The 57671-nt window shown below is 72.1% G+C and carries 51 protein-coding genes (1 of these 51 only partly in view); 7 read left to right on the top strand and 44 right to left on the bottom strand.

What is annotated here, in order from left to right:
• The 5 genes in view from carB to pyrR are tightly spaced (each overlapping or abutting the next) and all read right to left on the bottom strand, a layout consistent with a single transcriptional unit that may run on beyond the window.
• On the bottom strand, positions 1-2509 hold the 5' portion of the coding sequence (carB, locus tag H283_RS0113160) for a carbamoyl-phosphate synthase large subunit (protein WP_020143987.1). It extends 842 nt beyond the left edge of the window; the window shows 2509 of its 3351 coding nt (coding positions 1-2509); it begins with the start codon at positions 2507-2509; the stop codon falls past the left edge of the window.
• Positions 2509-3720 (bottom strand): glutamine-hydrolyzing carbamoyl-phosphate synthase small subunit, encoded by a 1212-nt coding sequence (gene carA / locus H283_RS0113155; protein WP_020143986.1) that lies wholly within the window; start codon positions 3718-3720, stop codon positions 2509-2511. The genes carB and carA overlap by 1 nt, the downstream gene beginning before the upstream one ends.
• Complete coding sequence (locus H283_RS25125) at positions 3717-5054, bottom strand: dihydroorotase (protein WP_020143985.1); 1338 nt, start codon at positions 5052-5054, stop codon at positions 3717-3719. The genes carA and H283_RS25125 overlap by 4 nt, the downstream gene beginning before the upstream one ends.
• The gene (locus H283_RS0113145) at positions 5051-6049 is read right to left on the bottom strand and encodes an aspartate carbamoyltransferase catalytic subunit (protein ID WP_020143984.1); all 999 of its coding nucleotides are present in this window, start codon (positions 6047-6049) and stop codon (positions 5051-5053) included. The genes H283_RS25125 and H283_RS0113145 overlap by 4 nt, the downstream gene beginning before the upstream one ends.
• Complete coding sequence (gene pyrR / locus H283_RS0113140; protein WP_028785567.1) at positions 6046-6648, bottom strand: bifunctional pyr operon transcriptional regulator/uracil phosphoribosyltransferase PyrR; 603 nt, start codon at positions 6646-6648, stop codon at positions 6046-6048. The genes H283_RS0113145 and pyrR overlap by 4 nt, the downstream gene beginning before the upstream one ends.
• A 187-nt stretch (positions 6649-6835) precedes the next feature.
• Here pyrR and H283_RS0113135 point away from each other — a divergent pair, with 187 nt between their 5' ends.
• On the top strand, positions 6836-7939 hold the full coding sequence (locus H283_RS0113135; protein WP_020143982.1) for a DNA glycosylase AlkZ-like family protein: 1104 nt from the start codon (positions 6836-6838) through the stop codon (positions 7937-7939).
• Between the two features lie 118 nt (positions 7940-8057).
• Here the strand turns inward: H283_RS0113135 and nusB are convergent, their stop codons facing one another.
• A complete protein-coding gene (gene nusB, locus H283_RS0113130) occupies positions 8058-8471 on the bottom strand; it encodes a transcription antitermination factor NusB (protein WP_020143981.1) in 414 nt (137 codons plus the stop codon).
• A gap of 16 nt (positions 8472-8487) precedes the next feature.
• Positions 8488-9051 carry an elongation factor P gene (gene efp, locus H283_RS0113125; RefSeq protein ID WP_020143980.1) on the bottom strand — a complete coding sequence of 188 codons (564 nt, stop codon included), beginning with the start codon at positions 9049-9051 and terminating at the stop codon, positions 8488-8490.
• 273 nt (positions 9052-9324) lie between these two features.
• On the opposite strand from efp, the gene H283_RS0113120 reads away from it, so the two are divergent.
• Complete coding sequence (locus H283_RS0113120) at positions 9325-11373, top strand: AAA family ATPase (RefSeq protein ID WP_020143979.1); 2049 nt, start codon at positions 9325-9327, stop codon at positions 11371-11373.
• Between the two features lie 7 nt (positions 11374-11380).
• Here the strand turns inward: H283_RS0113120 and H283_RS0113115 are convergent, their stop codons facing one another.
• The 18 genes from H283_RS0113115 to H283_RS0113025 all read right to left on the bottom strand — a co-directional run bounded on the left by H283_RS0113115 (position 11381) and on the right by H283_RS0113025 (position 30945).
• Entirely contained in the window at positions 11381-11674 is a 294-nt protein-coding gene (locus H283_RS0113115; RefSeq protein ID WP_020143978.1) for a hypothetical protein, read from the bottom strand.
• A 39-nt stretch (positions 11675-11713) separates the two neighbouring features.
• Positions 11714-12649 carry an intradiol ring-cleavage dioxygenase gene (locus H283_RS0113110; RefSeq protein ID WP_020143977.1) on the bottom strand — a complete coding sequence of 312 codons (936 nt, stop codon included), beginning with the start codon at positions 12647-12649 and terminating at the stop codon, positions 11714-11716.
• Between the two features lie 141 nt (positions 12650-12790).
• A complete protein-coding gene (locus tag H283_RS26725; protein WP_020143976.1) occupies positions 12791-13321 on the bottom strand; it encodes a hypothetical protein in 531 nt (176 codons plus the stop codon).
• A 93-nt stretch (positions 13322-13414) separates the two neighbouring features.
• Complete coding sequence (gene aroQ / locus H283_RS0113100) at positions 13415-13852, bottom strand: type II 3-dehydroquinate dehydratase (RefSeq protein WP_020143975.1); 438 nt, start codon at positions 13850-13852, stop codon at positions 13415-13417.
• 10 nt (positions 13853-13862) lie between these two features.
• A complete protein-coding gene (gene aroB, locus H283_RS0113095; RefSeq protein ID WP_020143974.1) occupies positions 13863-14990 on the bottom strand; it encodes a 3-dehydroquinate synthase in 1128 nt (375 codons plus the stop codon).
• Positions 14987-15517 (bottom strand): shikimate kinase, encoded by a 531-nt coding sequence (locus H283_RS0113090; RefSeq protein ID WP_020143973.1) that lies wholly within the window; start codon positions 15515-15517, stop codon positions 14987-14989. The genes aroB and H283_RS0113090 overlap by 4 nt, the downstream gene beginning before the upstream one ends.
• Positions 15511-16731 carry a chorismate synthase gene (aroC, locus tag H283_RS0113085; RefSeq protein ID WP_020143972.1) on the bottom strand — a complete coding sequence of 407 codons (1221 nt, stop codon included), beginning with the start codon at positions 16729-16731 and terminating at the stop codon, positions 15511-15513. The genes H283_RS0113090 and aroC overlap by 7 nt, the downstream gene beginning before the upstream one ends.
• A 130-nt stretch (positions 16732-16861) precedes the next feature.
• On the bottom strand, positions 16862-17563 hold the full coding sequence (locus H283_RS25110) for an A24 family peptidase (RefSeq protein ID WP_051103647.1): 702 nt from the start codon (positions 17561-17563) through the stop codon (positions 16862-16864).
• Positions 17564-17571: 8 nt separating this feature from the next.
• On the bottom strand, positions 17572-18432 hold the full coding sequence (locus tag H283_RS0113070; RefSeq protein WP_020143970.1) for a shikimate dehydrogenase: 861 nt from the start codon (positions 18430-18432) through the stop codon (positions 17572-17574).
• Complete coding sequence (gene mltG / locus H283_RS0113065) at positions 18426-19649, bottom strand: endolytic transglycosylase MltG (protein WP_020143969.1); 1224 nt, start codon at positions 19647-19649, stop codon at positions 18426-18428. Before mltG ends, H283_RS0113070 begins: the two co-directional genes overlap by 7 nt.
• Positions 19646-20152, bottom strand: a complete 507-nt coding sequence (gene ruvX, locus H283_RS0113060; protein WP_020143968.1) for a Holliday junction resolvase RuvX — start codon at positions 20150-20152, stop codon at positions 19646-19648. Before ruvX ends, mltG begins: the two co-directional genes overlap by 4 nt.
• Position 20153: 1 nt before the next feature.
• The gene (gene alaS / locus H283_RS0113055) at positions 20154-22826 is read right to left on the bottom strand and encodes an alanine--tRNA ligase (RefSeq protein WP_020143967.1); all 2673 of its coding nucleotides are present in this window, start codon (positions 22824-22826) and stop codon (positions 20154-20156) included.
• Positions 22827-23178: 352 nt separating this feature from the next.
• Positions 23179-24231, bottom strand: a complete 1053-nt coding sequence (locus H283_RS0113050) for an ABC transporter ATP-binding protein (protein WP_020143966.1) — start codon at positions 24229-24231, stop codon at positions 23179-23181.
• A complete protein-coding gene (locus H283_RS0113045; RefSeq protein ID WP_020143965.1) occupies positions 24228-25298 on the bottom strand; it encodes an ABC transporter ATP-binding protein in 1071 nt (356 codons plus the stop codon). Before H283_RS0113045 ends, H283_RS0113050 begins: the two co-directional genes overlap by 4 nt.
• Positions 25295-26281: an ABC transporter permease gene (locus tag H283_RS0113040; RefSeq protein ID WP_028785566.1), complete on the bottom strand. Its 987-nt coding sequence runs from the start codon at positions 26279-26281 to the stop codon at positions 25295-25297. The genes H283_RS0113045 and H283_RS0113040 overlap by 4 nt, the downstream gene beginning before the upstream one ends.
• Positions 26282-26395: 114 nt before the next feature.
• Positions 26396-28171, bottom strand: a complete 1776-nt coding sequence (locus H283_RS0113035) for an ABC transporter substrate-binding protein (RefSeq protein ID WP_028785565.1) — start codon at positions 28169-28171, stop codon at positions 26396-26398.
• A gap of 70 nt (positions 28172-28241) precedes the next feature.
• The gene (locus H283_RS0113030; RefSeq protein WP_051103639.1) at positions 28242-29273 is read right to left on the bottom strand and encodes an ABC transporter permease; all 1032 of its coding nucleotides are present in this window, start codon (positions 29271-29273) and stop codon (positions 28242-28244) included.
• 271 nt (positions 29274-29544) lie between these two features.
• Positions 29545-30945, bottom strand: coding sequence for a replication-associated recombination protein A (locus H283_RS0113025; RefSeq protein ID WP_020143961.1), 1401 nt, complete (start codon positions 30943-30945; stop codon positions 29545-29547).
• A 20-nt stretch (positions 30946-30965) separates the two neighbouring features.
• Between H283_RS0113025 and H283_RS0113020 the strand changes: the two genes are divergently transcribed.
• Both H283_RS0113020 and H283_RS26720 read left to right on the top strand, forming a co-directional pair.
• Positions 30966-33161 carry an MMPL family transporter gene (locus tag H283_RS0113020; protein WP_020143960.1) on the top strand — a complete coding sequence of 732 codons (2196 nt, stop codon included), beginning with the start codon at positions 30966-30968 and terminating at the stop codon, positions 33159-33161.
• Positions 33158-33922 carry a GNAT family N-acetyltransferase gene (locus tag H283_RS26720; RefSeq protein ID WP_020143959.1) on the top strand — a complete coding sequence of 255 codons (765 nt, stop codon included), beginning with the start codon at positions 33158-33160 and terminating at the stop codon, positions 33920-33922. The genes H283_RS0113020 and H283_RS26720 overlap by 4 nt, the downstream gene beginning before the upstream one ends.
• 25 nt (positions 33923-33947) lie before the next feature.
• On the opposite strand, the gene H283_RS0113010 is transcribed toward H283_RS26720, so the two are convergent.
• The 3 genes from H283_RS0113010 to aspS all read right to left on the bottom strand — a co-directional run bounded on the left by H283_RS0113010 (position 33948) and on the right by aspS (position 36844).
• Entirely contained in the window at positions 33948-34382 is a 435-nt protein-coding gene (locus H283_RS0113010; RefSeq protein WP_020143958.1) for a VOC family protein, read from the bottom strand.
• 9 nt (positions 34383-34391) lie between these two features.
• A complete protein-coding gene (locus H283_RS25100) occupies positions 34392-34856 on the bottom strand; it encodes a helix-turn-helix transcriptional regulator (protein ID WP_020143957.1) in 465 nt (154 codons plus the stop codon).
• A 158-nt stretch (positions 34857-35014) separates the two neighbouring features.
• On the bottom strand, positions 35015-36844 hold the full coding sequence (aspS, locus tag H283_RS0113000) for an aspartate--tRNA ligase (protein WP_020143956.1): 1830 nt from the start codon (positions 36842-36844) through the stop codon (positions 35015-35017).
• A gap of 143 nt (positions 36845-36987) precedes the next feature.
• Between aspS and H283_RS0112995 the strand changes: the two genes are divergently transcribed.
• Positions 36988-38073 (top strand): acyltransferase, encoded by a 1086-nt coding sequence (locus H283_RS0112995; RefSeq protein ID WP_020143955.1) that lies wholly within the window; start codon positions 36988-36990, stop codon positions 38071-38073.
• A gap of 53 nt (positions 38074-38126) precedes the next feature.
• Here H283_RS0112995 and H283_RS0112990 read toward each other — a convergent pair whose 3' ends face one another.
• A complete protein-coding gene (locus H283_RS0112990) occupies positions 38127-39659 on the bottom strand; it encodes an MFS transporter (RefSeq protein ID WP_020143954.1) in 1533 nt (510 codons plus the stop codon).
• 111 nt (positions 39660-39770) lie between these two features.
• Between H283_RS0112990 and H283_RS0112985 the strand changes: the two genes are divergently transcribed.
• The gene (locus H283_RS0112985; RefSeq protein ID WP_020143953.1) at positions 39771-40511 is read left to right on the top strand and encodes a TetR/AcrR family transcriptional regulator; all 741 of its coding nucleotides are present in this window, start codon (positions 39771-39773) and stop codon (positions 40509-40511) included.
• A gap of 22 nt (positions 40512-40533) precedes the next feature.
• Here the strand turns inward: H283_RS0112985 and H283_RS25095 are convergent, their stop codons facing one another.
• Positions 40534-41457 carry a LysR family transcriptional regulator gene (locus tag H283_RS25095; protein WP_043649449.1) on the bottom strand — a complete coding sequence of 308 codons (924 nt, stop codon included), beginning with the start codon at positions 41455-41457 and terminating at the stop codon, positions 40534-40536.
• Between the two features lie 52 nt (positions 41458-41509).
• Here H283_RS25095 and H283_RS0112975 point away from each other — a divergent pair, with 52 nt between their 5' ends.
• Positions 41510-42532, top strand: a complete 1023-nt coding sequence (locus tag H283_RS0112975; RefSeq protein ID WP_231372283.1) for an EamA family transporter — start codon at positions 41510-41512, stop codon at positions 42530-42532.
• On the opposite strand, the gene H283_RS0112970 is transcribed toward H283_RS0112975, so the two are convergent.
• From H283_RS0112970 to H283_RS25075, 14 genes are all read right to left on the bottom strand, one after another.
• Positions 42437-42862: a YchJ family protein gene (locus H283_RS0112970; protein WP_369791899.1), complete on the bottom strand. Its 426-nt coding sequence runs from the start codon at positions 42860-42862 to the stop codon at positions 42437-42439. The genes H283_RS0112975 and H283_RS0112970 overlap by 96 nt on opposite strands.
• Complete coding sequence (locus tag H283_RS0112965) at positions 42859-43536, bottom strand: NUDIX hydrolase (RefSeq protein ID WP_020143950.1); 678 nt, start codon at positions 43534-43536, stop codon at positions 42859-42861. Before H283_RS0112965 ends, H283_RS0112970 begins: the two co-directional genes overlap by 4 nt.
• A 7-nt stretch (positions 43537-43543) precedes the next feature.
• Positions 43544-45316: a CTP synthase gene (locus tag H283_RS25090; protein WP_081633868.1), complete on the bottom strand. Its 1773-nt coding sequence runs from the start codon at positions 45314-45316 to the stop codon at positions 43544-43546.
• A gap of 11 nt (positions 45317-45327) precedes the next feature.
• Entirely contained in the window at positions 45328-46470 is a 1143-nt protein-coding gene (locus H283_RS25085; RefSeq protein WP_156023187.1) for a glycosyltransferase family 4 protein, read from the bottom strand.
• Positions 46467-48242: a lipid II flippase MurJ gene (locus H283_RS0112950; RefSeq protein ID WP_231372282.1), complete on the bottom strand. Its 1776-nt coding sequence runs from the start codon at positions 48240-48242 to the stop codon at positions 46467-46469. The genes H283_RS25085 and H283_RS0112950 overlap by 4 nt, the downstream gene beginning before the upstream one ends.
• Before the next feature lie 65 nt (positions 48243-48307).
• Positions 48308-49183, bottom strand: a complete 876-nt coding sequence (locus tag H283_RS0112945) for a hypothetical protein (RefSeq protein ID WP_020143946.1) — start codon at positions 49181-49183, stop codon at positions 48308-48310.
• Positions 49180-50124 carry a copper transporter gene (locus H283_RS0112940; RefSeq protein WP_020143945.1) on the bottom strand — a complete coding sequence of 315 codons (945 nt, stop codon included), beginning with the start codon at positions 50122-50124 and terminating at the stop codon, positions 49180-49182. Before H283_RS0112940 ends, H283_RS0112945 begins: the two co-directional genes overlap by 4 nt.
• A complete protein-coding gene (gene steA / locus H283_RS0112935; protein WP_020143944.1) occupies positions 50121-51302 on the bottom strand; it encodes a putative cytokinetic ring protein SteA in 1182 nt (393 codons plus the stop codon). Before steA ends, H283_RS0112940 begins: the two co-directional genes overlap by 4 nt.
• Before the next feature lie 143 nt (positions 51303-51445).
• Positions 51446-53239 (bottom strand): DNA repair protein RecN, encoded by a 1794-nt coding sequence (recN, locus tag H283_RS0112930; protein WP_020143943.1) that lies wholly within the window; start codon positions 53237-53239, stop codon positions 51446-51448.
• 9 nt (positions 53240-53248) lie between these two features.
• A complete protein-coding gene (locus tag H283_RS0112925) occupies positions 53249-54196 on the bottom strand; it encodes an NAD kinase (protein WP_020143942.1) in 948 nt (315 codons plus the stop codon).
• Positions 54193-54993: a TlyA family RNA methyltransferase gene (locus tag H283_RS0112920; protein ID WP_020143941.1), complete on the bottom strand. Its 801-nt coding sequence runs from the start codon at positions 54991-54993 to the stop codon at positions 54193-54195. The genes H283_RS0112925 and H283_RS0112920 overlap by 4 nt, the downstream gene beginning before the upstream one ends.
• Entirely contained in the window at positions 54990-55469 is a 480-nt protein-coding gene (locus tag H283_RS26715) for a hypothetical protein (RefSeq protein ID WP_020143940.1), read from the bottom strand. Before H283_RS26715 ends, H283_RS0112920 begins: the two co-directional genes overlap by 4 nt.
• 41 nt (positions 55470-55510) lie before the next feature.
• Positions 55511-56572 carry an HAD-IIA family hydrolase gene (locus H283_RS0112910; protein ID WP_020143939.1) on the bottom strand — a complete coding sequence of 354 codons (1062 nt, stop codon included), beginning with the start codon at positions 56570-56572 and terminating at the stop codon, positions 55511-55513.
• Positions 56573-56680: 108 nt separating this feature from the next.
• Positions 56681-57671, bottom strand: a 991-nt coding sequence (locus H283_RS25075) for a tetratricopeptide repeat protein (protein ID WP_020143938.1), incomplete at its 5' end; no start/stop codon positions are given.

Raw genomic sequence — 57671 nt, 5'->3', positions numbered from 1 at the left:
AGAGGATGTCCTGCGCCAGGGCGAACTGGACGTTCATGAGGCCGCGGACGCCGATGCCCTCGGCGAGCTTGCGCGTCGCCACCCGCACGCGCTCGAGCTCACCGTCGCCGAGCGTCGCCGGCGGCAGCGTGCACGAGCTGTCGCCCGAGTGGATGCCGGCCTCCTCGACGTGCTCCATGATCCCGCCGAGGTACATGTCCTCGCCGTCGAAGAGCGCGTCGACGTCGATCTCGATCGCGTCGTCGAGGAAGCGGTCGATGAGGATCGGGTGGTCGGGCGAGGCCTCGGTCGCCTTCTCGACGTAGGTGACGAGCGAGTCGTCGTCGTAGACGATGACCATGCCGCGGCCACCGAGGACGTACGACGGGCGCACGAGCACCGGGTAGCCGATCTCGCGCGCGACGACGAGTGCCTCGTCCGAGCTGTAGGCCGTGCCGTGCTTCGGCGCGATGAGGCCGGCCCGGGCGAGCACCTGACCGAAGGCACCCCGGTCCTCGGCGAGGTGGATCGCGCTCGGCGACGTGCCGACGATGGGCACGCCCTCGTCCTCGAGCGCCTGCGCGAGGCCGAGCGGCGTCTGACCGCCGAGCTGCACGATGACGCCGGCGATCGGCCCGGCCTGGCTCTCGGCGTGGATGACCTCGAGGACGTCCTCGAGCGTCAGCGGCTCGAAGTAGAGACGGCTGCTCGTGTCGTAGTCGGTCGAGACCGTCTCGGGGTTGCAGTTGACCATGACCGTGTCGAATCCCTTGTCGCGCAAGGAGAACGACGCGTGCACGCAGGAGTAGTCGAACTCGACACCCTGCCCGATCCGGTTGGGTCCCGAGCCGAGGATGATGACGGCCGGGCGCTCACGCGGCGCCACCTCGGTCTCCTCGTCGTACGAGCTGTAGTGGTAGGGCGTCGTCGCGGCGAACTCGGCCGCGCACGTGTCGACGGTCTTGTAGACCGGGCGCACCCCGAGGGCGTGGCGCACGCCCCGGACCACGGCCTCCGGCATACGCCGGACGGAGGCCACCTGGGCGTCGCTGAAGCCGTGGCGCTTGACGAGGCGGAGCAGCTCCGGCGTCAGCTGGGGGGCGTCGGCGAGCATCGTCGCGACGTCGTTGACGAGCGCGATCTGGTCGAGGAACCACGGGTCGATGCCGGTGGCGTCGTGGACCTCCTCGACGCTGCACCCACCGCGGAGCGCCTGCTGCACGAGCACGATGCGGCCGTCGGTCGGGATCCGGGCCTCCTCGAGCGCGCGCTCGGCCACGACCTTCGTGATCTCGCCGTCCCAGTGGAAGCTCGCGCCCTTCTTCTCGAGCGAGCGCAGGGCCTTCTGAAGCGCCTCGGTGAAGTTGCGCCCGATCGCCATGGCCTCGCCGACCGACTTCATCGTCGTCGTCAGCGTCGGGTCGGCCGCCGGGAACTTCTCGAAGGCGAAGCGCGGCACCTTGACGACGACGTAGTCGAGCGACGGCTCGAAGCTGGCCGGCGTCTCGCGGGTGATGTCGTTGGGCACCTCGTCGAGCGTGTAGCCGATGGCCATCTTCGCCGCGATCTTGGCGATCGGGAAGCCGGTGGCCTTGGAGGCCAGGGCGCTCGACCGCGACACGCGCGGGTTCATCTCGATGACGATGATGCGTCCGTCGTCGGGGTTGACGGCGAACTGGATGTTGCAGCCGCCGGTGTCGACGCCGACCTCACGGATGACGGCGATGCCGATGTCGCGCAGCCGCTGGTACTCGCGGTCGGTGAGCGTCAGGGCCGGCGCGACGGTGATCGAGTCACCCGTGTGCACGCCCATCGGGTCGAGGTTCTCGATGGAGCAGACGACGACGACGTTGTCGGCGTGGTCGCGCATGACCTCGAGCTCGTACTCCTTCCAGCCGAGGATCGACTCCTCGAGGAGCACCTCGGTCGTCGGGCTGTACTGGAGGCCGGCACCGCCGAGGAGGCGCAGGTCGGCCTCGTCGTAGGCGAAGCCCGACCCGAGGCCGCCCATCGTGAACGACGGGCGCACGACGACCGGGTAGCCGAGCTCGTCCGCGGCGGCGAGCAGCTCGTCCATCGAGTGGCAGATGAGTGACTTCGCCGACTCCGCGCCACACCGCTCGACGACGCCCTTGAACTTCTCACGGTCCTCGCCCAGCTGGATCGCCTCGACGTTGGCCCCGATGAGCGGGCAGCCGTACTTCTCGAGGACTCCGTTCTCGTGCAAGGAGATCGCGCAGTTGAGCGCCGTCTGTCCACCGAGGGTGGCGAGGACGGCGTCGGGGCGCTCCTTGGCGATGATCGCCTCGACGACCTCCGGGGTGATCGGCTCGACGTAGGTGGCGTCGGCGAACTCGGGGTCGGTCATGATCGTCGCCGGGTTGCTGTTGACGAGGATGACGCGGATGCCCTCCTCGCGCAGGACGCGGCAGGCCTGGGTGCCGGAGTAGTCGAACTCGCAGGCCTGACCGATGACGATCGGCCCCGACCCGATGACGAGGACGCTCTTGATGTCACTTCTCTTCGGCATCAGGCGTTGACCTCCGTGGTCTGGTGGGTGGTCTGTCGGTCGGTCATGAGCTCGAGGAAGCGGTCGAAGAGGTAGGCGGCGTCGTGCGGGCCCGCCGCAGCCTCGGGGTGGTACTGGACGGAGTAGGCAGGACGGTCGAGGCACTCGAGCCCCTCCACGACGTCGTCGTTGAGGCACACGTGCGAGACACGGACGCGGCCGTATGCCGTGTCGCTGTCCTCGTCGAGGGGCGCGTCCACGGCGAACCCGTGGTTGTGGGCCGTCACCTCGACCTTGCCGGTCGTGCGGTCCATCACCGGCTGGTTGATGCCGCGGTGACCGTACTTCAGCTTGTACGTGCCGAAGCCCAGCGCGCGGCCGAGCAGCTGGTTGCCGAAGCAGATGCCGAAGAACGGGATGCCGCGGTCGAGCACCTCGCGCAGGAGCGCCACCTCGCGCTCGGCGGTGGCCGGGTCACCGGGACCGTTGGAGAAGAAGACGCCGTCGGGTCCGGACTCCCCCACGGCCAGGACGTCGTCGATCGTCGCGGTGGCCGGCAGGACGTGCACCTCGATGCCGCGCTGCGCCATCAGCGCCGGGGTCATCGCCTTGATGCCGAGGTCGACGGCCGCGACGGTGAAGCGCCTGTCGCCGACGGCCGGGACGGCATACGGCTCGGCGGTGGTGACCTCGGCGGCGAGCGCGGCGCCGGCCATCTGCGGGCTCGTGCGGACCGCCTCGAGCAGCTCGGCCTCGGAGCGCTCGGCGCCGTCACCGCTGAAGATGCCGACGCGCATCGCCCCGCGCTCGCGCAGGTGGCGGGTCAGGGCCCGCGTGTCGATGTCGCAGATGCCGACGACGCCCTGGTCGACGAGCTCGTCCTCGAGGTCGCGCGTGGCGCGCCAGCTCGACGACCGGATGGCGGGATCGCGCACGACGTAGCCGGCGACCCAGATGCGGCTGCTCTCGTCGTCCTCGGTGTTGACGCCCGTGTTGCCGACGTGCGGCGAGGTCATGACGATGACCTGCCGGTGGTAGCTCGGGTCGGTGAGCGTCTCCTGGTAGCCCGTCATGCCGGTCGAGAAGACCGCCTCGCCGACGGTCTCGCCCAGAGCACCGTAGGACGACCCGTGGAAGGTGCGGCCGTCCTCGAGAACGAGGGTCGCCGCCACGCGGGTGCGGGTCGGCCACCCGTCTCGGGTGGGCACGGTCAGGGGGGTCTGGGTGGTCACAGGTCTGCTCCCGTGGTCGTCGCGTTCGTCAGTTCTCGTCGGGTGCCCGCGCCGTTGCGAGCGTCGTGGGTGACGCGTCCCGCGTGGACCGTCGCGAGGACGGCTCCGTGCAGGGTGCGCCCGTGCCACGGGTTGTTGCGCGAGCGGCTGCGGCTCGCGGCGGCGTCGACCGTGACCTCGCGGTCGGGGTCGACGAGGGTGATGTGGGCGGGGCTGCCGACGGCGAGCTCCCTTCCCTGGTGGGCGAGCCCGCCGATCCGGGCGGGGGCGGTCGACATGACCCGTGCCACGTCGGACCAGTCGAGCAGGCCGGGCCGCACCATGACGTCGCTGACGACCGACAGGGCCGTCTCGAGGCCGAGCATCCCGAAGGCCGCGTCGACGAAGGCGTGCTCCTTGTCGTGACGGGCGTGGGGGGCGTGGTCAGTGGCGACCGCGTCGATGGTGCCGTCGGCCAGGGCCGCGCGCAGGGCCTCGACGTCCTCGGCCGGACGCAGCGGCGGGTTGACCTTGTAGACGGGGTCGTAGCCGAGCAGGAGGTCGGTGGTCAGGACGAGGTGGTGGGGCGTGACCTCGGCCGTGACGTCGATGCCCTGCGCCTTGGCCCAGCGGAGGACCTCGACGGTCCCGGCGGTCGAGACGTGCGCGACGTGGACGCGGGAGCCGGTGTGGCGCGCCAGCATGACGTCGCGCGCGACGATCGACTCCTCGGCGATGCCGGGCCAGCCGGGCAGGCCGAGCCGACCGGAGACCTCGCCCTCGTGGCAGCAGGCCTCGCGACCCGCGAGACGTGGGTCCTGCGCGTGCTGGCTGACGACGCCGCCGAAGGGCTTGATGTACTCGAGCGCCCGGCGCATGATCCGCGCGTCGTGCACGCAGTGGCCGTCGTCGCTGAAGACGCGCACCTTCGCCCGCGACCGGGCCATGAGACCGAGCTCGGCGAGCTCGGCGCCCTCGAGGCCCTTGGTCACGGCGCCGACGGGGACCACCTCGGTGAGCCCGCACGCGCGCCCGAGGTCGAGCACGCGTTCAGCCGCCTCGGCGGTGTCGGTGACGGGACTCGTGTTGGCCATGGCGAAGACCGCGGTGAAGCCGCCGGCGGCAGCCGCGGCCGAGCCGGTGGCGATCGTCTCCGCGTCCTCGCGTCCTGGCTCGCGCAGGTGCACGTGCAGGTCGACGAGGCCGGGCAGCGCGACGAGTCCGTCGGCGTCGAGCACCTCGGCGTCCGAGGGTGCCGAGACCGAGCCGACCTCGGTGATGACGCCGTCCTCGACGAGCAGGTCGGCCGCGTCGGCGCCGAGCAGGCGGGCGCCGCGGATCACGAGGCGGGTCATCGGACGGCTCCTTCGGTGGCGCTGGCGGGCATCGGCGCGGGGGTGTCCTCGCCGGCGAGCAGGTGGTAGAGCACGGCCATCCGGACCGCGACGCCGGCCGAGACCTGGTCGAGCACGACGGACTGCGGCGAGTCGGCCGCCTCCGGCGCGATCTCGAGGCCGCGGTTCATCGGGCCCGGGTGGAGCACGAGGACGTCGTCGTTGCGGGCGACGAGCCGCTCGAGCCGGTCGCGTGTCAGTCCGTAGGCGACGGTGTACTCGCGCGCCGTCGGGAAGTACCCGCCGCTCATCCGCTCGCGCTGGACGCGGAGCATCATCACGGCGTCGACGGGCCCGTGCTCGCCCTCCCCGTCGAGAACGGGGTCGAGGTCCCAGCTCGTCGCGAAGCCGTCCGCCGCGCTCCACGCCCCGATGCCGCTCGGCATGAGCGTCGGCGGCGCGACGACCGTGACGCGGGCGCCGAGCGTCCTGAGCGTGATGACGTTGCTGCGGAAGACGCGGGAGTGGGTCAGGTCGCCGACGATGACGACGTGCTTGCCGTCGAGGTCACCGAGCCGGGTCCGCAGGGTGTACGCGTCGAGCAGGGCCTGCGTCGGGTGCTCGTGCGTGCCGTCGCCGGCGTTGATGACGCTGCAGCGCACCCACTGGGCGACCTGGTGGCAGGCGCCGGACGCGTTGTGCCGGATGACGAGCGCGTCGACCGCCATGGCGTCGACGGTCATCGCCGTGTCCCGGAGGCTCTCGCCCTTGCTCGTCGAGGAGCCCTTGGCCGAGAGGTTGATGGTGTCGGCCGACATCCACTTGCCCGCGATCTCGAAGGAGCTGCGCGTCCGGGTCGAGTCCTCGAAGAAGAAGTTGATGACGGTGCGCCCGCGCAGGGTCGGCACCTTCTTGACCTCGCGTCGCTGGAGGTCGTGCATCGACGCCGCGGTCTCGAGGATGTCCTCCACCTCGGTGCGGCTGAGGTCGGCGGAGGAGATGAGGTGCCTGGTCATCGCGCGTCACCTCCGCTGATCCGCACGACGTCGAGGCCGTCGACCTCGGCGACCCGGACGTGCACCCGCTCGGCGCTCGAGGTCGGCAGGTTCTTGCCGACGTGGTCGGCGCGGATCGGCAGCTCGCGGTGGCCCCGGTCGACGAGCACGGCGAGGCGCACGGCGCGGGGGCGGCCGAGCTCGGAGAGCGCGTCGAGCGCGGCGCGGATGGTGCGCCCGGAGTAGAGGACGTCGTCGACGAGGACGACGACTCGGTCGTCGATGCCGCCGGCCGGGATGCGCGAACGGTGAGCCGTGCGAACCGGGTTGCGGCGCAGGTCGTCGCGGTGGAGCGTGATGTCGAGCTCGCCGACGGGGACCGCGGTCCCCTCGACCTCCTCGATGCAGGCCGCCAGCCGGCGGGCGAGCGGGACCCCGCGCGAGGGGATGCCGAGGAGGACGAGCCCCTCGCTGCCCTTGTTGCGCTCGAGGATCTCGTGACCGATGCGCCGCAGCGCCCGGGAGATGTCCCCCTCGCTCATGACGTCGCGAGCGTCCTCGGGGATGCTCGAGCGATCTGTCGATGACTGGTCGGGTGCACTCAGGTCAGGGCAGGGCATCGCCGCTGGACCTCCTTCCCCGCCTCACAGGACGGTGGTTAAAGGATGTCTACGGCGCCGAGTGTAACGTCCGGCTCCGGCCGCCCCGACACCGCGCCACTCCGTGAGAACGGCCCGAGCGGCTGCGACCACGAGTCCCGCCGCGACCCGGACCCCGATCGTCCGCCATCGCGGTTAGCCTCCGGGGGTGTCGATCACCTGGGCCCGGGCCCTGTCCTGGCGGCTGCAGCAGCAGCTCCTCGATCCCGTCGGCGACGTGTCGGTCGCCGAGGTCGTGCGGCGGCTCGGAGCCGTCCCGGCCAAGGAGGAGCGTCTCGCCGAGCTCACCGTGCGGCTCCGGCGCACGCACTCACGTCCCGGGGAGGTCGCCGCGGCCCTCGTCGAGGGCAGTCTCGTCAAGGCGTACGCGTTCCGTGGCGGCACCCACTACCTCACCCCGGAGGACGGCGGCGCCTACCTCACGGTGCGCGCAGCCGGCCGCCAGTGGGAGCGCAGGAGCTGGCAGGAGTACTACCGGCTCGGGCCGATGGACTGGCCGGCGTTCCGCGCTGCCGTGCGCGAGGCGCTCGCCGACGGCCCGCTCACCGTCGCCGAGCTCGGCTCGGCCGTGACCCGGCGCTCGGCGTACCGCCACCTGCGCCCCGTCTTCGACGAGGGGGCCGTCACCCTGAGCAAGGCGCTGACGTGGCAGGGCGACATGGGCTTCGGGCCGCCGCGCGAGGGGCGCGCGACCTTCCAGCGGCTCGACGCCGACCCGCGGTGGGTGGGCACGTGGGAGCTCGCCGAGGCGGGCCCGCACGTCGTGCGGGCCTACCTGCACGCGTACGGTCCCGCGACGCCCGAGCACGTCCACTACTGGCTCGGCGGTGGCCTCAGCGCCGGACGCCGCCGGATCGACGGCTGGCTGGCCGAGCTGCGCGATCGTCTGGAGCCCGTCGCGGTCGGGGGCGAGACGGCGTACGTGCTCGCCGAGGACGCCGACAGCCTGCGGGCCGCCGAGCCGACGGACGCCCTGCGGCTGCTCCCCGGTCACGACCCGTGGGTCATGGGGCCGGGCACCAACGACGAGCACGTCGTGCCCCCGGACCTGCGCACGGCGGTGACACGTGGCGCGGACCTCGTCGTGCGCGGCGGGGTCGTGTGCGGCACGTGGTCGGTCGTCCGCGACGAGCTGCGCGTCGCATGGGGCCCCGACCACGGCTCGCCGCCCCGGACCGCGCTCGACGACGAGGCCGCTCGGCTGGCCGGGGTCCTCGGGAAACCGCTCGAGCCGGTCGTCACGACCGGGTGACCGCCCCTGACCGCCCCGGACCGCCCGAGACCGCCGCGGACCCGCCGGGCACCGACGACGAAGGGCACCCACCGGCAGTGGTGGGTGCCCTTCGGTCGCAGCGCGCACGGCGTCTGCGTCAGACGATGGTCGCCTTGACCTCGGCGATGCGCGCGAGCAGCCCGTTGACGAAGGCCGGCGACTCGTCCGTCGAGAGGTCGGTGGCGAGCGCCACGGCCTCGGAGATCGCAACGCCGTCGGGGATCTCGTCGTTCCAGAGGACCTCCCACGCGCCCAGGCGCAGGATCGCGCGGTCGACGGCAGGCATCCGGTCGAGGGTCCAGCCCTGGCTGTAGTCGGTCAGCGCCGCGTTGATGTCGTTCCAGCGCCCGACGACGCCGCGCACGAGCTCCGCGGTGTACGGGTTGTTCGCCGCCCGCGACTCACGGTCGCCGAGGCGCTCGTCGAGGAGCGTCTCGGCGTTGAGGCCGCGCTGGTCCGCCTCGAAGAGGATGTCGAGCGCCCGGGTACGGGCCTTGCTGCGTGCTGCCAAGGGAATTCGCGTCCGCTCAGTCGTTGACTCGGCCGAGGTACGACCCGTCACGGGTGTCGACCTTGACACGGGTGCCGGACTCGAGGAAGAGCGGCACGTTGATCTGGGCGCCGGTCTCGAGGGTGGCCGGCTTGGTGCCGCCGGTCGAGCGGTCGCCCTGCAGGCCCGGCTCGGTGTGCGTGATCTCGAGGACGACCGACGCGGGCAGCTCGACGTAGAGCGGCAGGCCCTCGTTGGTGGCGACGAGCGCGTTCTGGTTCTCGAGGAGGTAGTTGGCGGCGTCACCGACGACGGTCTCCGACACGTTGAGCTGGTCGTAGGTGTCGGTGTCCATGAAGACGAAGTCGGTGCCGTCCTTGTAGAGGTACTGCATCGTCCGCTTGTCGACGTTGCTCGTCTCGACCTTGGTGCCGGCGTTGAACGTCTTGTCCACGACCTTGCCGGAGAGGACGGCCTTGAGCTTGGTGCGCACGAACGCAGGGCCCTTGCCGGGCTTCACGTGCTGGAACTCGACGACGGACCAGAGCTGTCCCTCGATGTTGAGCACCATGCCGTTCTTCAGGTCGTTGGTCGAAGCCATCGTCACAAACCACTTTCGTATGCCGGCCGGTCGGGGCGCGCGCCCATGGGCACGCCGGATAGCCGGGCGTTCACTGTCTTGGGGAGTTGCCGCACGAGTCTAGCCGGGCCGCCGCCGGATCGCGGAATCGCGCACACCCGTCGCCGTCCTCGCCGGTGTACGCTGACCCGTTCCCCCCGCCCGCAACGCACCGAGCAGGTCACGACCCACCGGCATCCGATCCCGGTGCGTCGACACCTCCTCGGTGTGTTTTCGCTGAAGGAAGGTACCGGCGTGCCATCGCCCGACCCTGCGCTCGCCACCGAGCTCGCCCGGGAGCAGGCCTTCCTCGACGACGCGCGGGAGCAACTGGCCCGGATGCGCCGACTCGCGGAGTCGCTCGACGCGTCCAAGGCGAGCGATGCCGTCTCGGGCGAGGTCCTCGGCTGGGTGCTGGCTCGACGCATCGCGTCGCTGCAGGACGACCCGCGCACGACCCTCTTCTTCGGCCGCATCGACGTCGACCCCGCGGACGGCCCGGCGGAGCAGTTCCACATCGGCCGACGACACGTCTCCGACGAGGCGGGCGACCCCGTCGTCGTCGACTGGCGCGCCCCGATCTCGACCGCGTTCTACCGGGCCTCGCCGCTCGAGCCGATGGACGTCGTCCTGCGGCGTCGGTTCGGCGTCGACCGGGGACGTCTGACCGCCCTCGAGGACGAGCACCTGCGCGAGCCCGAGCCGTCCGGCTCTCCGGCAGGCGCGCTCCTCGCGGCCGAGATCGAGCGTCCCCGCACCGGTCCGATGCGCGACATCGTCTCGACGATCCAGCCGGAGCAGGACGAGATCGTCCGCAGCGACGTGGCCGTCAGCGTCTGCGTGCAGGGCGCGCCGGGCACGGGCAAGACGGCCGTCGGGCTGCACCGTGCTGCGTGGCTGCTCTACTCCTTCCGCGACCGCCTCGACCGCTCCGGTGTGCTCGTCGTCGGCCCCAACCGAGCCTTCCTCGACCACATCGGCGCCGTCCTGCCGTCGCTCGGCGAGGTGCGCGTCGGCCACGCGACCATCGAGAGCCTGCTCGACCACGGCCGCGTGCGCGCCGAGGACACGGCCGACGTCGCCGCCCTCAAGGGCGACCCACGTCTCGCGTCGGTGCTGCGCCGGGCGGTCTGGTCGAGCATCGTGCGCCCCACGGAGGCGGTCGTGGTCCCGCGCGGGGTGCGGAAGTGGCGCGTGCCGGCCTACGAGGTGGCCGACATCCTCGACGAGCTCGCCGCCCGCGGCGTGCGCTACTCCGCCGCACGGGACCTGCTCCCCCAGCGGCTCTCCCACCACGTCCTGCTCGAGATGGAGCGCGCCGGCGAGGCGCCGGACGACCGGGTGCAGGACGCCGTCGCCAGGTCCTCCGCCGTCAAGGCGTACGTCTCGTCCGTCTGGCCCGCGCTCGACCCGCAGGGGGTGCTGCACCGGCTGTGGTCCGACGCCGACGCGCTGAGAGCCGCCGCCGGCGACGACCTGACCGACGAGGAGCAGTCGATGCTGCTGTGGGACAAGCCGGTCCGGACCAAGGGCGCCGCCCGCTGGTCACGTGCCGACATGGCGCTGCTCGACGAGCTCGACGACCTGCTGCGCCGCGTGCCGAGCCTCGGCCACGTCGTGCTCGACGAGGCGCAGGACCTCTCCCCCATGCAGCTGCGGGCCGTGGGCCGGCGGTGCTCGACGGGCTCGGTCACCGTGCTCGGCGACATCGCCCAGGGCACGACGCCGTGGGCGACCGCGTCCTGGGACGACGCGATGCGCCACCTCGGCAAGGAGCAGCACGACCTCGTCGTGCTCGACCGCGGCTTCCGGGTCCCGGCCGTCGTCATCGAGTACGCCGCTCGCCTGCTGCCCGTCATGGCCCCGGGTCTCGGCGCACCCGTGTCGGTGCGCGACAACCCGGGACGGCTCGAGATCCGGCCTGCGGCGCTGGGCGAGCTCGACGTCGAGGTCGTGCGGGCGGTCGAGCGCGCTGCGGGCGCGCCCGGCTCGGTCGGCGTCATCGTGCCGGACGCGGACGTCCAGCGGGTCTCGGCGGCCCTCGCGAGAGCCGGCGTCTCCCACGGCCGGCTCGACCGGGACCACGGCGACGACGAGGACCACCAGGTCGAGGTCGTGCCCGCCAGTGTCGCCAAGGGTCTGGAGTTCGACCGGACCGTCGTCGTCGAGCCGGCCGCGATCGCCGCGGCCGAGCCCGACGAGCGCACCGGCCTGCGGCGCCTCTACGTCGTGCTGACCCGAGCGGTGTCCGAGCTGACGATCGTGCACGCCCAGCCGCTGCCCGAGGCCCTCGGGGCCGCCTGACACCGGGTCACCCGAGCCCCCGGTGGGCTGCCCACCTCTCAGCGGCCCGGTCCGCGGCGGCCGCGACGAGTGCCGCGAGCTCAGGACGCGGCGGCACGGTGAACGACACGTACGCCCCGCGGCCGCCCTCGACAGGTCGGCCGTACGCCTTGGCCGCGAGGTGGCCGTCCGGCAGCATCCGGACGTTGAGGGTGTCGAGCCGGAACTCCTGCCCCCGGCGGGTGTCGTTCCAGCGCAGCGGCTCCGGGATCGTCACGTTGATCGCCATCGCACTGACCACGAGGTCCTCGTCCCCACTCATGGGAGCAGGTTCCCACGAGCCCGGCCTCCGGGTGGCGGTTCAGACGCCGATCGTCAGCGCCGCGGTGTACCCGGACGACGTGCTGCCCGACATCGTCGCGAGCTGGTGGATGCCACCGTCGTCACCGAAGACGTTGTCGCGCTGGAGACTGACCTGCGCGAGGTTGCCGACGCTCTGCTCGTAGCCGGTGCTGTCATAGACCGCCTCGCAGGTGGACTGGGGCAGGGCGATCTGTGAGGTCTTGACGATGGGGCCGCTCGACGTCGCGTCGCTCACCCTCGAGTAGACCTCGAAGTGAATGTGCGGCCAGCGGCCCGAGTAGCAGCCCGGGAAGATCGACGTGAAGGTCGCCGTGCCCGACTCGTCGGTGGCCTGCACGCCACGCAGGTAGTTCTCGTCGGCCGCGGCCTGGCTGTACATCGAGTAGTTGCCGTCGCGGTCGCAGTGCCAGACGTAGACGGCGGCGCCGACGAGGGCCGTGCTCGTCGCCAGCTCCTTCACCGTCAGCTTGACGGTCAGGGGCACGCCCTCGGCCGTCGTCGTCGACGACCCGAAGCTGCTGCGGATGTCGCTGCGCACGATGCCCGAGTCGTCGAGGACGTTCTGGCCGTTGGAGCCGTCGCCCGGGTAGGGGCCGGCCGTCTCGTCCGGCGCCTCGACGAGGTCGGCATCGACCGCGTCGTTCGAGGTGCTCCCGGACGCGCCGGCGCCGGCGGCGCTCGTCGCGGAGGCCGAGGACGTGGTCGCGCTCGTCGAGCTGCTCGTCGCCGAGCCGGTCGACGTGACGGACGGCGTCCCGGTGCTGCACGCCGCGAGCGCTCCGGCGACCCCGAGACCACCGAAGAGGGCCAGCGCCCGGCGCCGGTCGACGAGCGTCTGGAGGTCGTGGACGAGACCCCGGTCGTGGTCCTCGATCTCGGTGCCGTGCTCGTCGAGCCACTCGTGGTCCGGAGCCGAGGGGGTGCGCGGTGCCATGGGCCGACCCTTTCGTCGCGGGGCCGGTGGCCCCTCCTGAGATGACTCTGGGAGTCGCATCCGTGGTGCGCCGTTGTGCCGTCTGTGTGGTCGCTGTGAGAGCCGGTCAGTGCGAGCGTCGGTGCGTGCGCAGCGGTGACGTCACGACCGGGCGTCCTGTGTCGACCGGCCGGGGTCGAGGGCACACTCCGCGGCCCTCGACGCGTCGGCGGTGTCGGCGTCGGCGAGGTAGACGAACCAGCTGCCGTCGTGCTGTGCGGCGAGCCGGCAGGATGTCGGCCAGCCCTTGACCTCGAAGACCGGTGACCGGGCCGGGATGAACCCGGCGGAGTGCTCGGTGGCCTCCGGGAGCTCCGACTGCGTGAGCTGGTTGAGGCTCGAGTACGTGCACGAGACCCTGAACACCTCCGGCCCGAGCTGGGCCTGGGTCAGACGCTGTGGTGCATCGGGACGTGAGCTGTAGGTGACCCCGCGGTGCACGACGAAGTCGGTGAAGTCGACGAGCGCGCGGCGCACCGGGTCGACCACCACGGTCGGGCATCCGGGGACCGTGACGGTCGTCGACGCGGGTGCCGCGGACGGACGGGGAGCCGACGGCACGCACCCCGCCAGTGCGGCCGTGGCGACGAGCGCCAGCCCGCCGGCTGCACGACGCCGCCCCACGTGGGTCACGACAGCACGGTAGGACCTCGGTGCGCGAGCCGGACGACCACCGCGCGGCTCGTCACCACATCGTGACGCCTGATGCGGCGAGACGGCTCCTGCTCAGACGAGGGCGCGCAGGGCGAGCAGGTAGGACTGCAGCCCGAAGCCGGCGACGGTGCCGGTCGCGACCCCCGCCACGACGGACGTGTGCCGGAACTCCTCGCGCGCCGCCGGGTTGCTGAGGTGCACCTCGACGAGGCTCCGACCACTCGTCGTCACGATGGCGCAGGCGTCGCGGACGGCATACGAGTAGTGGGTGAAGGCCCCCGGGTTGAGCACGACGTCGGCGCCGACGTCGACGGCCTCGTGGAGCCAGTCGATGAGCTCGCCCTCGTGGTTGGTCTGGCGGCAGTCGGCGACGAGGCCGAGCTCGCGCGCCTCGCGCTGCACCGCGGCGTGCACGTCGTCGAGCGTGTCGGAGCCGTAGACCTCGGGCTCGCGGGTGCCGAGTCTGCCCAGGTTGGGGCCCGACAGGACGAAGACCGTGGGTGCCGTCATGGCCGCGAGTCTAGTGAGCCCTCGCGTCGGGGCGCCGCGACACGAGGCCGTACGCCGCCTGGAGCAGCGTGTCGTCCGGGCCGGCGAGCCGGGTGGGTTCGGCCAGGCCGTCGAGCACGACGAAGCGCAGCGTCGAGCCGCGGGACTTCTTGTCCCGCCGCATCGCGGTGAGCAGCTCGTCCCAGCGCCCGCCGGCGTACGTCGTCGGGAGCCCGAGCGACTCGAGGACCGAGCGGTGCCGAGCGACGAGCGCGTCGCCGTCGGGACCGGTCAGGTGACCGGTGAGCCGGGCGAGCTCGGCGACGTAGACCATCCCGACGCCGACCGCCTCTCCGTGCCGCCACGAGTAGTGCTCGACCTGCTCGATGGCGTGGCCGAACGTGTGGCCGTAGTTGAGGATCTCGCGCAGCGAGCTCTCGCGCAGGTCCGCGGCGACGACCTCGGCCTTGACCCGGACGGCGCGCTCGATGAGCTCGCGCAGGTGCGGGTTGGCGGCGGTGCGGGCCCGGCCGGCGTCGTCCCGCACGGACGCCTCGACGAGGTCGAGGATGACGGGGTCGGCGATGAAGCCGCACTTGACGACCTCGGCCAGCCCGGCGACGAGGTCGGCCTCGGGCAGGGTCGAGAGGACGTCGACGTCGCAGAGCACCCCGGCCGGAGGGTGGAAGGCACCGACGAGGTTCTTGCCCTCGGCGGTGTTGATGCCGGTCTTGCCCCCGACGGCCGCGTCGACCATCCCGAGCAGGGTCGTCGGCACCTGGACGACGCGCACCCCGCGCAGCCAGGACGCGGCGACGAAGCCGGCGAGGTCGGTGACCGTGCCGCCCCCGACTCCCACGACGGCGTCGGTGCGGGTGAAGCCTGCCCGGCCCAGCTGGGCCCAGAGCCCCGCCGCGACCTCGGCCGTCTTGGCGGCCTCTGCGTCGGGCACCTCGGCGACGTGGACGGCATACCCCTGCCGCTCGAGGGCAGCGGTGACCTTCGAGGCCAGCTCCGTCAGCGTCGGGGGGTGGACGACGAGGACGCGCTCGACGTCGTCGCCGAGCAGGTCACCGACGCGGTCGAGCACGCCGGACCCGATGACGACGTCGTAGTCGTCGCCGACGGGGATCGTCGTCGGCTCGGCCGCAGCGCTCACGCGCGGGCCGCCTCGAGCTCGGCGACGACGACGTCGACGACCTCCTCGGGCGTGCGTCCCGCGGTGTCGACGCGCACGGTCGCGACGCGCTCGTACGTGGGGCGACGGTCGTTCATCATCCGCACCCACGTCGCGCGGGGGTTGACCGACAGGAGCGGGCGCGAGCGGTCGAAGCCGATCCGCCTGCTCGCGTCGGCGATGGCGACGTCGAGGAAGACGACGGCGTGGCCGGCGAGCGCGACCTCGGTGAGCGGGTCCATGACGGCTCCCCCACCGAGCGAGACGACGCCCGCTTCCTCCGCCAGGGCGCGCACCACTTCGGCGCGCTCGAGGTCGCGGAAGACGGACTCGCCGTCGTCGACGAAGATGTCGGAGATCGAGCGCCCCTGCGCGGCCTCGATGGCCGCGTCGACGTCGTGGAAGGCCACACCGAGGCGCGCCGCGAGGGCCTGGCCGACCGTGGTCTTGCCGGCGCCGGGCGGCCCGACGACGACGGCGACCGGGCGGGTCACGTGGTCGTTCACCATGTGCGCAGCCCCTCACGGATGCCGTCGAGGTATGCCGTGTGGTTGCGTGACGTCTCGGCCACCGAGTCGCCCCCGAACTTCTCGAGGCACGACTGGGCGAGCACGAGAGCGACCATCGCCTCGGCGACGACGCCGGCAGCCGGCACGGCGCACACGTCGGAGCGCTGGTGGATGGCCGTGGCGGCCTCTCCCGTCGCGACGTCGACGGTCGACAGGGCACGGGGCACGGTGCTGATCGGCTTCATAGCCGCGCGGACGCGGAGCACCTGACCGGTCGACATGCCACCCTCCGTGCCGCCGGCGCGACCGGTGCGACGGGTGATGACGCCGTCGACCATCTCCATCTCGTCGTGCGCCTCGGACCCACGACGGCGGGCCGTCTCGAAACCGTCGCCGACCTCGACGCCCTTGATCGCCTGGATGCTCATGAGGGCCTGGGCGAGCTTCCCGTCGAGCTTGCGGTCCCAGTGGACGTGGGAGCCGAGGCCAGGAGGCACGCCGTAGGCGAGCACCTCGACGACGCCCCCGAGGGTGTCGCCGTCCTTCTTCGCCGCGTCGACCTCGGCGACCATGGCCGCCGACCCCGACGGGTCGAAGGCGCGCACCGGGTCGGCGTCGAGACGCTCGACGTCGCCGGGGGTCGGCAGGGCCGCTCCGTTGGGCACGCGGGCGGTCCCGATCGACACGGTGTGCGAGACGAGACGGATGCCGTAGGACTGCTCGAGGAACCGTGCGGCGATCTCACCGAGGGCGACGCGGGCCGCGGTCTCGCGGGCCGAGGCGCGCTCGAGCACCGGGCGGGCGTCCTCGTGGCCGTACTTCTGCATGCCGACGAGGTCGGCGTGGCCGGGCCGCGGACGGGTCAGCGGCTTGTTGCGCGCGACCTCCTTCTCGGCGTTGACGTCGTCGGAGGCGGCGAACGCCTCGTCACTGACGGCCTCGGGGCTCATCACGGTCGTCCACTTGGGCCACTCGCTGTTGCCGATGCGAACGGCGATCGGCGAGCCCAGGGTCAGGCCGTGGCGCAGGCCGCCGAGGAACTCGACCTCGTCCTGCTCGAACTTCATCCGCGCGCCGCGGCCGTAGCCGAGGCGGCGGCGGGACAGGGCGGCCTGCAGGTCCTTCGCGCCGACCTCGACGCCGGCGGGGAGCCCCTCGATCATGGCGACGAGTGCGGGACCGTGCGACTCACCGGCCGTCAACCAACGCAACATGACCCGATCCTCCCACGCGGTCCGTCGCTGCCCCCGACCCGCCCGCTCCGCGGGACCGCCGCCCGGTCCGCGCCCGGGCGGCGCTAGGGCCGCCGTCGGGCCGCGAACGGCTCCGTCGGGTCCGGGTCGGTCAGACGAGTGGGCGCACCTGGACGACGAGCGAGATGAGCAGGCCGAGCAGCATCCACGGGCCGAAGGCGATGTCGTCCTTGCGGGTGCCGCGCCGGAGGACGAGCCGCACGAGCCCGTAGACCCCTGCGAGGATGAACGCGGCGTACGACGCGACGAGGGTCGTCGACACGCTCACGTAGCCCGTCGCGAGACCGACGAGCCCGGCGAGCGTCACGTCGCCGTAGCCGAAGCCGCTGCCGAGCAGCGCCGCCACGAGCGCGAGGACGAAGTAGATCGTCCACAGGACGGCGCCGGCGATCGCCGCCCGGCGCAGCGCCTCCCAGTCGCCCGACGCGAGGGACGCGAGCGCGAGCTGTCCGACGAGAAGGGGGTATGCCGGGCGCGTCAGTCCGCGCGGGAGGCGGTGCACGTCCGCGTCGATCCAGGCCAGGGCGACCGCGACGAACGCGAACGCGAGGTACGCGGGCGTCAGCGCCCACTCCGACAGTGGACCGAAACGCCAGCCGAGCAGCCCCCAGAGCAGGGCGAGGGCGACGGGCACGACCACCGAGGGCACTCGCGGCAGCGGCCCCGCCTCGTCGTCGAGCCGGTAGCCGCCCGTCGCGAGGCGGCGACGGAGCACCTCTCCTACGATCGCCCCGGCGACGGCGAGCGCCAGGACGAACCACCACGGCGCACCGGGGGCCTGCGCCCACGTCATCGGCGGGATCACGGCTCCGCACGCCGATCGAGCAGCGCGGCCCGGAGGGCGTCCGCCATGGCACCGAGCGGTGCCTCGTGACCCGTCATGAGGCGTACCTGCTCGGTGGCCTGGTGCAGGAGCATGTCGGTGCCCTCGGCGACGCCCCAGCCACGCTCACGGGCTGCGCGCTGGAGGGGCGTCTCCCCCGAGCCGTAGACGACGTCGAGGACGACGGGGCGGTGGTCGCGGTGGGTCACGACCGGGAAGTCGTCGAGGTCGGGCACCGACGCGGGTGGCACGGTGCTGACGACGGCGTCGACCTCGGCCCCTGCGGCCCACTCCCCCAGGCCGACGGTCTCGACCGCCAGTCCGGCCGCCTCGGCCTGTCCCAACGTCTGGGGACGGACCCGGTCGCGGACCATGAGGACGACCCGGCCGCCTGGTGCCAGTGCCGCGATCGCCGAGCGGGCGGTGGCCCCCGACCCGACGACGAGCAGGCTGGTGGGGTCGGTGCAGCCGGCGAGGCGCAGTGCTGTCGTGAGGCCGTGGACGTCGGTGTTGTGGGCCGTCCACGCGGACGGGTCGTCTGGGCCGCGCACGAGCGTGTTGGCGGCGCCGGTGGCCGCCGCGACCGGCGTCACCGTGGTCGCAGCGCGGAGGGCGACCTCCTTGAGCGGCATCGTCAGCGACAGGCCGACCCACGTCTCGTCGAGCCCCGCGAAGGCGTCCGCGAAGTCGGCCTCGTCGACCTCGCGCCGCTCGTAGGACCAGTCGTGCAGGGCCATGGCCGCATAGGCCGCCCGGTGCAGCGCGGGCGAGAGCGAGTGCCCGATCGGGCTGCCCCACACCGCACAGTGCCGGGCGATGCGGCGCCCCTCGCTCAGCACTTGCCCTTGTTGTCGGTGCACCACTTCTGGAACTGGGCCACGTTGCGCTGGTGCTCCTCGTACGTCGCGGCGAACTTCGTCTCGCCGGTCTCGAGGTTGACCGTCACGAAGTAGAGCCACGGGCCGGCCACCGGGCTGGCGGCCGCCTCGAGGGCGCTCTCGCCCGGGTTGGAGATCGGGCCCGGAGGCAGGCCGGTGAAGCGACGCGTGTTGTACGGGTTGTCGCTGTCGAGCATCTCCTGCGTCGGCACGCCGCGCTTCTTGAAGATGTAGTTGACCGTCGAGTCGAAGCCGAGGGACATCTTGGCCGCGAGACGGTTCTCGACGACTCGGGCGACCTTGGGGCGGTCGGAGTCGAGCTGTGCCTCACCCTCGACGAGGCTCGCGACCGTGACGACACGCTCCATGCGGTCGGGCGTGATGCCCAGTGCGTCCAGACGCTTCGTCGACTCTGCGACCATCTGCTTGAGCTGGTCGAGCGCCGTGGCCGTCGGGCCGAACTCGTAGCTCGCCGGGAAGAGGTAGCCCTCGAGGTTGCCGTTGGCCGACGGCGGCAGGCCGAGCTCGTCGACCTTCTTGGCCGCCTCGGTGTACTGCGCCACCGGGATGCCCGACGACTTGGAGAGCTTGGCGTAGATCTCGGTCGCCCAGAGCCCCTCGGGGATGGTGACGCGGGTGACGAGCCGGTTCTTCGGGTCGACGAGGATCGCGAGGGCGTCGGACGCCTTCATCTGCTTCTTCATCTCGTACACGCCCGGCTGGATGCCTGCGCTCTTCGGGTCGTTGTTGGCAGCCTCGATGAAGGCCTTGCTCGACTTGACGACGTCCTGCTCGGCAAGGGTCTTGGCGATCGCGCTGCCGCCCGCGCCCTGGTCGACGGTGACACGGACCTGGCCCGTGCCCGGTCCCGGGTAGTCGTTGGACTCGAGGAAGCCCTCGACGACGGGCTTGAGCGCCTTGTAGGCCACGGCCACGCCACCCCCGATGACGGCGAGCGCGAGGACGATGACGACGAGCCGCCGGAAGACCGACGGCCTGCCCTTCGGAGCCCCGGAGGATCCGCCCTTGCCACCGCGACGGCTGCTGCGCTTGCGTGCGGCGAGCTCCTGCTCGCGCATCTCGCGTCGGCTCAGCGGGGGCGGGGCGTGCGTCTCCTCGACGTGCTCGACGGTCTCCTCGTGGTCGCCGAAGATGGATGTCTCGAGATGGTCCTTCATCGGCGACGTTCCTTCTTCCGTTTGCCCCCCGGCGTGACGGTCTCTCCGGGCGGCCTGCCCGACAGCGCTTCGGTGTCGAGGGCCGACTGCAGGATGAGCACCGCAGCGGCCTGGTCGACGACGGCCCGTTGTCCCCGGCCCGGGACGCCGCTGTCGCGTAGTCTGCGGTGCGCGTCCACGGTGGTCAAGCGTTCATCGACCATCCGCACCCCCACCGTACCCAGACGGGCCGCGAGCCGACCGGCGTAGTCGCGCGCGATGCGGGCGGCCTCACCCTCGTCGCCCGAGAGCAGCCGCGGCAGCCCGACGACGACCTCGATCGCCTCCAGCTCCCGCGTCAGGGCAACGATGGCCTCGACGTCGCTGTCGGCCGCGACGTCGCGGGCCAAGGTGCGCACCGGGTGGGCGAGCACGCCCGAGGCGTCCGACGCGGCGACGCCGACGCGGGCGTTGCCCACGTCGACGCCGACGCGTGCACCGGGACGGGCGCGGGGATCGGGCAAGTCAGGCGCCTCGGTTGCGGAGCTGGTCCTCGACGGTGCCCAGAGCCACCGAGACGCGTGTCGGGTCGGTGCCCCCGCCCTGGGCGAGGTCGTCCTTGCCGCCACCGCCCCCGCCGAGAGCCTGGGCGGCGAGCTTGACGAACGCACCGGCCTTGAGGCCGATCTCGCGGGCGCGCTCGTTCGTCGCGACGATGACGACCGGGCGACCGGAGGCCACCGAGGCCATCGACACGAGCACCGGACGGTCGTTGCCGAGGCGGCCGCGCACGTCGGTGACGAGCTTGCGCAGGTCGTCGCCGGTGACGCCGTCACCCGCATCGTGGCTGACGAACGTCACGCCGGCGATGTCGCGCGCCGACTGGACGAGACCGGCCGCGGCCCCGAGCACCTGGCTCTGGCGCACGGCGGCGATCTCCTTCTCGGCGTCGCGCAGCCGTCCGAGGATGGTCGCGATGCGGTCGGGCAGCTCGTCCCGGCGGACCCCGAGCGTGTCCGTCAGCTGGCTGACGATCGTGGCCTCGCGGGCGAGGTGGGAGTACGCGTCGGCGCCCACGAGCGCCTCGACGCGCCGCACGCCGGAGCCGATCGAGCTCTCACCGAGCAGCTTGACGACGCCGATCTGGCCGACCCGAGGCGTGTGCGTGCCGACACACAGCTCACGCGACCACTCGCCGATCGAGACGACCCGGACCCGTTCGCCGTACTTCTCGCCGAAGAGCGCCATGGCACCGAGCTTCTTCGCCGCGTCGATGTTCATGACGTCCGCCGTGACGGGCAGGTCGTCGAGGAGCACGGCGTTGATCCGCCCCTCGATCTCGCCCATCGCGGCGGCCGGGACGGCCTGCAGCGACTTGAAGTCGAAGCGCAGGCGGCCCGGGGAGTTCTCGGACCCGGCCTGGGTCGCCGTGTCACCGAGCTCGTCGCGCAGGGCCTGGTGCACCATGTGGGTCGCCGTGTGGGCGCGCGAGATCGACCGGCGGCGCACGACGTCCACCTCCGCCTCGGCGTCGTCGCCCAGACCGGCCTCACCCTCGAGCACTCTCGCGCGGTGCACGACGAGGCCGGTGATGGGTCGCTGGACGTCGGTGACCTCGATGAGGGCACCGTTCGCGAGGCGGATGTGCCCGTGGTCGGCCTGTTGACCACCGGACTCCGCGTAGAGCGGCGTGCGGTCGAGCACGATCTCGATCTCGTCGCCGGGACCGACGCGGTCGACGACGGCGCCGTCGCGGATCAGCCCTCGGACGCGGGTGTCGGTCAGCGTCTGGTCGTAGCCGGTGAACTCGACGTCACGCCCCAGGGTGTCGGACAGCTGCCGGTAGACGCTCGTGTCGCCGTGCGCCGACTTCTTCGCCCGCGCGTCGGCCTTGGCCCGGTCGCGCTGCTCGCCCATGAGCCGGCGGAAGCCGGGCTCGTCGACCTGCAGGCCCTGCTCCGCAGCCATCTCGAGCGTCAGGTCGATCGGGAAGCCGTACGTGTCGTGCAGCGCGAACGCCTCGGCCCCGCCGAGGGTCGTCGCACCGGACGACTTGGCCCGCGCCACCGCCGTGTCGAGGATCGTCGTGCCCGAGCTCAGCGTGCGACGGAAGGCGTCCTCCTCGGCGTACGCGACCTGGCTGATCCGGTGGAAGTCGGTCTCGAGCTCGGGGTAGGAGGACTTCATCCGCTCCATGCTGACCGGCAACAGCTGCTCGAGGGTCGGCGCGTCGACGCCGAGCAGGCGCATCGAGCGGACCGCACGGCGCAAGAGGCGGCGCAGGACGTAGCCGCGGCCCTCGTTGCCGGGGGTGACGCCGTCGCCGATGAGCATGAGCGAGCTGCGCACGTGGTCGGCGACGACGCGGAAGCGCACGTCGTCCTCGTGGTCGGCGCCGTAGCGACGGCCCGTGAGGTCCTCAGCGGCCGCGATGACCGGGAAGACCTCGTCGGTCTCGTAGATGTTGTCGACACCCTGGAGCAGGAACGCGACGCGCTCGAGCCCCATGCCGGTGTCGATGTTGCGCTTGGGCAGCTCGCCCGCGATGTCGAAGTCCTCCTTCGACCGGACGTTCTCGAGCTCGTACTGCATGAAGACGAGGTTCCAGAACTCGAGGTAGCGGTCGCCCGCCTCCCAGTCACCGTCGGCACCGAACTCGCGGCCGCGGTCGAGGAGGATCTCGGAGCACGGGCCGCCGGGACCGGCGACGCCCATGTTCCAGTAGTTGTCCTTGCGCCCGAGGCGCACGATGCGGTCGTCGGAGAGGCCGGCGATCTTCTTCCAGAGCGCGATCGCCTCGTCGTCCTCGAAGTAGACGGACGCGTAGAGGTCCTTCTCCTCGAACCCGAGGCCGCCCTCGGCCTGGCTGCGGGTGATGAGCTCCCACGCGAGCTCGATCGCGCCTTCCTTGAAGTAGTCGCCGAAGCTGAAGTTGCCGTTCATCTGGAAGAACGTGCCGTGCCGGGTGGTCTTGCCGACCTCCTCGATGTCGAGGGTCCGCACGCACTTCTGCACGCTCGTGGCGCGCGAGAACTGCGGGGTCTCCTGACCGAGGAAGTACGGCTTGAAGGGGACCATGCCGGCGTTGACGAACAGCAGGTTCGGGTCCTCGTGCACGAGCGGGGCGCTCGGCACGACGGTGTGGCCGCGGCTGCCGAAGTACGAGAGCCAACGACGCCTGATCTCAGCGGTTTCCATGATGAGTCCTTGGGGTCGACGGGTGTGGTCTGCGAGAGCCCGTCGCGCGTGCGGACGGGCGGGCGGGGGCGGGGTCAGCGAGGCGCCTCACTCGGGCGCGGCTGACCCCCGGCGAGCTCGCCTCGCCGGCTGCAGGCCACCGCTCCGGGTCGGCCTGGGTCCCTGGTGGGCCACGGTCATCGTCCTTCGGTCGTCGGCGCACGCTCGCGCCGAGGTGGTTCAACCCTAACGGACCGCGTGAGACTCGTCCCACCACCTTTGCCCGGGTATGCCGCTCGGGCCGGCCCCCGTGCGGGAGCCGGCCCGGCGGCACACGTCGTGCCACGTCGCGCCATCGGCGCTCACTCCGACCTCAGGCGGAGTGCTCGACCTCCGCGACGAGGTCGGTCTTGACCTCCGGGAAGTGGCAGGCCTGCAGGTGGATGCCCGCCTCGCGGTACGTCCGGGTCGACTCCTCCGAGGTCGCCGACACGAGGGGCGGCTCCTGCTGGGCGCAGATGTCCTGCGCCTTCCAGCACCGGGTCCGGAAACGGCAGCCGCTCGGCGGGTCGATCGGGCTCGGCACGTCGCCGACGAGTCGGATGCGCTCCTTGGGGGCGATGCCACGCGCGACGTTGATGTCGGGCGCCGCCGAGAGCAGGGCCTGGGTGTACGGGTGCTCCGGAGCCTCGTAGATCTTCTTCTTGTCGCCGTACTCGACGATCTTGCCGAGGTACATGACCGCGACCTGGTCGCAGAAGTGACGCACGACGCCGAGGTCGTGGGCGACGAAGATGAACGCAAGGTCGAGCTCGTTGCGCAGCTTGGCCAGCAGGTTCATCACCTGCGCCTGGATCGACACGTCGAGGGCCGACACCGGCTCGTCGGCGATGATCAGCTTCGGCTCCACCGCGAGGGCGCGGGCGATGCCGATGCGCTGGCGCTGGCCGCCCGAGAACTCCGACGGGTAGCGGTTGATGTGCTCCGGGTTGAGGCCGACGAGCTCGAGCAGCTCCTGCACGCGGGCCTTCTCCTTGCCCTTGTGCAGGCCGTGCACCCGCAGCGGCGTGCTGAGGATCGCCCCGACCGTCTGCCTCGGGTTCAGCGAGGAGTACGGGTCCTGGAAGATCATCTGCACGTTGCGGCGGATGTCGCGCAGCTCGTGCTCCTTGAGGTGCGTGATGTCGCGCCCCTCGAACTCGACGGTGCCGCCGGTGGGCTCGTCGAGCCGCGTCACGAGGCGCGAGGTCGTCGACTTGCCACAGCCGGACTCGCCCACGAGGCCGAGGGTCTGGCCCTCGTTGACCGTGAAGCTGATGCCGTCGACGGCCTTGACCGTCGCCTTGACCATGCGCAGGCCCTGGACCTCGCGGAACGGGAAGTAGCGCTGGAGGTCGGTGACCTTGAGCAGCGTCTTGTCGCTCATCGGGCTCCCTCGTCGTGCTGCAGCGTGGCCACGGGGTCGGCCAGGTGACAGCGGATCTCACGGTTGGACAGGCCCGGGGTCGGGCGCCACTCGGGCAGCACGGTCCAGCAGGCGTCGCCCTCGACCTGCGTCTTGAACTCGCAGCGCGGGTGGAACGAGCAGCCCGACGGCAGGTTGAGCAGGCTGGGCGGTGTGCCCTTGATCGCCTTGAGCTCCTCGAGGTCCTCGGAGTGCGACGGCAGCGACTGGAGCAGCCCGTAGGTGTAGGGGTGCGACGGCTGGGCCAGCACCTCCTTGGCGCTGCCCTTCTCGACGCCGCGACCGGCATACATCACGAGGATGTCGTCAGCCGTCTCGGCCACGACCGCGAGGTCGTGCGTGATGAGGATGACCGCCGAGCCGAACTCCTTCTGGAGGTCGTTGACGAGGTCGAGGATCTGCGCCTGCACCGTGACGTCGAGGGCCGTCGTGGGCTCGTCGGCGATGAGCAGCTTGGGGTTGTTGACGAGCCCGAGCGCGATCATCGCGCGCTGGCGCATGCCGCCCGAGAACTCGTGCGGGTAGGAGTTGGCGCGCCGCTGCGGGTTCGGGATCCCGACGAGGTCGAGCATCTCGACGGCTCGCTTGAGGGCCACCTGCTTGCTCACCTTGTTGTGGGCCTGGTAGGCCTCGGCGATCTGGCGGCCCACCTTGTGGAAGGGGTGGAGCGAGCTCTGCGGGTCCTGGAAGACCATCGCGGCCTTGGTGCTGCGGATCTTCTGGAACGTCGAGTTCTGTGCGCCGACGAGCTCGATGCCGTCGAGCTTGATGCTGCCCGTGATCTGGGTGCGCTTGGGGTTGTGCAGACCGAGCACCGCCATGCTGCTGACCGACTTGCCGGAGCCGGACTCGCCGACGATGGCGAGCGTGCGGCCGAGGCGGGCCTGGTAGGTGAGGTTGGAGACGGCCTTGACCACACCCTCCTCGGTGGGGAAGGCCACCGAGAGGTCGTTGACGTCGAGGACGACGTCGCCGGCGTTGCGGGCTTCAGCGGTCTGGGTCGAGATGGTGGGAACGGTCGCGGTCACGAAAGCCTCACTCGCGGGTCGATGAAGGAGTACGCGATGTCGACGACGAGGTTCATGACCACGACGACGACGGCTCCGATGAGCACGGTGCCCATGATGACGGGCAGGTCGAAGGACCGGAGGGCCGCGAGGCCGCGACGGCCGATGCCGTCGACACCGAAGATCTGCTCCGTGATGAGCGTTCCGGTCAGCAGCGCGGCGATGTCGAGGCCCAGGATCGTGGCGATCGGGCTCATCGCGGCGCGGAAGCCGTGCTTGAACAGGACGGTGCGCTCGTTGATGCCCTTGGACCGTGCCGTCCGGATGTAGTCCATCGACAGCGTCTCGATCATCGAGTTGCGGGTGTATCGCACGTAGGACGACGCCGTGACGAGCCCGAGGATCAGGGCCGGGGCGAGCATGCCCATGAAGTAGGGACCGACTCCGGCGGATATCGCGGAGTACTGCGGAAGGACGTTCCACAGGATGACCGGGTAGAGCGCGACGAGGAGCGCGAGGACGTAGTACGGGATCGAGCCGAGCACCTGGGAGGCGCCGACGAGCCCGCGGTCGGTCCCTGAACCGCGGCGGACCGCCGCGATGATGCCGAGCGTCACGCCCACCGTCACGAACACCACGGCGGCCATCAGGGCCAGCACGACGGTGTTCGGGAAGCGGGTGAAGAGCTCCTCGTTGACGGAACGACGCGTCACGAAGGAGAAGCCGAGGCAGGGAGCGCCGCAGTGGACGGTGTCACCGGCGTACACGAAGTCACGGCCGACGAAGAGTCCCTTGAAGTACGTGAGGAACTGCTCGATGAGGGGCTTGTCCAGCCCGATGCTCTTGGTGATGGCCTCGAGCCGAGCGGGGTTGCACTTGGTCTCGGGGCACATGGCCTGGGCCGGGTCGGCGGGTCCGGCGAAGAACAGCAGGAACGCCGAGACCAGGGTGGCCATGATGACGCTCAGGGCGAGAGCCAACCGCCTGAGGATGTACGTGAGCACGTTTTGCCTTCCAAACGAGGTGGGCGCCGGTGGTGGGGGCCCGGGAAACCCGGACCCCCACCACGGCTGTCAGTTCAGATCTTGCTCCCCCGGAGGGGCGCTGTCACTGACGACTTACTGGTCGAGCCACACGTCGGTGAGGTCCGGCATACCCTTGTTCGGGTTGTTGTGGACGTTCTTGACCTTCGTACCGAAGACCGAGTTGCCCTTGTCGTTGTTGTCCGGGATGGCCAGGAGGTAGTTCTCCGTCAGCCACTTGTCCATCTTGCCCCACTCCGGGCCCTGCTCCGTGATGGAGAGGTTCTGGATGCGCTTGATCTCGGCGTCGATCTTGGCGTCGGAGAAGTTACCGAACGTCGTGCTACCACCCGAGAGGGCGATCGTGCCGAAGGTGGGCGGGATGATCGAGTCGGCGGACGGCCAGTCGAAGCACCATCCACGCGGCGACTGGAGCATGTTGTACTTGCCCTTGGGGTCGCCGACGATCTTGCGACGCTCGGCTCCGGGGACACCGATGTCCTGAACCTTGAAGCCAGCGGCCTCGAGCTTCTGCTTGCGGACCTGGTTGACCTTCTGAGCGATGTCGTCGTCGTTCGTGTAGTAGTAGATGAGCTCGAACGGCTTGTCGGGGCCGTAGCCGGCCTTGGCAAGCATGTCCTTGGCCATCGTCGGGTTGCCGTCGCCCTGGCCGTTCATCTTGAAGCCCGGGGCGGCCTCGGCCGTGTAGTCGAGGTGGCCGGGGATCTGCGGCGGGATGATCGTGCTGGCGGGCGAGAACGAGTGCGTGGTCTCACCGCCGGCCTTGTGGATCGAGTCGAAGGGCCACGCCACGGCGATGGCCTTGCGGATCTCGAGCGGGATCTTGCGGGCGTCCATGTTGACCATGAGCACGCACGAGGAGGGGCCCTCCTCGAACTGGGCCTTCTTGTCGCCCTCGATCTGCGGGATGAGCGAGGAGTCGATGGCGTCCCAGTTGAGGCTCGTGGCGTCGTCACCGTTGGAGGCGAGGATGGCCGTCTGCGTCTTGATGGTGTCGACGCCCCACTTGAAGTGGAAGCCGTCGGGGTAGTTGTGACGCGCCGGGTCGGTGGCCGGGTCCCAGTTGGGGTTGCGCTTGAGGACCAGCTCGGTGCCGGGGGTGTACTTGTCGAACATGTACGGGCCGGTGGCGAGCGGGTGCAGCTGGTAGTCGGCCTTCTTGTCCTTCGCCTCGGGGATCGGCGTGAACTGGTTGAAGGAGACGAAGTAGGGCAGCGTCTCGAAGCGCTTCTCGAGGTGGAAGACGACGGTCTTGTCGTCGGGAGCCTCGACACCCTTCCAGTTCTTGTCGCCCTTGTAGGGGCCCTGGTAGTCGGCGCCACCCTTGAAGAACTCGCGCTGGTACGTCGGGCCGTTGGCCGCGAGGTCGGGGTCGAACGAGCGCTTCGCGGCGAAGACGATGTCGGCGGCCTTGACCGGCGTGCCGTCCTCGTACTTGATGCCGTCCTTGAGCGTGAACGTCCACGTCAGGCCGTCCTCGGACGCCTTGCCGAGGTCGGTCGCGAGGTCCGGAACGAGGACCTGCTTGCCGTCACGGCTGACGTAGGTCGTCAGGGCGCGGTGCGTGAGCGAGAAGATGACGGCCGTGTCCTGGAAGAACTGGTCGCTCGGGTCCATGTTGGCGGGCGTCGAGGAGTAGGGCACCGTGAGGATGCCACCCTTCTTCGCGCCGGGGATCTCCGGGGCCGGGCCCTTGGCGTTGGGGTCGAGGGCGGCACCGGCGGTGTCGACCTTGCCACCCGTGCCGTTGGTGCCACCGGCACCGCCGTTGTTGGCGGCAGGTGCTCCGCAGGCCGCGACGAAGCCGAGGGAAGCCGCGGCTCCCACGGTCAGGACTTTGGTCCAGCGCATTGTTGTTTGCTCCCTTTGTGCTTGTCCCGGCGTTTTGCCGAGAACATCTGGTGACCGTGACCCGGTGGGGTCAGCGGCGGCTGGTGGGGTCGAACGCGTCGCGGATCGAGTCGCCGAGCAGGCTCAGGGCGAGGACGAGCAGCGAGAGGCCGATGACGGACGGCCAGAGCCACAGGGGGTACGTGGCGAAGAGGTTCTGGGCGTCGGCGATGGTGCGGCCCCATGAGGCCGTGGGCTCGACGAGACCGGCGCCGAGGTAGCTCAGCGTCGCCTCGTAGGTGATGTAGGCCGGGACGGCGATCGAGGCGGAGACGATGATCGGGCCGACGAGGTTGGGCAGGATCTCGCGGAAGAGGATCGAGCGGGTCGGCACGCCGATGGCTCGGGCGGCCTGGACGAACTCCCGCTCGCGCAGGCTCTTGACCTCACCACGCACGAGTCGTGCCAGCCCCATCCACCCGAACACGACGAGGATGACGATGAGGACCCAGAAGCGGATCGTCGACGTCTCCTCCGGGGTCAGGTCGCCACCGGCCGCGATGCGCTTCTGCATGATCGGGATGATCGCCAGGACGAGCAGCAGGATCGGCAGCGACAGGAAGAAGTCGATGACCCAGGAGATGACCTTGTCGGAGGCGCCACCGAGGTAGCCACCGATGAGGCCGAGGGCCACGCCGACGAGCGTCGACGCGAAGGCCGCGACGAAGCCGATGACGAGCGAGGGGCGGGCGCCGTAGGCCCAGCGGGCGAAGAGGTCGCGACCGAGGCGCGGCTCGACGCCGAGCCAGTGGGCCGAGCTGGCCCCGACCGTTGGCAGACCGTTGAAGTCGACGAGCTCGGTGTGCACGGTGCTCGGGTCGGCCTTCGCGCCGGTGATGGGGTCGACCGCCTCGAGCGAGACGAGGAACGGGGCGAAGATCGCGACGAGCAGGAAGAACAGGATGATGGCGGAGCAGATGATCGCGACCTTGTCCCGCTTGAGCCGGGCCCAGGCCACCTGGCCGGGAGAGCGTCCGGTGCGGACCTCCTGGTGCTCAGGGGCGGTCGTCGAAGACGTCTCCTCGGATTCCTCGGTCAGCGTTGCTGCTGAGGGCTCCGGCATTGCGTTCAACGCGTTGTCTCCATCCTTGTGGGATCACATCCGACCCGGGGATTCGTCACCCGAGCCGCCCTCGGGAGCACACCAGATGATCCGGATGCCACCCCCGCCGGGACGACGCGAGCCTGCCACACAGTTTCGCGCTGTCCAAGCATCGAGACGTGCATGGATGACAAATCGTTACCGAGCACCACGTCCCGCGACACAATGTCCGTCCACGCGTGGCAGGGCCGAAACAATCCCCGACCACGCACCGGCAGACACGTCCCTCCGGTCACTCTCCGCGCGTGCGCCCCAGACGTCCCGAGAGCCATTCCCAGCGCGCCCGGAGGCGCTCCTCGAACCCGCGGTCCGTGGGGCGGTAGTAGCTGACGGCGTCGTGGAGGTCGTCCGGGAGGTACTGCTGCGCGGCGACCCCGTCGGGCTCGTCGTGGGCGTAGACGTAGCCCTTTCCGTGGCCGAGGCGCTCGGCCCCGGCGTAGCCGCTCCCCCGCAGGTGCGCGGGTACGACGCCGCCCCGCCCCGCGCGTACGTCGGCGATGGCCTCGTTGATGCCGAGGTATGCCGCGTTGGACTTGGGTGCCATGGCGTTGTGCACGACTGCCTGAGCGAGGATGATCCGCGCCTCCGGCATGCCGATCTGCGCCACCGCGTGCATCGCGGCCACGGCCGTCTGGAGGGCTGTCGGGTCGCCCATCCCGACGTCCTCGCTGGCGGAGATGACGATGCGGCGAGCGATGAAGCGGGGGTCCTCCCCCGCCTCGAGCATCCGCGCGAGGTAGTGCAGGGCGGCGTCGACGTCGCTGCCGCGCATCGACTTGATGAGCGCACTCGCCACGTCGTAGTGCTGGTCGCCCGCACGGTCGTAGCGGACGGCCGCCTGGGCGACGGCCTGCTCGACGTGCGCGAGGGTGATCTCGACGGGGTCGTCGGACATCCGGCCCGCAGGCTGCGCGTCGAGCGCGACACCGGCGGCTGCCTCGAGCGAGGTCAGTGCCCGCCGCGCGTCGCCGCCCGCGATCCGGACGAGGTGGTCAGTGGCGTCGCCGGCCATCGTGTGTGCGCCACCGAACCCGCGCTCGTCCGCGAGCGCGGCGGCGAGCAGCTCGGCGATCTCCCCGTCGGACAGGGACTCGAGCGTGACGAGCACCGAGCGCGACAGCAGGGGCGCGATGATGCTGAACGACGGGTTCTCCGTCGTCGCTGCCACGAGGATGACGGTGCGGTTCTCCACGCCCGGGAGCAGGGCGTCCTGCTGGGCCTTGGTGAAGCGGTGGATCTCGTCGAGGAAGAGCACGGTCTGGCGGCTGTAGAGGTCCCGCTCGCGCACGGCCGACTCCATGACCGACCGGACGTCCTTGACCCCGGCCGTGACGGCGGAGAGCTCGACGAAGCGGCGTTCGGCCGCGGTGGCCACGAGGTGGGCGAGTGTCGTCTTGCCCGTCCCGGGCGGCCCCCAGAGGATCGCGGAGAGCGGGCCGGCGGCACCGCCTGATCCTTCGATGAGCCGGCGGAGCGGGCTGCCGGGGCGCAGCACCTTGCCCTGGCCGCGGACCTCGTCGAGGGTGCGGGGCCGCATCCGGACGGCGAGCGGGGCGACGCCTGCCGACGCCGGCTGCTCGCCGCGCTCGGCGGCGGAGGCCGCACCGAAGAGGTCCTCCGTGCTGTTCGACATCACTGTGGAAGGCTATCCGCGTGCAGAACCCCTCAGCCGCGGGCCCGGCGCCGCGCACCCGCCTGGCTCGCCTCGGTGCACTCATCGCCCGCCACCCGCGCACGTGGATCCTCGCCTGGGCCGTCGCCGCGATCGCGTGCTTCGCCGTCGCGGTCGGCGGGGTCACCGGCGAGTCCCTCTTCGAGCGCCTCCACTCCGGCGCGCCGACCGTGGAGTCCGAGTCGTCGCGCGCCCAGGACGTCATCGCCGAGAGCCAGCCGGCGCTCGAGACGCTGACGATGCAGGTGACCGGTGCCGACCTCGCTGACGCCGCGACGGTCGAGGCCGGGAGGTCGGCGACGCGCGAGGTCGCGCAGGTCACCGGGGTCAAGAGCGTGCGGTCGCCGCTGCTCGCGCCGGGCGGGGTCACCGACCCGTCGGTGGCTCCGCTGCTCAAGGGCGGCACGCCCACCGCGGGCGGATTCGTCACGGTCGTCGACTTCGCGCCGGGACTCGACAAGGCGGCACAGGACGCGGCCGAGACCCAGGCGGAGGCCCGCCTGCTCGGTGTCGCCACCGCCATGCACGCCCAGGGCTCCGTCGGCAGCACGAGCAAGGTCATCGAAGCCATCACGACGACCGTCGAGCGGGACCTGCTGCGGGGCGAGGGCATCGCGTTGCCGCTCACCTTCATCGTCATGTTCTTCGTCTTCGGCGGCTTCGTCGCCGCAGGCATGCCCATCGTCGGGGCCATCGTCTCGATCGGTGGTGCGCTGCTGTCGCTCTTCGGCTTCTCGCACGTCGTCGAGCTGGACGCGACCGTCGTCAACATCGTGACGCTGCTCGGGCTCGGGCTGTCGATCGACTACGGGCTGCTCACCGTCAGCCGCTTCCGCGAGGAGCTCGCGCACCGGGAGCACGACGTGCCGACGCGCGAGGAGATCGCCCACGCGGCCGAGCGGACGGTGGCGACCGCGGGCCGCACCGTCCTGTTCTCCGGGCTGACCGTCGCCATCGCCCTCGCCGGCCTGCTCATCTTCGAGGCGTCGATCATGCGCGCCATCGGTGTGGCCGGGGTCAGCGTCGTGCTCGTCGCGATGGTCGTCGCCATCACGCTCGTGCCGGCGCTGTGCGTGGTGGGGGCAAAACGACTGTCCCGCAAGGCAGTCGAGAGGCCGTCCGACGTCGGCCTCTTCTCGCGCCTCGCCGTGGGCGTGCAGCGACGCCCGGTGGCCGTCATCCTCGGCGTCGTCGTGGTGCTCGTGACACTGGCCCTGCCCACCCTGTCGATGAAGCTGACGTCGTCCGGGACCGAGCTGCTCCCCAAGGACGCTCCCCAGCGGGTCTTCTTCGAGCAGCTCGACCGCGACTACCCTGCCCTGTCCGCCCCGGAGGTCACGGTCGTGGCCCGCACGGCCGACACCGCCGCCGTCACGGCCTGGTCCCAGCAGTTCCGCTCGCGCCCGGGGGTGGAAGGTCTCGTCGTCCGTCCGCTCGGCAGCGGCGACCAGCGCGTCGACATCCGCGTCGCCGGACGGCCCACCTCCGACGAGGCGCAGGACCTCGTGACGACGATCCGAGCGACGAGCGCCCCCTTCGAGACGCTGACGACGGGCCAGGCCGCCGGACAGATCGACTTCCTCGAGTCGATGTCGTCCCGTGCCCCGTACGCCGTCGCGCTCGTCGTGCTCGGCACGTTCGTCCTGCTCTTCCTCATGACGGGGTCCGTCGTGCTGCCGGTCAAGGCGTTGCTGCTCAACGTCATCTCGCTCGGTGCGGCGCTCGGCGTCGTCGTGTGGATCTTCCAGGAGGGCCACCTCGAGGGGCTGCTCGGCTTCAGCTCGGTGGGAGCCCTCGAGTCGATGGTCCCCTTCCTCGTCCTCGCGTTCGGGTTCGGCCTGTCCATGGACTACGAGGTGTTCCTGCTCTCGCGGATCGTCGAGTTCCACCGGCACGGCGCCGGCAACGACCGGGCCGTCTCCCTGGGCCTCCAGCGCACCGGCCGCATCATCACGTCGGCAGCCCTGCTCATCGTCATCGTCTTCGGTGGCTTCGTCGCCGGCGACATCCTCATCATCAAGCAGATGGGCGTGGCTCTCGTCGCGGCCGTCGTCATCGACGCGACCCTCGTGCGGATGCTGCTCGTGCCCGCGACGATGACGGTGCTCGGCCGGTGGAACTGGTGGGCGCCCGCACCGATGCGTCGCCTCCACGACCGCTTCGGGATCACGGAGTGACCGCCGTCGTCGCGGAGCACGGGCTCGACGGTCTGCTGGACGCGACCGGCGGCCATCCCTTCGTGCGGTGGGAGGTCACGGACGAGCTCGCCGCGACGTGGTGGGGTGCGGCCGACGCCGTCGCCTTCCAGCGCACCCGCAAGGCCGTGCGGCGCACCGTCAACGTCCTCGGTGGAGACGACGGCGTGACGGCCCTCCTCGACCACCTGCCGGAGATCGCGGCGACCGTCTCGCCCGACCGTCGCGCCTTCTCCGTCAGCGTGCCGCAGCACCTCGAGCCGCACCTCCGGGAGCGCTACCGCGTCATGGACGGCGGCGACTGGGAGTGGTTCCACACGACCATCGCTCCCGACGAGCACCCTTCGCACGAAAGGGTGGTCGTCATCGACGACGTCGCGCGCGCCGACGAGGTGCGGGCCTTCCTCAGGGCCCAGTCCCCGACCGCCGACACCGAACCCGGATGCGGCGAACGGTGGTTCGCCGTGGAGGACGCCGACGGCTCCCTCAGCGCGGTGGCGGCCTGGGGCACCACGCGCGCCGGTGCTCCGCACCTGTCGTCCGTCGCCGTCGACACGCGCCTGCGGGGACAGGGGCTCGGCCGCGCCATCGTCGGCGCCGTGACCCGCCTAGCCGTGGCCGAGACCGGCGTCTGCACCCTCGGGATGTACTCCCACAACGCCGTCGCGCGAGGGCTCTACCTGTCGCTCGGCTACGACCGGCTGTGCGCCTGGTCGAGCCGCCCGGTCGTCATCGACCGCTGACCGGGCGGCGCCCCGCGCCTCGGCGTCAGGCGAAGTCGGCCGCGGTGACGGCCCGGTCCGACAGCTCCACGAGCACGACCCAGTTGCCCGAGTTGTCGCGGCAGACGGCCTCGGTGCCGTACGGACGGGCCGACGGGGGCTGGAGGAACTCGACGCCCCTGGCCGACAGGTCGGCATACGTCTGCTCGCAGTCGTCGACGGTGAGACCGAGACCGTTGAGCCCGCCGGCGTCCTGCGCCCGCTTCATCGCGGTGACGAGCTCGTCCGGGAAGGGCGGACCGGGGATGGCGAGGCTGACCTGCAGCTCCGGCTGGCTCGGGTGCACGACCGTGCACCAGCGGTAGCCGTCGCCGAGGGTGATGTCGTCCTTCTCCTCGAACCCGAGGACGTCGACGTAGAAGCGCTTGGACTCGTCGATGTCCTTCACGAAGACACTGACGATGGAGATGTTGGTGATCATGTGACCACGCTAGGGCGGGTCCACCGCCTCGTGCTTCTCCTGGGTTGCGGAGCCTGCGGGCGCGCTCTCCGCCAGCCCCCACATGAACAGGACGCAGCCGGGGATGTGCGGCGCCCCGGTCGCGGCGTACCTCGCCTGGTACTCGCTGGGACTCTCCCCCACCACCGTGCGGAACCGGCTGCTGAACGAGCCGAGGCTCGAGAAGCCCACGGAATGGCACACCTCGGTGACGGTGAGGTTCGTGGCGCGCAGCAGGTCCTGGGCGCGCTCGATGCGGCGGCGCGAGACGTACCCGGCCGGCGTCACGCCGTACGTCGCGCGGAAGAGCCGGAGGAAGTGGTACTTCGAGAGGCCGGCCGCCGCGGCCAGCCGGTCGAGGTCGAGCGGTGCGGCGTACTCCCGGTCTGCGAGGTCGCGGGCGCGACGGAGGTGGACGAGCACGTCGTCCGGTGCACGCGTGATCTGCTCCGCCACGTCCCCATCCTGCCGGAGCGGCCGACGGAGCGGTTCACGCGCCGTCGGTCGTGCGCGACGGCGTCGGTGACCCCGGCCGACGAGAACGTATGCCGCCCGCCCGGCTCGGGTGGGCGGCATACGTTCACGGTCGGCGGCGGAAGGCCCCGCCTCGTGGCTCAGCTCTGCTTCGGGTTGACCTCGGGGGCACCCTGCGTGGCCGGCGCAGAGGCCGCGGGCTTCGCGTCCACACCGGCCTCCTTGCGCTGGGCAGGCGTGATCGGGGCCGGCGCCGCGGTCAGCGGGTCGTAGCCACCACCGGACTTCGGGAACGCGATGACGTCGCGGATCGAGTCGGTGTGCGCGAGCAGGGAGACGATGCGGTCCCAGCCGAAGGCGATGCCACCGTGCGGCGGGGCACCGAAGGCGAAGGCCTCGAGGAGGAAGCCGAACTTCTCCTGGGCGTCCTCCTCCGACAGGCCCATGACGGCGAAGACGCGCTCCTGCACGTCGCGCCGGTGGATACGGATCGAGCCGCCGCCGATCTCGTTGCCGTTGCAGACGATGTCGTAGGCGTAGGCGAGCGCGGGCCCCGGGTCGGTGTCGAAGGTGTCGAGGAACTCGGGCTTGGGCGAGGTGAAGGCGTGGTGGACGGCCGTCCACGCACCGGCACCGACCGCGACGTCGCCCGAGGCGACGGCGTCGGCGGCCGGCTCGAAGAGCGGGGCGTCGACGACCCAGAGGAAGCTCCACGCGTCCTCGTCGATGAGCTCGCAGCGCCGGCCGATCTCGAGACGGGCGGCGCCGAGCAGCGCACGGGACGGCTTGGCCGCACCGGCGGCGAAGAAGATGCAGTCCCCCGGCTGGGCGCCGACGTGCGCGGCGAGGCCGGCGCGCTCGGTGTCGGTGAGGTTCTTGGCGACCGGGCCGCCGAGCTCGCCGTCCTCCTGGACGAGGACGTAGGCGAGGCCACGGGCGCCGCGCTGCTTGGCCCACTCCTGCCAGGCGTCGAGCTGCTTGCGGGGCTGGCTCGCACCACCGGGCATGACGACCGCACCGACGTAGTCGGCCTGGAAGACGCGGAAGGTGGTGTCGGCGAAGTAGCCCGTGCACTCGACGAGCTCGTTGCCGAAGCGCAGGTCGGGCTTGTCGGAGCCGTAGCGGGCCATCGCGTCGGCGTAGGTCATCCGCTGGAACGGCGCTTCGAGCTCGACGCCGATGAGGCGCCAGAGGGCCTGCACGATCGACTCGCCGAGCTCGATGATGTCGTCCTGCTCGACGAAGCTCATCTCGATGTCGAGCTGGGTGAACTCCGGCTGGCGGTCGGCGCGGAAGTCCTCGTCGCGGTAGCAGCGAGCGATCTGGTAGTAGCGCTCCATGCCCGCCACCATGAGCAGCTGCTTGAACAGCTGGGGGCTCTGCGGCAGGGCGTACCACGAGCCGGGCGCCAGGCGCGCGGGCACGAGGAAGTCACGGGCACCCTCGGGCGTGGAGCGGGTCAGCGTCGGCGTCTCGATCTCGACGAAGTCGCGGGCGCCGAGCACGGCGCGGGCTGCGGCGTTGACCTTGGAGCGCAGTCGGATCGCGGCGCCGGCCGAGCTCGCGCCGGGGCGGCGCAGGTCGAGGTAGCGGTGCTTGAGGCGCGCCTCCTCGCCGACGGTGACACGCTCGTCGATCTGGAACGGCAACGGGGCGGCCGGGTTGAGCACCTCGAGCTCGCTGACGATGACCTCGATGTCGCCGGTGGGCAGGTCGGGGTTGGCGTTGCCCTCCGGACGCTCGCGCACCTCACCGGTGACCTTGACGCAGAACTCGTTGCGCACGTCGTGGGCGCCACCCTGGGCGAGCACCTCGTCACGCGCGACGACCTGGGCGACTCCCGAGGCGTCGCGCAGGTCGAGGAAGGCGACCCCGCCGTGGTCTCGACGCCGCGCCACCCAACCGGTGAGGGTGACGGTCTGGCCTGCGTGGTCGGCACGGAGTGTGCCGGCCTCGTGAGTGCGGAGCACGGAGGATCCTTCCGAGGACGGGGGCTCGTTCGACGCGTCGGGAGCGGCGGCTGGGGCCGCTGTGACGCCGGTGGCGTCGTCGCCGGACGGCGGACGGCACCGAGGTTTCATCCTAGACCGGGTGCGCCCCTAGCCTTGACCGCGTGCAGCACACCCGCAACCGAGACCTCGACGGGGTCCGAGGCCTGGCGATCCTCCTCGTCGTCACCGCCCACGTCGGCCTGCCCGTGCGGTGGGGCGGCCTGTCGGGCGTCACCCTCTTCTTCGTGCTGTCGGGCTACCTCATCACCAGCCTGCTGCTGCGCGAGTGGGACCGCTACGGCTCCATCAGCCTGTGGCGGTTCTGGGGTCGTCGGGCGCTGCGGCTGCTACCCGCCCTGCTCGTGCTGCTCGCCGTCGTGCCGCTGCTGCTGTGGGCCACCGGTGACTCGCGGCTCTCGTCGTACCCGGTGGCGGCGCTCGCGACGCTCACCTACGTCGGCAACTGGGTGCGCATCGCCGGCACCGATCTGGGGGTCCTCAACCACACGTGGTCGCTCGCCGTCGAGGAGCAGTTCTACCTCGTGTGGCCGCTCGTCTTCATCGCCCTCATGCGCTGGTTCCGCGCTCACGCGCTCCAGGTCGTCATCGCCGTCGCGTTCGTCGCGACCTTCTACCGTTCGTGGACCCTCGAGGCGTCCGACATCGCGACCAGCGCCAACGTCTTCGCCCTGATGCTGGGCGTCGTCCTCGCCTTCGCGCTCGCCGGCGCGGCCCGGCGCGGTTGGCAGCTGCCCCGGACGCACCCGGTCGTCCCCTTCCTCGTCCTCGTCGCCGTGTCGGCCTTCCCGGGACACTCCCCCGAGGCCGACCAGGGGCTCCTGCGACCCCTCGCGGTCGTCTACGCGGTCATCGGCGTGTGGCTCGTCTACTCGGCGGCCAACGGGCACTCGCGGGTGGTCGGGTCCCGGGTCATGGTGTTCTTCGGCACGATCAGCTACGCCCTCTACCTGTGGCACCAGACCTTCATCAACAGCCGGCTCCTCGGCGACCACACCGTGCCGCGCAACCTGCTGCTCGCCGCCGCGGGGGTGCTCGTGTCGTGGTTGTCGTGGATCCTCGTCGAGCGGCCCGTGGGACGGCTGCGCGGACGCCTGCGCCTGGACCAGCCGTCCCGTCGGCAGCTGGATGCCGTCCACGACCGTGAACGGCCTGCGCAGGAGTCCCTTCCCACCACCCCCACGACATAGGGCCCGCGTGGGCACCCCGGCGACCGTGGGTCGGGGACGCCCAGGTCCCCGGGCTACGCGGAGGGGCGAACCCCCGCGCCCGCCGGCACGGCGGCAGCGTCGCGGTCGGCCGCGGGGTCCGGCTCGCCGTCCAGTTCGACCTCGTGCTCGTCGACGCTGCGGGAGTCGGTGAGCGTCAGCGCACCCCACGTGGCCACGACACCCACAAGGACGGCGAGCACGGCATACGTCACCCGCTCACCGTGGAAGAACGACGAGACGAGGTCGGGACCCCACGTGCCGGCGGGGAGGGTGGTCGTCACGAGCACGGCGACGAGGGTGCCCACGACGGCGGTGCCGACGCTCGTGCCGATTTCCTGGGCCGTGTCGTTGAGCGCGGTGCCGATCGAGGTGCGGTTGGCGGGCATCGCCTCGACGAGGGCCACCGCACAGATCGTCATGACGGTGCGGAGGCCGACGGTCAGGACGACCATGGCGACGGCGATGGCCGGGTAGCCGCGGTCGACACCCCATGCCATCCCGAGGAGCGCGACGACGAGCAGGCCCACGCCGACGAGGCACGCGACCCGGTGGCCGAAGCGGCGGACGAGCCACTCCGAGAGCGGTGTCGCGAGGACCATCGTCACGATGAGCGGGAGGTTGGCGAGACCGGCACGAACGGGGCTCCAGCCCCACGCGTACTGGAAGTGCAGGATGAGCCCGAACATCACCCCGGCCATCGCGATCGAGGTCCCCGCCTGCGCCAGCGCGGCCCCGCGCACGGTCCGCGACGAGAAGAGCGACAGGTCGAGCATCGGCGAGGCCGCACGCCGCTCGTGGCGGACGAACGCGACGAGCGCGAGCGCGGAGCCGACGACGGCCGCGAGGGTGGTCGCCGAGGTCCACCCGTGCTCGACGCCACTGGTCAGGGCGTAGCAGCCGAGCCCGATGGCCGCGATGCTCAGCAGGGCACCGGGCAGGTCCAGCCGGTCGGCAGTGAGGTCCTCGCGCCGGTCAGCCGGCACCCCGAGCCGGACGCCGACCCAGGCCACGAGGGCGATGGGGGCGTTGACGAGGAGGAGCCACTCCCAGCCGACGTGGTCGAGCGCCGTGCCACCGAGCAGCGGACCGAGGACGAAGCCCGACATGCCGACGACGATCATGACGGTCATCGCCCGCATCCGCAGGGCCTGGTCGTCGAAGAGCCGGAAGACCAGGGAGTTGGTGATCGGGGCCATGGCCGCGGCCGCGACCCCGAGCGCGGCGCGCAGGGCGATGAGCTCACCGGTCGTCGTCACGGCAGCGACGGCGAGGCTGATGACCCCGAATCCCGCGAGGCCCCAGAGGAGGACCCGTCGTCGGCCGAGCCGGTCCGCCGCCGAGCCGGCGGTGAGCAGCAGTCCCCCGAACGTCAGCGAGTAGGCACCGGTGACCCACTGGAGCGCGGTGGTGCCGCTCCCGAGGTCACGGCCGATCGTCGGCAGCGCGATCGTCAGGAGGGTGTTGTCGACCATCTCGACGAAGAAGGCGAGACAGAGCGCGAGCATCGGGATCCACGCCGCCCGAAGCGACGGGTAGGTGCGGGTCGGCGTCGTGGTCGTCGTCATGGGCCGGCTCCTTCCATCGAACAGCGTTCGACTATCGAACGTGGTTCGATGTTATAGAACAGTGTTCGATGAACGCAACTCCATCCCGTGTGCGTGTGATGGGATGGGCGAATGAGCCCCCAGCGACAGCACGCCGCTCGGCCCTCCCGCGATGCTCGCGCGGCACGTGAGCGCCCCGACCGAGGCCGCCGACGGGCCTCGCACTCGCTCGAGGCCGTCCTCACGGAGGCCGTCGCCCTGCTCGACACGAGTGGCGAGCAGGCCCTGACCTTCCGCGCCCTCGCGGCCCGTCTCGGTGGTGGCGCCGCGAGCATCTACTGGTACGTCTCGAGCAAGGACGAGCTGCTCGACCGAGCCGCGGACCACGTCCTGGCCGACGTGCTCGCCGCCGTCGAGGACGTCGGGGTCGGCGACCCCGTCGACGATCTCCGGACCATCGCGCTGGCCCTCTTCGACGCGATCGTCGAACGGCCCTGGCTCGGTGCCTACTTCATGCGCGACACGGGCGTCCAGCCCAACGGCCTGCGCCTCTACGAGCGGCTGGGCCAGCAGGTGCTGCGGCTGGAGCTCACTCCGCGCGAGAGCTTCCACGCGGTCTCGGCGGTCGTCGGCTTCGTCGTCGGCACGGCGGCCGACATGGGACAGCAGCCGCCCCAGGCGGTGCTCACCGGCGAGGTCGACCGGGACGAGTACCTCGCCCGCTACGCCGCCCAGTGGCGCGCCCTCGACGCGGACGAGTTCCCCTTCATCCACCACGTCGTCGACGAGTTCGCGGACCACGACGACGCCGAGCAGTTCCGGGCCGGTCTCGAGCTCATCCTCGCCGGGCTGCGCCTCCAGGCCGCAGGCTGACGCGTCGCGAGCGCCCCTCCGGTCACTCCTCCGAAAGGGGTCGAAGGTCCCGGGAGGCTTCTGCCGCAAGGCAGTCCACGGCCGCGGCCAGCGCAGGGCTTGCCGTCATGGTGCTTCGCCAGACGACGCTCACGGTGCGCTCGGAGACCGGGTCGACGATCGGGACCGCGACGACGCCCTCGGGCAGCGGCCCCCGGCCGAGGCGGGGCACGAGGGCGATGGCCTCCCCCGCCGCGACGAGAGCGACGTGCGTGGCGAACTCGAGCGCGACGTGCGCGATCCGGGGGGACCGCCCGACATCGGCATACATCTTCTGGAGCCACTGGTGGCAGATGGAGCCGGGCGCGACGCTGGCCCAGTGCTCCTCGAGCACGTCCCGCACGCCGATGCTCCGTCGCCTGGCGAGCGGGTGGCTCTCGTGGACGAGGACGTCCGCCCGGTCCCGGCCGAGGTCGCGCACCTCGAGGTGGTCGGGGATGGCGAGCGGCAGCGGCTCCCAGTTGTGCACGAGGGCGAGGTCGTGGGTGCCGGCCGCGACGGCGTCCACGGCATCCCAGGGGTCGATCTCGTCGGGACGCAGGACGACGTCCGGCGCGGTCGAGCGCAGGCGGGCGATGGCGCCCACGACGACCCCTCGGTACGCCGTGGCGAACGTCGCGAGGCGCACGGTCCCGACCGTCTCCCCGCTGTCTCCGTGCAGCCTGGACTCGAGTCGCTCCATGTCCGCGAGCAGGGACCGCGCCGCGTCGGAGACCGTGCGACCGGCCTCGGTGAGCAGGACGCCCCGCCCCTGCCGTTCGAGCAGCTGCACCCCCGTCTGGGTCTCGAGGCGCTTGATCTGCTGGGACACCGCGCTCGGGGTGTAGTCGAGGGCGGCTGCTGCGGCGCCGACGGACCCGTGCGCCTCGACGGCGACGAGGGACCGCAACGCGACGGGATCAATCATGCAGAGATGCTACACAGTCAGGCCCAGAACAGTTTGATGGACGTGAACGGTCATGGCCCCTAACGATGAGGACATGCGCCGCCGTGACACCGCCCTCGCCGTCCTCGTCGCCCTCATCTGGGGCACGAACTTCGTCGCCATCCGGACCGGCATCGACTCGGTGCCGCCCTTCCTCTTCCTCGCGGTTCGCTTCCTCGTCGTCTGCGTCCCCGCCGTCTTCCTCGTCCGGCGCCCGGCACTCCCCTGGCGCGACCTCGCACTCATCGGGCTCTTCACGAGCCTCGGCCAGTTCGCCCTGATGTACCTCGCGCTGCACCTCGGCATGCCGCCCGGCCTCGCCTCGCTCGTGCTCCAGGCGCAGGTCCTGCTCACCGTCGTCATCGCGGCCCTCTGGCTGCGCGAGCGCCCCTCCACCGCGCAGCGTCTCGGCGTCGCCCTGGGCGGGGCGGGGCTGCTGACGATCGCGGTCGGACGCGGGATGTCGGCGCCGCTGCTCCCCCTCGTCGTGCTCGTCCTGGCCGCCGTGTCGTGGGCGGTCGGCAACGTGCTGACGCGCCGGGCCGGGGCTCTCACGGGTCCGGGCGCCGGGCTCGGGGTCACGGTCTGGTCGGGGCTCGTCGTGCCGCTGCCGGCCCTCGCCCTCTCGTTCGTCGTCGAGGGGCCGACGGCCATCGGGGCGGCGCTCAGCCACCTCCAGTGGCAGGCCGTCGCCTCGACCGCCTACACCGCCTACCTCTCCTCGCTCGTCGGCTACGGGATCTGGAACACCCTGCTCAGCCGGCACCCCGTGGCGAAGGTGACGCCGTTCGCGATGCTCGTCCCGGTCTTCGGCTTGGTCGCGGCCGCGGTCGCGTTCCACGAGCGCCCCAACGCCCTCGAGCTGGCCGGGGGGCTCGCCCTCCTGGCCGGTGTCGGCGTGGCGGTCCTCCGCCGACGCGGCGGCGTGACGGCGCCCCCGCCGGCCGTCCCTGCCGACGCGTCACCCGTGCTCGCCGTCGACGTAGAGCCAGCGGCCGCCCCGGCGGGCGAACCGGCTCACCTCGCGCAGCTCGCCCCGACGCACGGCGCCCGCTGACGGCTCCGTCCACCGCGCCACGAACTCGACGACACCGTCGTCGTCGCCGGGACCGCCGCGCTCCGTCCGCACCACCGTCAGGCCCGTCCAGCGCGTGTCCGGGTCGAGCCCCACCCGCTCGGGCCGCGTCCGAGGGTGCCAGGTGCGCAGGAGGTATGCCTCGTCCCCCACGGCGAACGCCGTGTAGCGCGAGCGCATCAGCTCGCCGGCGGTCCCGGCCGGCCGTTCGCCCGCATGGAGCGGGCCGCAGCACACGGCATACGCCAGCTCGTCCGGGCCGCCCCCACAAGGGCACGACCCGGAGACGCCCGGGCCGAACGCCGCGCTCACGACCGCTGGGCCCGCTGGGCCTCGCGGGCGGGCCACGGCGCGTCGTGCGGGCGCAGCGTCGACCAGCCGCGCTGGCGCGACAACCCGGCGGAGAGCAGACCGACGAGGGTGGCCGAGTTGCTGATGCGCCCGTCGAGCGCCGCGTCGACGGCGTCGTCGAGGGACACCCAGAGCGGCCGGATCGCGAGCTCCTCCGCGGTGCGCTGGTGGGCGTCCGCGGCGGCGACCTCGTGGAGGCCGCGCGCGAGGAAGATCCGCACCGTCTCCGGGAAGGCCCCGGGCGACGTGACGTCGTCGGCGAGCACGTGCCACTCGTCGGCCGTCAGGTCGACCTCCTCGACGAGCTCTCTCGCGGCAGCCTCCCACGGCGGCTCGCCGTCGACGTCGAGCAGACCGGCGGGCAGCTCCCACACGTGGCCACCGCTCGCGTGGCGGTACTGCCGGATGAGCAGCACGTGCGGGGCGCCCTCGAGCTCGCGCAGGGCGAGCACGGCGACGGCACCGGGATGTGTGACGAAGTCACGGGTCACGACACCACCGGCGCCGAGGTCGACGCGCTCGCGCACGACGTCGAAGATGATCCCCTCGAAGGGCGTCGACGACTCGACCACCGGTTCGGCGGTCCACTCCTCGACGAGGTCGGATGCGGTGCCTCGCGGCGCGTCCAGGCTCACCCTCGGGTCAGTCGGCGTCCGGGGCGGACCCGGACGCGGACACCGACGCGAGCTCGTCGTGGCCGGTCCGTGCGCCGGCGTCCCGCTCGGCCTGGCCGGCGTCGACCGCGGCGCGGTGGCGCTCGACCTCGACGAGGCGCTCGCTGCGCTGGCGCTCGAGCGCGGCCCCGACGAGACCCGCGAAGAGCGGGTGTGCGCGGTTGGGACGCGACAGGAACTCCGGGTGCGCCTGCGTCGACACGTAGTAGGGGTGGACCTCGCGCGGGAGCTCGACGAACTCGACGAGCGTGCCGTCGGGCGAGGTGCCGGAGAAGACGAGACCCGCCTTCTCGAGGTCGCCACGGTAGGAGTTGTTGACCTCGTAGCGGTGGCGGTGGCGCTCCTTGACCTCGGCCTCGCCGTAGGCCCCACGGATGACGCTGCCCTCCTTGAGGGCGGCAGGGTAGAGGCCGAGGCGCATCGTGCCGCCGAGGTCACCGGCTCCCTCGACGAAGGCCTTCTGCTCCTCCATCGTGGCGATGACGGGGTGCTCGGTCTCGGGATCGAACTCCGTCGAGCTCGCGTCCTGGTTGCCGAGGACGCTGCGGGCGTACTCGATGACCATGCACTGCAGGCCGAGGCAGATGCCGAGGGTCGGCACCTGCTTCTCGCGGGCCCACGTCAGCGCGCCGAGCTTGCCCTCGATGCCGCGCACCCCGAACCCACCGGGCACGAGGACGGCGTCGACGCCGCCGAGCGCCTTCTGGGCGCCGGACGGGGTCTGGCACTCGTCGCTGGCCACCCAGCGGATGTTGACCTTGGCGTCGTGGTGGAAGCCGCCGGCGCGCAGCGCCTCGGTGACGGAGAGGTACGCGTCGGGGAGGTCGATGTACTTGCCGACGAGGGCGATCTCGATGTCGTGCTCCGGGTCGTGGACCCGCTCGAGCAGCTCGTCCCACTCGGTCCAGTCGACGTCGCGGAAGTTGAGCCCGAGCCGGCGGATGACGTAGGCGTCGAGGCCCTCGCGGTGGAGCACCTTGGGGATGTCGTAGATGCTCGGGGCGTCGACCGCCGCGGCGACCGCGGTGACGTCGACGTCGCACATGAGCGAGATCTTGCGCTTGATCGGGTCGGGGATCTCGCGGTCGGCGCGGAGCACGAGCCCGTCGGGCTGGATGCCGACCTGGCGCAGGGCGGCGACCGAGTGCTGGGTCGGCTTCGTCTTCAGCTCGCCGCTCGGTGCGAGGTAGGGCACGAGCGAGACGTGCAGGAAGAAGCTGTTGTCGCGGCCGATGAGGTGGCGCACCTGGCGCGCGGCCTCGAGGAAGGGCAACGACTCGATGTCGCCGACCGTGCCGCCGATCTCGGTGATGATGACGTCCGGGGCGTCCGGACCTCCGGTGGCGAGCGCGCGCATCCGGGCGACGATCTCGTTGGTGATGTGCGGGATGACCTGGACGGTGTCGCCGAGGTACTCGCCGCGGCGCTCCTTGGCGATGACGTTGTTGTAGACCTGCCCGGTCGTCACGTTCGCGCTGCCGACGAGGTTGACGTCGAGGAAGCGCTCGTAGTGACCGATGTCGAGGTCGGTCTCCGCCCCGTCGTCGGTCACGAAGACCTCGCCGTGCTGGAACGGGTTCATCGTCCCGGGATCGACGTTGATGTAGGGGTCGAGCTTCTGCATCGTGACCCGCAGGCCCCGCGATCTGAGAAGTCGTCCGAGGCTCGAGGCGGTCAGCCCCTTGCCGAGAGAGGAGGCGACGCCCCCGGTCACAAAGATGTGCTTCGTCGTATCCACCACGGGCTTTGAGTCTACGTCACTCCGCGGGTCTGCGTGACGTAGCGTTCCATCCACCGGCGCGTCTCGTCGTCAGGAGTGGGCCAACCGGCGGCCCGGGCCCGTCCGGACGCGCCCTCCCGGAGCCTGGCCTCGGCGTCGGCGAGCAGGCGGTCCACCTCGGCTGCCACGGCGGCCGGGTCACCCACGGGGACAAAAGAACCCGCGTCGCCGACCAGGTCGGGCAGACCGCCGGTACGGGTCACGACGACCGGCAGCCCGGCCGCCATGGCCTCCTGCACGACGAGCGCCCGGGCCTCCCAGCGGCTCGTGAGGACGAACACGTCCGCCGCTCGGAGCCACTCGGACACATCGGTACGCGCCCCCACGAACCGGACCTTGGCCCCCGGCTCCTGCCCCAGCCGTATGCCGTCCGCCTCCTCCACGAGACGGGCACGGAGTCGCTCGTCGCCGTCGCCGACGACGACCCACGTGGCGGTCGCTTGGGAGCGTCGCGCGGCTTCGAGAAGGGTCGGCAGGTCCTTCTGGGGCGCGATGCGCGAGACCGTGAGCACGACGGGGCCGCCGGTCGGCAGGCCGGCTCCGGCCAGCAGGGCGGAGCGGTCGGCCGGCTCGAGGCCGGGACGCCGCAGGAGGTCGGCGACCGCGGCGGAGGGCACGAGGGCGAGCTCGGTGCGTCGGGCACCCAACGCGTCGGCGAGCTCCACGAGGTCGCCGCTCGCACCCGTCACGAGGTCGGCCCGGTGCAGGGACCACGCGACCAGCCGCCGGGCGGCGGACGCCACGGCCCGGGCAGGGGCCGAGCCAGGGACCGGCGGGAGGTCGTTGTGGAGCGAGACCACGAGGCGCGGGCGTGGCCGCGCCCGGGCGACGGCCACCGCACAGACGACGGCGGCCTGGTGGCCGTGCGCGTGGACGACGTCGACCGTGCCAGCGAGGCGCATGATGCGGTGCCAGTCCACGAGACCTCGCGGCGCGCGCAGCCCGCCGTGGACCGGCCAGAGCCGGTGCGCGTCGGCCCAGTCGAAGGCTCGCGCCGTCGACTCCGCCGTCACGACCTGGACGTCGTGCCCCTGCTCGCGCACTCCCCTCACGAGGGCGTCGACGTGCGCACCCACCCCACCGGCCGCGTGTCCGAGCACCATGAGGACCCTCATCGCGTCTCCGGGGGCCCGGCAGGGTGCGGATCCTGCTCGCCCGCAGGGGCGGACATCGGCGCTGACGACCGAGCAGTCGTGGACGTCGAAGCGGTGGTGGACGTCGAAGCTGCGGTGGACGTCGGAGCAGTCGTGGAGGACGGCGCACCAGCGGGCGCGTTCGCCGCGGTCGGTGGCCGGCGCCGCAGCCGGGCGACGACCGAGCGGTCGACGACGAGCACTACGACGACGAGGGTCACGGTGGCCGCGAGCGCCACGGCGACGCCCTGCGCAGCGGCGACGAGGAGTCCGTCCGCGGTCCAGAGGCCGCCGAGCCACCAGCCGAGGAGCGCGGCGGCCGCGGCGCCCAGCAGCCCGGCTGCGACGGGGCGTGCGGGGACCGCCAGGGCCGGGCGTCCCCAGCTCCGCGCGACGAGGACCGCAAGCGCGACGGCCCCGGCCACGAGCCCGATGCTGGTGCCGAGGGCGAGAGCCCGTACGGTCGTCGCGGGTCCGGACGAGCCCTCGAGCGCCACGAGCGGGACGATGGTCGTGGCGAGCCACGCGACGGCGACCACGGCGCCTGCGACCCGGGCACGACCTCGCACGTACGACGCTCTCGTCAGCAGCCCGATCGCGCACAGGCCGACGATGCCCGGGGCCACGAGCACGAGGGCGTCGGGGATGGCGGACAGGGCCACGGCCCCGTTGCCGTCCGCGCGCCCGGCGTCGAGCAGGGCGAAGAAGGCGCCGACCGGTCGGGCGACGGCCACGAGCAGGCCGCCGGCCAGCAGACCGGCCAGGAGGGTGGCCAACCACGTCCGCCGCAGCACGTCCACAGCCGCGGACCCCGGCGCCAAGGTCGGCGCCGCTGCGCCCGCCTCAGGCTCCGGCCTGCCCGCTTGCGCGCTCCCCGCCAACGTCGGGAAGGCGGCGGTGGCGAGCGGGACGGCGAGGACGGCATACGGGAGCAGGGAGACGGCCTGCACGTAGGTGTACACGTTGAGCGTCCCGGGTCCGCCGCGGTCGTTGGCGAGGCGGATGAAGACGAGCGTCGCCAGCTGCTGGCCGGCGACGGCGAGGAGGCCGGCCACGGCGAGCCGTCGGACGCGGGCGGCGACGCCGTGCGGGAAGCGCGTCGTCAGCGTGAGATGGACCCCGGCGCGACGAACCGGGACGAGGAGCGGCAGCGACAGCGCGACGACCCCGAGGGTCGTGCCGACGGCGAGCACCGTGGTCGCCCCCGCCGGGACCTGTGCGATCGGGGCGGCCGGGTCGCCGGCGACGGCCGCGTAGGTCACGTAGGTTGCGATGACGACGAGGCTGGACATGAGCGGGGCGATCGCCGCAGCGACGAAGCGGTGGTGCGACTGGAGCACGCCGCCGAGCACGATGCCGACGCCGTAGAGCGGGATCTGGATCGCGAAGACCCGCAGCAGGTCGGCCCCGAGACCCACCGCGCCGGGACAGGTGTCACCGGCTCCGAGCAGGCCCCGCGCGATCGGCTCCGCGGCGAGGGCCACGACCACGCCCAGCGGCACGAGCACGACGACCACCCACGTCAGCAGCGCGGAGGCCGTGTGGTCGGCCTCGACCCGGTCGCCGCGGGCCAGAGCACCTGCCACGAGAGGCACGGCGACCGCCGCGAGCACTCCCCCTGCCGCGATCTCGAAGAGCACGTTGGGGACCGCGTTGACCGACTGGTAGACGCTCCCGACGCAGGTCGCCCCGACGGAGTGGGAGAAGACGAACCATCGTCCGAAGCCGACCACCCGGGCGACGAGAGTGATCACCGCGATGGTGCCTGCGGCGGCGAACAGCCCACGCCGTGCGGGTCCGCCGCCTGCGGTCCGGTCGGTCATCGGGCGGCCCGGCCCCACTCGTCGAGGCGCCGCAGAACGGGGTGGGCTTCGATGACGCGGGTGAAGCTGACGCGCTCCGAGGCGAGCGTCAGGGCCGCGAGGCCAGTGAGGGCGACGACCCGGCCCACGAGCCCGGTGCGCTCGACGAGCGCGAGACCGAGGAGCGCCCCGGCGGCGTTGGCGCCGGTGTCGCCGAGCATGGCGGTGGCGCGGAGGTCGTCCCGGACGACACCGAGCGAGGACCCGACGGCGGCGGCCGCGGGCAGCCCTCCCACGAGCGGAAGACCCGCGGTCACGGTGACCTTGAGCGCCCGCCCGGGGCGCAGGTCGAAGAGGTTGACGGCGTTGGCGGCCCCGGCGACGACGGCCCCGCCGACGAGCGTGGTCAGCAGGCCGGGACGGGTGGGGCGGCTCGCGTCGGCCAGCGCCGCACCGACCAGCCCCGTGATGCCGAGACCCACGATCTTGACCGCACCCGTCGTGACCTCGCCTCGTGCCAGCGCGCCGAGGTGGCCCTTGAGGCCCTTGTCCGACGCGCCCCCGGCGAGGTCGTCGAGCGCACCGAGGGCCCCTGCGGCGACGACGACGACGGCGGAACGCATCGACCCGCGGACCCGTCCGTCGGTCAGGCGCGAGGCGGCCGCTGCTGCGGCGGCACCGGCAGCGGCGCCGGCCACGGCACCGCCGACCCATGCCGGGCCCTCGAGCAGGGTGACGGGGTCGCCTGCGTGGTTGGTGCGTTCCCACGGCGTGCGGAGGGCTGGGGGCGCTGCTCGACCGAGACGCAGGACCGCCCACGAGGCCACCGCCGAACCGAGCAGGGCAGCCAGCGACCCGGCGGCGGTCGAGTCCGCGCGGCGGCTCGACCTCACGGAAGCACCCGCGGGACGGTGGCGGTGGCTCCGGCCGCGACGCCGTAGTGTCCGACCCGCTCGTCGAGGGCGTCCTCGACCGCGAGGACCACGGTGGCGGGGCCGTCACCGGCCCGGGCGTGGTCGACGGTGGAGACGATCCCGGCCGTCTCGGACTTCTCACGCACGGCCTGGACCGCGTTCGAGGTCACGGGCTGGCCCGCCGCCGCAACCGTCTCGCCACCGGCGACGACGGTCGACCGGGTCGAGCCCGCGAAGGACGTGACGAGCGCACGGATGGCGTCGGAGCGGGACTCGACGACGGACTCGGTGCCGGCGTAGTCCGCGGACACGACGACCGCGAGGTCGGCCGGTGCGAGGTCGGCCGCCGAGCTGTCGACGAGGTTGGCGTCGACGAGCACCTTGAGGGCGGCGGTGCGCTGGGCCGAGGCGCCGGTGTCGCTCGTCGAGACGACGAGGTCGGTGAGCACCTGCACGAGCAGCTGGTCGCCGGTCGCGGTGGACCCGACCCCGAGGGCCGAGGCGGCCTCCTTCGCCGCCTGCGCCCGGTCGGCGGCCTGGGTGGGGTCGAACCAGTCGGGGCTCAGCGTCACCGTGCCGGTGAGACCGGCTCCGCTCTGGGCCAGGACCCCCTCGAGGTTCGTCGTCATCGTGCCGTCGGCGGAGGGCAGCACGACGACGACGGCGCGGTGACCGGACAGCCGGCCCTTGACGACCCGCTGCTGCACGGCGGTCGCGTACTCGTCGGACGCGTCGACGAGCTTCTCGCTCGTCGTCAGCTTGTCGTTGAGGGCCTGCTTCTCGGTGCGCAGCGCGGAGACCTGGTCGCTCAGCTGGTTGCCGAGGTTGGCCTGCAGGGGGCCGGCTCCGAGCACGATGCCCACCGCGAGGGCGAGGAACACCGAGATGATCGAGACGAGGTGGTAGCGGAAGTCGATCACGTGAAGATCCCAACGATGGCGGTCCAGAGGTCGTCCCAGCGGGCGGCGAGGACCTGCAGCCACGCCTGTCCCGCCGGTGTCGACGCGAGGGCTGCGAAGAAGGCGAGCACTCCGGCGAGCAGCATCGTCACGAGCAGTCGGCCCGGGATGCGGGCGCGATAGAGCTGGCTCACACCTTTGGCGTCGACGAGCTTGCTGCCGACGCGCAGGCGCGTGAGGAACGTCGACGCCTGCCCGTCGCGGCCCTTGTCGAGGAACTCGACGAGGGTGACGTGGGTCCCGACGGCGACGATGAGCTCGGCTCCGGAGTCGTCGGCGAGGAGCATCGCGACGTCCTCGCTCGTGCCTGCGGCGGGGAAGACGACCGGCGTGATCCCGAGAGCCTCGACCCGGGCGAGACCGGGGGCGCGCCCGTCGCGGTAGGCGTGCACGACGATCTCCGCGCCACACCGCAGCGCCTTGTCGGAGACGGAGTCCATGTCGCCGACGATGAGGTCGGGCTGGTGGCCGGACTCGAGGATGGCGTCGGCGCCGCCGTCGACCCCGATGAGGATCGGGCGGTACTCGCGGATGTACGGCCGCAGGGTCTCGAGGTCCTCGCGGTAGTGGTAGCCGCGCACGACGATGAGGCAGTGCCGGCCGTCGAGCTGGGTGGTGATGGGGGGCACGCCGATGCCGTCGAGGAGCAGGTCACGCTCCTTGCGGATGTACTCCATCGTGTTCGTCGCGAAGGCCTCGATCTGCACGGCGAGGCCGGCCCGCGCCTCGTGCATCTGCGCCTGCACGGCCTCGACGTCGAGCAGCGTGCCCGTCGCGACACGGGTCTCCCCCGACCACAGGTCGGCGCCGTCGAGGCGGACCGTCTGCCCGTCCGTGAGCGCCATGACCTCCGGACCGGCGGCGTCGAGCACGGGGATGCCCGCCTCGACGAGGATCTGGGGTCCGAGGTTCGGGTAGCGACCGCTGATCGAGGCGCTCGCGTTGACGACGGCTGCCGGGCGCACGGTGACGAGGGCGTCCGCGCTCACCTTGTCGAGGTCCGCGTGGTCGATGACGGCGATGTCGCCCGGCTGCAGCCGCTTCGTCAGCGCCTTGGTGCGCCGGTCGACGCGCGCGGTGCCGACGACGCCGGGACCGGTGTCCCGGGCGTGCGAGCGTCGTCGGATGGAGAGGGCCATGATGGCCTCAATCGTGCCACGTCGGTGGGTCGGCGACCCCATCGGTCCGGGCCGTGGCGCGCGGCTCGGACGACACCCTCGACGTCCTTCGGGACGCAGGTCCGACGGCTGGGCGCACCGGAGGACCGTGCCGCGGTCGGGACTCAGGCGCGTGTGCCGCTGCGGGCGGTCGGACGCGTGCCCACCCTGGCACCGCTCGTCTGCTCGAGGAGGTCTCCGGCATGGGCCAGTCCAGCCTCGGAGTCGGGATCGCCGCCCATCATCCGCGACAGCTCCCGCAGCCGGGCGTCACCGTCGACGACGGTGACGCTGCTCGAGGTGATGCGGCCGTCGTCGGCCTTGTGCACGACGAGGTGGCGGTCGGCGAACGCGGCCACCTGGGCGAGGTGGGTGACGACGATGACCTGGGCGTGCTCGGCGAGGGCAGCCAGTCGGGCACCGACGTCGAGGGCCGCCCGACCGCCGACGCCGGCGTCGACCTCGTCGAAGACGAACGTCGGTGGTCCGCTCGCCGCCTCGCCCGAGGCGCTCCGCGAGCCGACCACCTCGAGGGCGAGCATGACGCGGGAGAGCTCACCGCCCGAGGCGGCGCGGGCGACGCTGCGCGGCGTGGCTCCCGGGTTGGCCGCGAGCAGGATCTCGACCTCGTCGATGCCGTGTCGGGCCAGCCGCACCCGGTCGCCGTCGGGCAGGGCCACACCCTCGGGGTCGGTGCGTCGGCGCAGCTCGACGTGGACGACGGCCTTGCCCATCGCCAGGTGTGAGAGCTCCTCCGAGACGCGGGTGCCGAAGTCGTCACCGGCGGCGCGGCGAGCCTCGGACAGCGACAGCGCGGCCGCGACGACGGACGCCTCGAGCTCGGCCACCTCGGCGCCGAGTCGCTCGACGCGGTCGTCGGCGGTGACGAGCTCGTCGAGGCGTGCCGCACCGCGGCCCGACCACTCGAGCACCTCGTCGACGGTCTCGCCGTACTTGCGCGTGAGGACTCCGAGCGCGGCCCGCCGCTCCTGCACGTAGCCGAGCCGCTCCGGGTCGAGGTCGACGTCCTGGAGGTATGCCGTGAGGTCGGCCGACAGGTCCGTCACCAGTGTGCCGACCTCGTGCAGGCGCTCGTCGAGGCCGGCGAGGGCCTGGTCGTGCGCCGTGGCCGGGCCGAGCGCAGCCCGCGCCGACCCGATGAGGTCACGGACGTTCGGAGCCGGCTCGGCGGCATACTCGTCGCCGCTGAGATCGGCGAGCGCCTGGGCTGCGGCGAGGCGGAGCGTGTCGGCGTGCGCGAGGCGCTCGTCCTCGGCACGCAGGGCCGCATCCTCGCCCGGCTGGGGGTCGACGGCCTCGATCTCCTCGAGCGAGGCGGTCAGCGAGTCGATCTCGCGGGCGCGCTCGCGCGCCTCCGAGACGAGGCGCGCGTGCTCGCGGGCCGACGCACGCCAGCGGTCGTAGAGCTCGCCGACGCGGTCGCGGAGCGCCGTGAGGTCGGCACCCCCGAAGTCGTCGAGGACGACCCGGTGGGCATCGCCCTGTTTGAGCCGCCACTGGTCGGCCTGACCGTGCACGGCCACAAGCATCTGTCCGAGCTCGGCGAGCACGGACACGGGCGCCGTGCGACCGCCGACGTGGGCGCGCGACCGGCCGGCCGCGGCGATGGTGCGGGCGATGACGAGCTCGCCGTCCTCGTGGTCGGCACCCGCCTCGTCGGCCCGGACGAGGGCCGGGTGGTCGAGGGGCAGCTGGACGACGCCCTCGACGAGCGCCGAGGCCGAGCCGGTGCGCACGAGGCCGGAGTCGGCGCGCTCGCCGAGCAGCAGGCCGAGCCCCGACACGACCATGGTCTTGCCGGCGCCGGTCTCACCGGTGAGCACGTTGAGCCCGGGGCTCAGGTCGAGGACGGCGTCGTCGATGACACCGACACCCCGGATCCTCATCTGGCTGAACACGGGTCCACCTTAGGGCCGGCCACCCTCACCGCCGTCGACGTCGTCCACGGGCGAGGCGGTGTCGCCGTTGCCGCGCCACCCGGCGACCGAGAGGTCGAACTTCGCGACGAGGCGGTCCGTGAACGGTGCGCTCGTCAGCCGGGCGAGGCGGAGCGGGCGCAGCCCCCGGCGGACCTCGATGCGGGCGCCCGGGGGGAGGTCGACGTGGCGCCGGCCGTCGCACCACATGACTCCCGCGCCCTCGGTGGCCGCCTTGATCTCGACGGCCAGGTGGGTGTCGGGGCCCAGCACGAGCGGCCGGGCGAAGAGCGCGTGGGCCGCGCTGGGCACGAGGAGCATGGCCTCGACCTGCGGCCAGACGACCGGACCACCAGCAGAGAAGGCGTATGCCGTCGAGCCCGTCGGCGTGGAGACGATGACGCCGTCGCAGCCCCAGCTCGACAGCGGGCGACCGTCGACCTCGACGGTGACCTCGAGCATCCGCTCGCGGGCGGCCTTCTCGACGCTGACCTCGTTGAGGGCCCAGCTGCTCGCGATGAGGTCGCCGTGCAGCTTCGCGTCGACGTGGAGCGTCATGCGCTCCTCGACGGCGTAGTCGTTGCTCGCGATGTGCTCGACCGTGGCGTCGAGGTCGTCGCGCTCGGCCTCCGCGAGGAAGCCCACGTGGCCGAGGTTGACCCCGAGGAGCGGCACGTCGACGCTGCGGGCGAACTCGGCTCCGCGCAGGATGGTCCCGTCGCCGCCGAGCACCACGACGAGGTCGCACCCCTCCGCGACCTGCTCCTCGGCGGACGCGATGTGCACGCGCGAGCTGTCCTTGAGGTCGAGGGCCTCGGCCTCGTCGGCCTGGAGGGACACGTCGATGCCGAGGTGGGTCAGGCGTTGCACGACGCCCTTGGCGACCGTCAGCGCTTCGGGGCGCCTCGGGTGGGCCACGAGCAGGATGCGACGCGTCACGGGACTCCTTCGAGGTCGACGGCCTCCAGCATGTCATCCACCGCCGTCACCGAGGCGCCCGGGACGGGTCTCGGGGCGAGCCAGAAGAGGAACTCCCGGTTGCCGTCGCCCCCTGCGATGGGGCTGGCCGTCGCACCGTGGAGGTGCAGGTGGAGGTCGGCCGCGACCTGGGCCACGTCGCGCAGCACCCGGCGGCGCTCGTGCGGCGAGGTGACGACTCCTGTACGGCTGAGCCGCTCGCGCCCCACCTCGAACTGCGGCTTGACCAGGACGACGACGTCGCCGTCGTCGGTGACGAGAGGTCGCATCGCGGGCAGGGCGATGGCGAGCGAGATGAAGCTGAGGTCGGACACGACGAGGTCGAAGGGGCCGCCGAGCGCGTCGGCGTCGACGTCACGGATGTTGGTGCCCGGAAGGTCCCGGACGCGCGGGTCGGCACCGATCGACGCGACGAGCTGGCCGTGGCCGACGTCGAGGGCCGTCACGTGGGTGGCACCGCGCTCGAGGAGCACCTGGGTGAAGCCACCCGTGCTCGCCCCGACGTCCAGGCACCGCCTGCCGTCGACGGGGACCGGCCACGTGTCGAGGGCGTGGAGCAGCTTGACGGCCGCGCGCCCCACCCAGCGGTCGGGCTCGCGGGTCAGCTCGATGGCCGACGAGTCGTCGACGGGCAGGGCGGGCTTGCCGGCCGGGCGACCGTCGACGAGCACCACGCCGGCGGTGACGAGCTCACGGGCCTGGGTGCGCGATCGGGCCAGGCCTCGGGCGACGAGCTCGACGTCGAGACGACGCGTCACGCGCCACCCAGACCGCCGAGGCGGCTCTGCAGGCTGCGGTGGGCGTGCTCGCCCGACTCGATGCGCTCGGCGAACGACCCGGCCTGTGACTCGGCGAGACGCATCATCGCCTCGTCGACCGCCTGGTCACCCGTCAGGGGTGGGGTGGGCACGTCCGGCGTCGCGTCCAGCGGAGCGTAGGGCACCTCGGCCGTCGCGGGGTCGTCGTCGGTCCGGTGGTCGTCGTCCGCGTCGTCCGCGTCGTTGCTGACGTCATCGTCCTCGTAGGCGACGTCCTCGTCGGCGACGTCCTCGAGGTCGTCGCCCGAGACGTCCGCATCGCTGACGTCGTCGGACTGGTCGTCGGAGTCGTCCCACTCGTCGACGGCGTCGTCGCTCGCGCCGGTGTCCGAGTCCATCGGGTCGAGCTCCTCGGCGACCTCGAGCGGTTCGCCGGACCCGAGATCGTCGCGTCGGGGGTCGCTGTCGCCGAACATGTGCTGCCTCCGTGCCGAGTGGTTGGTCCGCTGCGGTCACGCTACCGGGTCGGGGTCGGTGAGTCGTCGAACAGGCGGTCGAGCGTCGCCGCCGCCCGACGCAGGTGCTCGGAAGGCGCTCCCTCGTCGCGCGACGCCAGCAGGGCCGCCAGGCCCGCTCGCACGACCTCGACGGGGTCTGCGCTCCCGTGCTCGACGACGAGATGGTCGGCGTCGAGCTCCACCCGGGCGGCGCCGCAGCGCCAGCCACCGGCGTCGGCCACCGGGGCGGCATACGGCGTCAGGAGGTCGGCGAGGGAGACGACGACGTAGGTGGGCGACGACTCGCTCGCCACGAGGTCGGAGGGCCGGTCGACGCCGGTGAGGACCCAGGCCGAGTCGAGGCCGGTGGCCTCGGCGCCGACGATGTCGGTGCCGATCCGGTCGCCGACCGCGAGCGTCCTGGCAGCGACGGTGCCGAGGCGGTCGAGGGCGAGCCGGTAGAGCGGCGGGTGCGGCTTCCCGACGACGTCCGGGCGTCGCCCGACCACGGCGACGAGCAGCTCGATGTAGGCGCCGTTCCCCGGGGACTGCCCCCACGGCAGCGGCAGCGTCGCGTCGTCGTTCGTGGCGACCCACGGAAGACCGGAGGAGAGGAGACGGGCCGCCCTCTCGAAGTCGCGCACGCGCAGCTCCTTGCCGAAGCCCTGGAGCACGGCCGCCACCTCGTCGGCTCCGGGACCGGGCTGGTGACGGGCGGCGGCCACGGGCACGAGGCCTGCGTCCCGCAGCGCCTCGACGACGCCCTCGCCACCCAGTGCGAGGACGGCAGCTCCGGGTGGGAGGTCGGCGGCGAGCCGGGCGGCCCCTGCCTGCGCGCTCGACACGACGTCGGATGCCGTCGCGGGCGCACCGAGGTCGGCGATCTGGGTGGCCACCTCGGTCGGGACGCGGGACGCGTTGTTCGTCGCGTAGACGACCCGCACGCCCCGAGCCACGATGTCCTGCAGCGCTTTCGGGGCACCCGGGACGGCATCCGGTCCGCGGTAGACGACACCGTCGAGGTCACACACCACCCCGTCGTAGCCGGCGATGAGCGGTTGCGTCGATGTCTCCGTGTCCATGCGTCCTCCTGGGCCCGACCCTACGGCGGGTGTCGTCCGCGAGACCTGTCCGTCCGGAACGCAGAACGGGCCCGACCGTGGAGGTCAGGCCCGTTCCGGGTGAGGCGCTCAGCGCTCGTCGTTCTCGTCGTCGTTCTCGTCGTCGTTCTCGTCGTCGTCCGCTTCGGCGTCCGTGTCGACGAACTCGGGACTGTCATCGTCCTCGTCGCCGAGCAGGTCGGTGACGTCGACACCGTCGAGCTCCTCGAGCCGCTCCGCCGCATCGGTGGTCAGCTCGTGGTCGGCATCCGCCGCCCGGGCGAACCAGTCACGTGCGACCTCGAGGTCACCGGCGGCAAGCTTCGCGTCCGCGTAGGCATAGAAGAGTCGCGCCGCAGACGGGCGATTCGGGTTGATCCGCTTGACCAGGTCGCTGAGACCGGCGACCGCGGCGTCGAGCTGACCGAGGTCGCGGCGAATCCCGGAGACCACGATCGCCAGCTCGACGCGGTCGTCGATCGCCAGGTTGGCGGCCTCGTCGGACTGGGCGAGCTCGAGGGCCTTGTCGTGGCGTCCGAGGGCACGTTCGCAGTCGACCATGAGCGGGAGGAGGTGACTCGAACCCGAGAGCCGGCGAACCGTGCGGAACTCCCCCAGGGCCCGCGCCCAGTCGCCCAGGCGGTACGCGACGAGACCGAGGGACTCACGGGCCGCCGGGACGCGCCCCGCGCGGCGCACAGCGGTCTCGGCGTGGGCCAGGGCTGCCTCGGGCTCGACGTCCAGCAGCTCGGCGACCATGACGAGGTGCTGCGCGACGCCCTCGGCGTTCTCCTTGGAGAGCGTGCGGAGCTGGTTCTTGACGCCCCGGTCGACCTCGTGGCCGGTGACACCCTCGCGGATGGCGGGCTCGGGCTTCCTCGGGGACTTCGGGGTCAGTCGAGCACCACCACGACGGTCGTCGTCCTGGGGACGACCCGACCCGCCACGAGGGCGGTCGTCGAAACGTCGAGGACCGCGGTCGCTGCTGCTGCCGCCGGAACGACGGTCGTCCGACCGGTAGCCGCCACGGTCGCTGCTGCTGCCACTGGAACGACGGTCATCGGAGCGGTAGCCGCCACGG

Source organism: Terracoccus sp. 273MFTsu3.1 (genome assembly GCF_000383675.1).
Classification (GTDB): Bacteria; Actinomycetota; Actinomycetes; order Actinomycetales; family Dermatophilaceae; genus Terrabacter.
This window is presented reverse-complemented; position numbering and strand designations above follow the sequence as displayed.

Excerpts from the sequence above, each read along its gene's own strand:
- H283_RS0112975 (WP_231372283.1), top strand. The coding sequence starts at position 41,510 with ATGGCCCCTAACGATGAGGACATGCGCCGCCGTGACACCGCCCTCGCC.
- H283_RS0112910 (WP_020143939.1), bottom strand. The coding sequence starts at position 56,572 with ATGGACACGGAGACATCGACGCAACCGCTCATCGCCGGCTACGACGGG.
- H283_RS0113110 (WP_020143977.1), bottom strand. The coding sequence starts at position 12,649 with ATGGCACCGCGCACCCCCTCGGCTCCGGACCACGAGTGGCTCGACGAG.
- H283_RS0113035 (WP_028785565.1), bottom strand. The coding sequence starts at position 28,171 with ATGCGCTGGACCAAAGTCCTGACCGTGGGAGCCGCGGCTTCCCTCGGC.
- aroC (WP_020143972.1), bottom strand. The coding sequence starts at position 16,731 with ATGTTGCGTTGGTTGACGGCCGGTGAGTCGCACGGTCCCGCACTCGTC.
- H283_RS0113090 (WP_020143973.1), bottom strand. The coding sequence starts at position 15,517 with ATGGTGAACGACCACGTGACCCGCCCGGTCGCCGTCGTCGTCGGGCCG.
- H283_RS0113025 (WP_020143961.1), bottom strand. The coding sequence starts at position 30,945 with ATGTCGAACAGCACGGAGGACCTCTTCGGTGCGGCCTCCGCCGCCGAG.
- alaS (WP_020143967.1), bottom strand. The coding sequence starts at position 22,826 with ATGGAAACCGCTGAGATCAGGCGTCGTTGGCTCTCGTACTTCGGCAGC.
- pyrR (WP_028785567.1), bottom strand. The coding sequence starts at position 6,648 with ATGCCCTGCCCTGACCTGAGTGCACCCGACCAGTCATCGACAGATCGC.
- H283_RS26715 (WP_020143940.1), bottom strand. The coding sequence starts at position 55,469 with ATGTTCGGCGACAGCGACCCCCGACGCGACGATCTCGGGTCCGGCGAA.
- H283_RS25125 (WP_020143985.1), bottom strand. The coding sequence starts at position 5,054 with ATGACCCGCCTCGTGATCCGCGGCGCCCGCCTGCTCGGCGCCGACGCG.
- H283_RS0112990 (WP_020143954.1), bottom strand. The coding sequence starts at position 39,659 with ATGACGACGACCACGACGCCGACCCGCACCTACCCGTCGCTTCGGGCG.
- H283_RS25085 (WP_156023187.1), bottom strand. The coding sequence starts at position 46,470 with ATGAGGGTCCTCATGGTGCTCGGACACGCGGCCGGTGGGGTGGGTGCG.
- efp (WP_020143980.1), bottom strand. The coding sequence starts at position 9,051 with ATGGCTTCGACCAACGACCTGAAGAACGGCATGGTGCTCAACATCGAG.
- H283_RS0113050 (WP_020143966.1), bottom strand. The coding sequence starts at position 24,231 with ATGAGCGACAAGACGCTGCTCAAGGTCACCGACCTCCAGCGCTACTTC.
- H283_RS25095 (WP_043649449.1), bottom strand. The coding sequence starts at position 41,457 with ATGATTGATCCCGTCGCGTTGCGGTCCCTCGTCGCCGTCGAGGCGCAC.
- mltG (WP_020143969.1), bottom strand. The coding sequence starts at position 19,649 with ATGAAGGACCATCTCGAGACATCCATCTTCGGCGACCACGAGGAGACC.
- H283_RS0112985 (WP_020143953.1), top strand. The coding sequence starts at position 39,771 with ATGAGCCCCCAGCGACAGCACGCCGCTCGGCCCTCCCGCGATGCTCGC.
- H283_RS0113115 (WP_020143978.1), bottom strand. The coding sequence starts at position 11,674 with ATGAGTGGGGACGAGGACCTCGTGGTCAGTGCGATGGCGATCAACGTG.
- aroQ (WP_020143975.1), bottom strand. The coding sequence starts at position 13,852 with ATGACGGCACCCACGGTCTTCGTCCTGTCGGGCCCCAACCTGGGCAGA.
- H283_RS25110 (WP_051103647.1), bottom strand. The coding sequence starts at position 17,563 with ATGACGTGGGCGCAGGCCCCCGGTGCGCCGTGGTGGTTCGTCCTGGCG.
- steA (WP_020143944.1), bottom strand. The coding sequence starts at position 51,302 with ATGGCCCTCTCCATCCGACGACGCTCGCACGCCCGGGACACCGGTCCC.
- H283_RS0113030 (WP_051103639.1), bottom strand. The coding sequence starts at position 29,273 with ATGCCGGAGCCCTCAGCAGCAACGCTGACCGAGGAATCCGAGGAGACG.
- H283_RS0113010 (WP_020143958.1), bottom strand. The coding sequence starts at position 34,382 with ATGATCACCAACATCTCCATCGTCAGTGTCTTCGTGAAGGACATCGAC.
- H283_RS0113145 (WP_020143984.1), bottom strand. The coding sequence starts at position 6,049 with ATGACCAGGCACCTCATCTCCTCCGCCGACCTCAGCCGCACCGAGGTG.